General features: G+C 62.4%; 44 protein-coding genes. 6 read left to right on the forward strand and 38 right to left on the reverse strand.

What is annotated here, in order from left to right; genetic code table 11:
* Nucleotides 1-370: 370 nt before the first annotated feature.
* The gene (locus tag HOP58_RS20130; protein ID WP_086510017.1) at nt 371-2,368 is read left to right on the forward strand and encodes a methyl-accepting chemotaxis protein; all 1,998 of its coding nucleotides are present in this window, start codon (nt 371-373) and stop codon (nt 2,366-2,368) included.
* A gap of 173 nt (nt 2,369-2,541) precedes the next feature.
* Nucleotides 2,542-3,765, forward strand: coding sequence for an HDOD domain-containing protein (locus tag HOP58_RS20135; RefSeq protein WP_234261347.1), 1,224 nt, complete (start codon nt 2,542-2,544; stop codon nt 3,763-3,765).
* A 30-nt stretch (nt 3,766-3,795) separates the two neighbouring features.
* On the opposite strand, the gene HOP58_RS20140 is transcribed toward HOP58_RS20135, so the two are convergent.
* The 3 genes from HOP58_RS20140 to HOP58_RS20150 form a co-directional block, all read right to left on the reverse strand.
* Entirely contained in the window at nt 3,796-4,920 is a 1,125-nt protein-coding gene (locus HOP58_RS20140) for a DUF294 nucleotidyltransferase-like domain-containing protein (RefSeq protein WP_234240864.1), read from the reverse strand.
* A gap of 111 nt (nt 4,921-5,031) precedes the next feature.
* Nucleotides 5,032-5,331, reverse strand: coding sequence for an HlyU family transcriptional regulator (locus HOP58_RS20145; protein ID WP_103969878.1), 300 nt, complete (start codon nt 5,329-5,331; stop codon nt 5,032-5,034).
* Between the two features lie 77 nt (nt 5,332-5,408).
* Nucleotides 5,409-6,629: an argininosuccinate synthase gene (locus tag HOP58_RS20150; RefSeq protein ID WP_234261348.1), complete on the reverse strand. Its 1,221-nt coding sequence runs from the start codon at nt 6,627-6,629 to the stop codon at nt 5,409-5,411.
* A 200-nt stretch (nt 6,630-6,829) separates the two neighbouring features.
* Between HOP58_RS20150 and rnt the strand changes: the two genes are divergently transcribed.
* A complete protein-coding gene (rnt, locus tag HOP58_RS20155; RefSeq protein ID WP_010628866.1) occupies nt 6,830-7,495 on the forward strand; it encodes a ribonuclease T in 666 nt (221 codons plus the stop codon).
* 34 nt (nt 7,496-7,529) lie between these two features.
* Here rnt and HOP58_RS20160 read toward each other — a convergent pair whose 3' ends face one another.
* Nucleotides 7,530-8,168 (reverse strand): HPF/RaiA family ribosome-associated protein, encoded by a 639-nt coding sequence (locus tag HOP58_RS20160; RefSeq protein WP_234261349.1) that lies wholly within the window; start codon nt 8,166-8,168, stop codon nt 7,530-7,532.
* A gap of 252 nt (nt 8,169-8,420) precedes the next feature.
* On the reverse strand, nt 8,421-8,771 hold the full coding sequence (locus HOP58_RS20165; protein ID WP_010628868.1) for a Grx4 family monothiol glutaredoxin: 351 nt from the start codon (nt 8,769-8,771) through the stop codon (nt 8,421-8,423).
* 165 nt (nt 8,772-8,936) lie between these two features.
* Here HOP58_RS20165 and argF point away from each other — a divergent pair, with 165 nt between their 5' ends.
* Nucleotides 8,937-9,857, forward strand: coding sequence for an ornithine carbamoyltransferase (gene argF, locus HOP58_RS20170; protein ID WP_086510014.1), 921 nt, complete (start codon nt 8,937-8,939; stop codon nt 9,855-9,857).
* A gap of 16 nt (nt 9,858-9,873) precedes the next feature.
* Here argF and HOP58_RS20175 read toward each other — a convergent pair whose 3' ends face one another.
* The gene (locus tag HOP58_RS20175) at nt 9,874-10,560 is read right to left on the reverse strand and encodes an OmpA family protein (RefSeq protein ID WP_234261350.1); all 687 of its coding nucleotides are present in this window, start codon (nt 10,558-10,560) and stop codon (nt 9,874-9,876) included.
* Nucleotides 10,547-11,371 carry a MotA/TolQ/ExbB proton channel family protein gene (locus HOP58_RS20180; protein WP_234261351.1) on the reverse strand — a complete coding sequence of 275 codons (825 nt, stop codon included), beginning with the start codon at nt 11,369-11,371 and terminating at the stop codon, nt 10,547-10,549. Before HOP58_RS20180 ends, HOP58_RS20175 begins: the two co-directional genes overlap by 14 nt.
* Nucleotides 11,372-11,625: 254 nt before the next feature.
* On the opposite strand from HOP58_RS20180, the gene HOP58_RS20185 reads away from it, so the two are divergent.
* Together HOP58_RS20185 and HOP58_RS20190 are read left to right on the forward strand one after the other, a co-directional pair.
* On the forward strand, nt 11,626-12,402 hold the full coding sequence (locus tag HOP58_RS20185; RefSeq protein ID WP_234261352.1) for an EAL domain-containing protein: 777 nt from the start codon (nt 11,626-11,628) through the stop codon (nt 12,400-12,402).
* A 100-nt stretch (nt 12,403-12,502) separates the two neighbouring features.
* Nucleotides 12,503-13,714 carry an HDOD domain-containing protein gene (locus HOP58_RS20190; RefSeq protein ID WP_191223761.1) on the forward strand — a complete coding sequence of 404 codons (1,212 nt, stop codon included), beginning with the start codon at nt 12,503-12,505 and terminating at the stop codon, nt 13,712-13,714.
* Nucleotides 13,715-13,769: 55 nt separating this feature from the next.
* On the opposite strand, the gene HOP58_RS20195 is transcribed toward HOP58_RS20190, so the two are convergent.
* The 31 genes from HOP58_RS20195 to HOP58_RS20345 form a co-directional block, all read right to left on the reverse strand.
* Nucleotides 13,770-14,477: an RNA polymerase sigma factor FliA gene (locus tag HOP58_RS20195; protein WP_191223760.1), complete on the reverse strand. Its 708-nt coding sequence runs from the start codon at nt 14,475-14,477 to the stop codon at nt 13,770-13,772.
* A 63-nt stretch (nt 14,478-14,540) separates the two neighbouring features.
* Nucleotides 14,541-14,957 carry a flagellar protein FlhE gene (locus HOP58_RS20200; protein WP_234261353.1) on the reverse strand — a complete coding sequence of 139 codons (417 nt, stop codon included), beginning with the start codon at nt 14,955-14,957 and terminating at the stop codon, nt 14,541-14,543.
* Nucleotides 14,954-15,538, reverse strand: coding sequence for a hypothetical protein (locus tag HOP58_RS20205; RefSeq protein ID WP_234261354.1), 585 nt, complete (start codon nt 15,536-15,538; stop codon nt 14,954-14,956). The genes HOP58_RS20200 and HOP58_RS20205 overlap by 4 nt, the downstream gene beginning before the upstream one ends.
* Nucleotides 15,539-17,761 (reverse strand): flagellar biosynthesis protein FlhF, encoded by a 2,223-nt coding sequence (gene flhF, locus HOP58_RS20210; protein WP_346657488.1) that lies wholly within the window; start codon nt 17,759-17,761, stop codon nt 15,539-15,541.
* Nucleotides 17,762-17,764: 3 nt separating this feature from the next.
* Nucleotides 17,765-19,846 (reverse strand): flagellar biosynthesis protein FlhA, encoded by a 2,082-nt coding sequence (gene flhA, locus HOP58_RS20215; protein ID WP_234261356.1) that lies wholly within the window; start codon nt 19,844-19,846, stop codon nt 17,765-17,767.
* Complete coding sequence (gene flhB, locus HOP58_RS20220) at nt 19,843-21,036, reverse strand: flagellar biosynthesis protein FlhB (protein WP_234240868.1); 1,194 nt, start codon at nt 21,034-21,036, stop codon at nt 19,843-19,845. Before flhB ends, flhA begins: the two co-directional genes overlap by 4 nt.
* Before the next feature lie 172 nt (nt 21,037-21,208).
* A complete protein-coding gene (gene cheZ, locus HOP58_RS20225) occupies nt 21,209-21,883 on the reverse strand; it encodes a protein phosphatase CheZ (protein ID WP_191223756.1) in 675 nt (224 codons plus the stop codon).
* A 39-nt stretch (nt 21,884-21,922) separates the two neighbouring features.
* Nucleotides 21,923-22,312, reverse strand: a complete 390-nt coding sequence (cheY, locus tag HOP58_RS20230; protein WP_234261357.1) for a chemotaxis response regulator CheY — start codon at nt 22,310-22,312, stop codon at nt 21,923-21,925.
* Nucleotides 22,313-22,436: 124 nt separating this feature from the next.
* Entirely contained in the window at nt 22,437-24,182 is a 1,746-nt protein-coding gene (locus tag HOP58_RS20235; protein ID WP_234261358.1) for a methyl-accepting chemotaxis protein, read from the reverse strand.
* Between the two features lie 72 nt (nt 24,183-24,254).
* Nucleotides 24,255-25,316 (reverse strand): chemotaxis response regulator protein-glutamate methylesterase, encoded by a 1,062-nt coding sequence (locus tag HOP58_RS20240; protein ID WP_234261359.1) that lies wholly within the window; start codon nt 25,314-25,316, stop codon nt 24,255-24,257.
* Nucleotides 25,317-25,438: 122 nt separating this feature from the next.
* Nucleotides 25,439-26,305, reverse strand: a complete 867-nt coding sequence (locus HOP58_RS20245; protein WP_234261360.1) for a CheR family methyltransferase — start codon at nt 26,303-26,305, stop codon at nt 25,439-25,441.
* Nucleotides 26,302-28,485: a PAS domain-containing methyl-accepting chemotaxis protein gene (locus HOP58_RS20250; RefSeq protein ID WP_234261361.1), complete on the reverse strand. Its 2,184-nt coding sequence runs from the start codon at nt 28,483-28,485 to the stop codon at nt 26,302-26,304. Before HOP58_RS20250 ends, HOP58_RS20245 begins: the two co-directional genes overlap by 4 nt.
* Before the next feature lie 36 nt (nt 28,486-28,521).
* Nucleotides 28,522-30,717 carry a PAS domain-containing methyl-accepting chemotaxis protein gene (locus HOP58_RS20255; RefSeq protein WP_234261362.1) on the reverse strand — a complete coding sequence of 732 codons (2,196 nt, stop codon included), beginning with the start codon at nt 30,715-30,717 and terminating at the stop codon, nt 28,522-28,524.
* 85 nt (nt 30,718-30,802) lie between these two features.
* The gene (locus tag HOP58_RS20260; RefSeq protein ID WP_234261363.1) at nt 30,803-32,182 is read right to left on the reverse strand and encodes a methyl-accepting chemotaxis protein; all 1,380 of its coding nucleotides are present in this window, start codon (nt 32,180-32,182) and stop codon (nt 30,803-30,805) included.
* A gap of 78 nt (nt 32,183-32,260) precedes the next feature.
* On the reverse strand, nt 32,261-32,755 hold the full coding sequence (gene cheW, locus HOP58_RS20265) for a chemotaxis protein CheW (protein ID WP_234261364.1): 495 nt from the start codon (nt 32,753-32,755) through the stop codon (nt 32,261-32,263).
* Between the two features lie 2 nt (nt 32,756-32,757).
* The gene (cheA, locus tag HOP58_RS20270; protein WP_234261365.1) at nt 32,758-34,863 is read right to left on the reverse strand and encodes a chemotaxis protein CheA; all 2,106 of its coding nucleotides are present in this window, start codon (nt 34,861-34,863) and stop codon (nt 32,758-32,760) included.
* A 28-nt stretch (nt 34,864-34,891) separates the two neighbouring features.
* Nucleotides 34,892-35,839, reverse strand: a complete 948-nt coding sequence (motB, locus tag HOP58_RS20275; RefSeq protein WP_234261366.1) for a flagellar motor protein MotB — start codon at nt 35,837-35,839, stop codon at nt 34,892-34,894.
* On the reverse strand, nt 35,836-36,708 hold the full coding sequence (motA, locus tag HOP58_RS20280; protein WP_234261367.1) for a flagellar motor stator protein MotA: 873 nt from the start codon (nt 36,706-36,708) through the stop codon (nt 35,836-35,838). Before motA ends, motB begins: the two co-directional genes overlap by 4 nt.
* A 167-nt stretch (nt 36,709-36,875) precedes the next feature.
* Nucleotides 36,876-37,451: a flagellar transcriptional regulator FlhC gene (gene flhC / locus HOP58_RS20285; RefSeq protein WP_234261368.1), complete on the reverse strand. Its 576-nt coding sequence runs from the start codon at nt 37,449-37,451 to the stop codon at nt 36,876-36,878.
* Between the two features lies 1 nt (nt 37,452).
* Nucleotides 37,453-37,779 carry a flagellar transcriptional regulator FlhD gene (flhD, locus tag HOP58_RS20290; RefSeq protein WP_234261369.1) on the reverse strand — a complete coding sequence of 109 codons (327 nt, stop codon included), beginning with the start codon at nt 37,777-37,779 and terminating at the stop codon, nt 37,453-37,455.
* Nucleotides 37,780-38,101: 322 nt separating this feature from the next.
* Nucleotides 38,102-38,392, reverse strand: a complete 291-nt coding sequence (locus tag HOP58_RS20295; protein WP_234261370.1) for an EscU/YscU/HrcU family type III secretion system export apparatus switch protein — start codon at nt 38,390-38,392, stop codon at nt 38,102-38,104.
* Entirely contained in the window at nt 38,373-39,683 is a 1,311-nt protein-coding gene (locus HOP58_RS23295; protein WP_234261371.1) for a flagellar hook-length control protein FliK, read from the reverse strand. The genes HOP58_RS20295 and HOP58_RS23295 overlap by 20 nt, the downstream gene beginning before the upstream one ends.
* Nucleotides 39,680-40,063: a flagellar protein FliT gene (locus HOP58_RS20305; RefSeq protein WP_234261372.1), complete on the reverse strand. Its 384-nt coding sequence runs from the start codon at nt 40,061-40,063 to the stop codon at nt 39,680-39,682. Before HOP58_RS20305 ends, HOP58_RS23295 begins: the two co-directional genes overlap by 4 nt.
* Nucleotides 40,064-40,483, reverse strand: coding sequence for a flagellar export chaperone FliS (gene fliS / locus HOP58_RS20310; RefSeq protein ID WP_234240877.1), 420 nt, complete (start codon nt 40,481-40,483; stop codon nt 40,064-40,066).
* A gap of 75 nt (nt 40,484-40,558) precedes the next feature.
* Nucleotides 40,559-41,923, reverse strand: a complete 1,365-nt coding sequence (gene fliD / locus HOP58_RS20315; RefSeq protein WP_234261373.1) for a flagellar filament capping protein FliD — start codon at nt 41,921-41,923, stop codon at nt 40,559-40,561.
* A 135-nt stretch (nt 41,924-42,058) separates the two neighbouring features.
* A complete protein-coding gene (locus HOP58_RS20320; protein WP_234261374.1) occupies nt 42,059-43,750 on the reverse strand; it encodes an HD domain-containing phosphohydrolase in 1,692 nt (563 codons plus the stop codon).
* 58 nt (nt 43,751-43,808) lie between these two features.
* Nucleotides 43,809-47,798 carry an EAL domain-containing protein gene (locus tag HOP58_RS20325; protein WP_234261375.1) on the reverse strand — a complete coding sequence of 1,330 codons (3,990 nt, stop codon included), beginning with the start codon at nt 47,796-47,798 and terminating at the stop codon, nt 43,809-43,811.
* Between the two features lie 68 nt (nt 47,799-47,866).
* On the reverse strand, nt 47,867-49,090 hold the full coding sequence (locus tag HOP58_RS20330) for a GGDEF domain-containing protein (protein ID WP_234261376.1): 1,224 nt from the start codon (nt 49,088-49,090) through the stop codon (nt 47,867-47,869).
* 139 nt (nt 49,091-49,229) lie between these two features.
* On the reverse strand, nt 49,230-49,460 hold the full coding sequence (locus tag HOP58_RS20335) for a DUF2835 domain-containing protein (protein ID WP_234261377.1): 231 nt from the start codon (nt 49,458-49,460) through the stop codon (nt 49,230-49,232).
* 182 nt (nt 49,461-49,642) lie between these two features.
* Nucleotides 49,643-51,592 carry a methyl-accepting chemotaxis protein gene (locus HOP58_RS20340; RefSeq protein WP_234261378.1) on the reverse strand — a complete coding sequence of 650 codons (1,950 nt, stop codon included), beginning with the start codon at nt 51,590-51,592 and terminating at the stop codon, nt 49,643-49,645.
* 163 nt (nt 51,593-51,755) lie between these two features.
* Entirely contained in the window at nt 51,756-53,330 is a 1,575-nt protein-coding gene (locus tag HOP58_RS20345) for an ATP-binding protein (protein ID WP_234261379.1), read from the reverse strand.
* Between the last annotated feature and the right edge of the window lie 166 nt (nt 53,331-53,496).

Here is a 53,496-nt window from a genome sequence, read left to right on the forward strand (position 1 = left end):
TCAGCTGTCGGTATCCCATGCTCTGCTTCACTTTGGTCGGTAAAGCAGGGAGGGTACCGGCGCTGGCCCTCCTGCTTCTACCGGGTGGTCCAAAGTGCTGCGGTTATTCTATGAATCTAGGACTTCAATGGCAGTTTTCTTACAGACTCCTAAAGTCCCTTAGGTTTTTGCCGATAGCGTCCGTGTAGAGTGGCTCCGGCCATCTCTCCACAGACCGTTCCTCGCGTTTCCATAAAAACAACAGCTAGAAACCACTTCGCGCACCTCACTCATCCCCGAGTGAAAGGCGGCCATGCGCCACGACCGCAATCGCTGCGCCGGCGGAACGGGACCCGACGACCAAAGAAAAGAGCCTGCAAGAGAGCCCTAAATGAGAGCATTGTCCCGCTTGACCCTTACGCAAAAACTGCTCGGTGCCATCGGCCTGCCACTGCTGGCGGCATTCCTGGCCCTTGGCGTCATCGTGCATACCCAACTCAACGCCGCCATTCCCCCCATGGTGGAAAACACCAGCATGCGCCAGGTGGAAGCCCGCGCCGACGAGATCGGACGCTGGATCGCCGGCTACCGCACCCTGCTGAGCGGGCTGGCCAAGGACGAACGCCTGGCCGCATCCGTCGACGTCGAGTCGCATCTCGAATGGCTGAAGTCCCGCCACCCGGGCGATGCCACCATCGAGTCGTTCTACTTTGCCGATGCCACTGGCGACACCATTACCCATACCGGCGCCCGGGCAGACATCTCCGGGCGCGGCTACTTCAAGGAGCTGGTCGTCGACGGTACGGCTGACCGACTGCTCGGCAACCCGGTGCTATCGTTGGTCAGCGGTAAGCCGACGGCCATCGTCGCCGAAACGATCTTCGATGACCGCGGCAATCGCATCGGGCTGCTGGGCATCACACTCTCCATGGCGGCGGTTTCCGATATCACCTCGGCCATCGATGCTGGCGAAGGCAGCTACGGCTACATGGTCGACCGCACCGGCGTGGTGGTTGCCCACCCGGACCCTGAGGTTCGTATGGAGCTACGGGTCACCGAAGCCGACCAGGCCGGATTCACGGGAGCCAATGCGTTGGGTCGGCTGATGATGGCGGGCGAGCCCGGCATCGGTCGGGTCATCTCTCCCGTCGGTGGAGCCGTGACCATGGTATGGCACCCCATAGACGGAACCGATGGCTGGGTACTGGCTGCCGCCATTCCCAATACCGTTTTCACCCGTGTCAGCAGCAATCTGCTCTTCTCGCTGCTGCTCGCCGGCGTTGCCACGCTGGCGCTGCTGTTGACCATCGTGGCAATCTCGGCACGCAAGGTACTCTCTCCCATCCGCCGTACCACGCTTGCCATGGCCGACATCGCCCAGGGCAAGGGCGATTTGACTCAGCGCCTGCAGGTGGACAGCCAGGACGAGGTGGGCCAACTCGCCCTCCAGTTCAACGCCTTCGTCGAGCGTATGCAGAAGACGCTGCTTCAGGTACGCGAGAATGCCCGTACGGTGCTGGCCGGCGCAGGCGACATCGCCGATGGCACTCAGGAACTCTCATCGCGAACCGAGCAGGCAGCAGCCAACCTGCAGGAGACTTCTGCCTCCATGGAGGAGATTCACTCCACCGTGTCGCACACGGCTCAGGCTTCCGAGCAAGCCAATGGTCTGGCCGTGAATGCGGCGAGCGTGGCCGAACGAGGCAACGAGGCCATGACCCAAATGCGCAGCAAGATGGCAGCCATCGATGAATCGGCCAACAAGATCAGCAACATCATCGGCCTGATCGACTCCATCGCCTTCCAGACCAACATTCTGGCCCTCAACGCCTCGGTGGAGGCGGCTCGTGCCGGCGAGCACGGGCGCGGTTTCGCGGTGGTGGCGCAGGAGGTGCGCAACCTGGCCAGCCGCTCGTCCGATGCGGCAAAGGACATTCGCGGATTGATCGATACCTCGGTCAAGCACACTCAGGAGGGTAGCGAGATCGTGCAGGCGGTCGTCGAGCGGATGATGGAACTGCGTCAAAGCGTGGTTCAGGTGTCGGATGTGATCAGCGAGATCACTGCCGGCGCACGGGAGCAGACCGCGGGCATCGAGCAGGTCAATACGGCAGTGGCCGAGATGGACACCATGACGCAGCAGAACGCCGCCATGGTCAATCAGAGCGCCAGCCTGGCAGCCACCATGCACGAGAATGCACGTCTGCTCGACGAGCTGATGTCCACTTTCGTTTTGGGCGATGCGCCTGCCAACAGCGTTTCGACGCCTAGGGCCCAACCGCAGCGCGCGCTTCCGGCAACCCCATCCGTCACGTCGCGACCGGTGGATCCGAAGCCACAGCCCCGGAAGCGTAAGAAGAAAGCCGAAGAGGAGTGGGAAACCTTCTAACGCCTGTTTCACGGCAAGTAGTCACCGCTTTGGACACCTGCGGCCCGCTCTTCGGGCCGCAGGCGACCGGCGTTACATGGCTCGGCACTATACAGAGGCGCATTAACCCATGTTAAAGAAATAACACTTTCGGCCGATCTAGAGCGAAGGAGCAACAGCCGAGAGTGAAAGGAATGACACAGGAAATCGGTAACGCAGATAGCCTTCTGCTAGCCTCACAGCCAATTTTCGACAAGCACGACACGATTCATGCCGTCGAGTTGTTATATCGCAACGAGTCCGGCCTTAGTGCGGAAGAAGTCGGCGAGGCCGTTGCGACAGCCGAAGTGGTGTATCAGCTCAGCACCGCCGTCACACAGAGAGTCCAGGCAGTCAAAGTGCCTGCCTTCGTCAATGTATCCACCGATATCCTGTTGTCGCCACATTTCCTGCCGGTATCTCCCGAGCATGTCGTGATCGAACTCGTGGAGCGAATGGTACCCACCAACGAGATGATCGAAACCGTGCGGCGTCTCCATGCCAGAGGGTATCGGTTCGCGCTGGACGATTTTGCCTTCGAGCCCAGTTGGGAGCCGCTGATTCCCATGGCCTCCTATGTCAAGGTCGACATCTCGTCCGTAGAGCCAGCAGAAGCAAAGCGACACAAGGAGAGACTTTCCCATCTGAATCTCAAATGGGTGGCAGAACGCATCGAGACCCTGGAAGAGCGGGACATCTACTTGCAGTTGGGTTTCGATCTCTTCCAAGGGTATTACTATGCAAGACCCAGCCCTGTATACGGCAAGAAGATTCCAACCGCCACGCTTCACGCAACGGCCTTGCTTCGTGCTCTCTATCAGCCCGAGCCCAACACCGAGGAGATCATTGCGCTGATAGAGGCCGACCCGGAGCTGGCTCTCAAACTGACCCGAGTGGCAAACAGTGCCTTTTATCATCCTCTCGCCCCCATTACTTCGTTGAGAGGCGTCGTAACCCATCTGGGCTTGTGCCAACTGGCCAGTTGGGTCGCCTTGTTCGGATTGCTGGGTGACGCCAAATCGGAACATGCCGAGCTGGCGCTGACGCGGGCGAAGGCGTGCGAAATGCTGGCGAGGCAGCATGCGCTAAACGAACAGGATGCCTATTTCATCGGCCTGGTATCCACGGCAGAGCTGTTGCTGGGCGTTTCCCGGCAAGAGTTTCTCGAGTGCCTCGACCTGGATACCACAACGACCGAGGCCATTCTGCATCGCAAGGGAGACTATGGGAGTGTCTTGCAGCGTATCGAAGCGACGGAGCGCCACTTTGCCATGCGTGAATTCGGGCACTCCGGTGAAAGAGATCAATTGCTTGCACTATATTGCCGGGCCCATGACACTGCTTTCGAAATGCTTTCCACAATTCTTGCAGCCAAGTGAGCCCGCAATACGTCACCTAGGCCCAAGCGGCTATCTGCGGCCACTCTGTGCCGTTCGCACCAAGCGGCGGATGACCTGCATGTCGTGACGCAGCAGCAGCCGCTGGTCCTCTTCCAGCCGGGTCGCGTCGACCCAACCATCCGGCGCCCCACCCGCCTTCAGGCTCGCCAGCTGCGCTTGCAGCAACAGCTCCTGCAGGCGGTCCAACGCCGCTGTGCCCGCTCGGGCCTGCTGTGCCGTGAGCGCCCCTTTCAATACCAGGGCCGGCAGCCGCAGGCGCGTATCGGGCACGCTTACGCCATGGCGCAACGACAACAGGCGTACGGCATTGACCAGCGGCAACAGCCCCTGACGCTTGAGATTCAGTGCATTCTCGTGGGGAGCTCCGTCCCCGTCCCCAGCCAGCCGCCCGAAGCGATCCAGCGCCACCGGCAGTTCATCGAGCAGATTCGCCATCTCGTCGAGGAACAGGCCGGCCCCGGGCATGACGAGCCGAACATGCTCGGCCAGCGCCGAGGCCAAATCGGCATCGCCGAAGGCGGGATGAAAGTCGAGCAGGATGTTGCTCTGCTGTACGCGCTTGACCCGCCGGTCCTGGGTCCACAGGGTCAGCTGCTCACACCACTCGGAGAGGCGCTTGCGCCACATCGGCCAGCGTGCCATCACATGGCCATTGCACAGCGGTATGCCCGCCTCGTCGAGGCGTGCGGTGAAACGTTCGCCCAGCGCCTGGAAGAAGCCGTCGATCTCGGTATGTCGGGAGTCGGGATAGTCGGCCACGATCATGGCGTTGTCCTGATCGGGCCCCAGCAGGCTTTCATGACGCCCGGCGGAACCCAGCGTCAGTACGCAGAACGCCACCGGTGGCTTGCCCCAGCCCTGCCCCTGCATCTCGTTGAGCGAGAGTAGAATGGCCCGCCGGTAAAGCATTTCGTTGTGATCGCTGATCAACTGACTGATGCGCCAGGCCGGCAGGTCGAGCCGCTCGAGCGCCTCGACCAGCCGCGGCTGCCAGGCATGGGCGGCAGGAAGATCGGTGCTCGGCCCAAGTTCGTCCAGCGCTTCGCACAGTGGCGCCAGCAAGGTTGCCGGCGCCGGTGGCGTATCGTCGGCGAAGAGCTCACGCCAGGGCGAGGCCCGGTGGAGTAGTTGCATACCGTCTCCCATCGCTAATATGCGTTAGGAGTAGTGTATCGACACGCGCCAGGTCCGGCACTTGGGCCAAGGGATGAGGAAGCGGCGCGAATCCTCCGCTACGACCGGCGCTCAGCGCGGCTCGAACATGCCGTCGCCGACCTGATCGATGTAGCGCTGCGCCTTGCTCACCATCAGCTGGTCGCAGGCCTCGCGACCCGGTACCAGGTCGGAGCGCTCGAAGCGATGCTCAAGCAGCTCGCCGTCGGCACCGGGCTTGCGAATCCAGCCGCTGACGCGGTACTGGCCGCCCTGCTCGACCGGCTCCGAGACGATCTGGTAGCCGTTGTACTCCACTGGCTCGGCAGCCCTGGCCGTGCCCGATTTGGCCTCACCGCTGCCGAACAGCCCACCCAAGAGTTTCTTCAGCATTGTTATCACCCTCACGTACTTTTCAAACGAGAGCGCCGGCCATTGGCCGGCGCGTTTCGTAGCGAATCGACAGCCGATCAGCTCTGTTGGCGGCCCTTACCGGCCGCAATGCGCAGACGCAGCGCGTTGAGCTTGATGAAGCCTTCGGCATCCTTCTGATTGTAGGCGCCGGCATCGTCCTCGAAGGTGGCGATGGACTCGTCGAACAGCGACTGTTCGGACTTGCGGCCGACCACGGTGGCGTTGCCCTTGTAGAGCTTCATGCGTACCACTCCGCAGACGTTCTTCTGGGTCTCGTCGATGGCGGCCTGCAGCATGCGGCGCTCCGGGCTCCACCAGTAGCCGTTGTAGATCACCTTGGCGTACTTGGGCATCAGCTCATCCTTGAGGTGAGCTTCCTCGCGGTCGAGGGTGATCGATTCGATGGCGCGGTGGGCGCGCAGCATGATGGTGCCGCCCGGGGTCTCGTAGCAGCCGCGGGACTTCATGCCGACGTAGCGGTTCTCGACGATGTCGAGACGGCCGATACCGTTGTCGCCGCCCAGCTTGTTGAGCCTCTCGAGTACTTCGTGGGGCTTCATCGGCTTGCCGTCGATGGCGACGACGTCACCCTTGTCGTAGGTGAGCTCGACGTAGGTGGGCTCATCCGGCGCGGCCTCGGGCGACACGCTCCAGCGCCACATGTCCTCCTCGGCCTCGGCCCACGGATCCTCGAGGATGCCGCCCTCGTAGGAGATATGCAGCAGGTTGGCGTCCATGGAGTACGGCGACTTCTTCTTGCTCTTGGAGAAGTCGACGGGAATGTCGTGCTGCTCGCAGTAGGCCATCAGCTTCTCGCGGGAAGTGAGGTCCCACTCGCGCCACGGCGCGATCACCTTGACGCCGGGCTTGAGCGCGTAGGCGCCCATCTCGAAGCGCACCTGGTCGTTGCCCTTGCCGGTGGCACCGTGGGAGATGGCATCGGCACCGGTCTCGTTGGCGATCTCGATCAGGCGCTTGGCGATCAGCGGACGCGCGATGGAGGTACCCAGCAGGTACTCGCCTTCGTAAATCGTGTTGGCACGGAACATCGGGTAGACGTAGTCACGCACGAACTCTTCGCGCAGGTCCTCGATGTAGATCTCCTTCACACCCAGCGCCTGGGCCTTGGTGCGCGCCGGCTCGACTTCCTCACCCTGACCGATGTCGGCGGTAAAGGTCACGACTTCGCAGTTGTAGGTTTCCTGCAACCACTTGACGATGACGGACGTGTCCAGGCCGCCGGAATAGGCAAGCACGACCTTCTTGACATCGGACATTCGGGGGCTCCTCTCAGGTAAACGTCACAGAGCGAGCAGTATAGCGTGGCTGCCGGCTGGCGAATACCGGCGACAGGACGTATCGCAGCCAAGCTGATAGACTTTTGCTCCAAACGCAGCGGCCTGGCCATGGCTGGCCAGTACCACGGCGATACGACGACAGCGACAGGCAGCGAGAGGGAAGTGATGAGGAGAGGCGCATGAGCGAGGCGATCACCCGCGAGTTGATGGCCCAGCGGTTTCGCAGTTTCCTGCCGGTGGTGGTCGATCTGGAAACCGGCGGTTTCAACGCCGAACGCGACGCCATTCTCGAAATCGCCGCGGTGACGCTGACGATGGACCCGGAAGGCAACCTGATGCCCGACGCCACCTACGCCTACCATGTGCAGCCCTTCTCCGGCGCCAACGTGGAACAGTCGGCGCTCGACTTCACCGGGATCAAGCTCGACGACCCGCTGCGCCAGAAGGTCGCGCTTTCCGAGGCCGAAGCCCTGGGTGAGATCTTTCGCCCGGTGCGCAAGGCGATCAAGTCCCACGGCTGCACCCGCGCCGTGCTGGTGGGCCACAACGCCGCATTCGATCATGGCTTTCTCAATGCCGCTGTCAACCGCTGCGGCATCAAGCGCAACCCCTTCCATCCCTTTTCCAGCTTCGACACCGCCAGCCTTTCGGGGCTGGTCTACGGCCAGACGGTACTGGCTCGGGCCTGTCGTGCGGCGGGCATCCCCTTCGACAACCAGGAAGCGCACTCGGCACGCTACGACACCGAGCGCACCGCCGAGCTGTTCTGCGCCATCGTCAACCGCTACAAGGACCTCGGCGGCTGGGCGCTGGCGCAGCGTGAGCAGGGCCTCGAGGAACTCTGACGCTCTGCTCCAGGGCTCTCAGTACTACAGGCTCTCAGTGACGGGGCTCCTGCTCCCAGCCGGCGGGCATGTCGAGGCCGTCCTCACCATCCGCCGCGCCGCCCACGCCGGGCTTGTCGATGATCTGTATGGAGCTGGCCTGTAGTCCTTCGTCGCCTTCGTTGGGCTCGAAACGCACCCGGGTACCCACGGTCAAGCGGTCGAAGTCGCCGTGCAGCACCGCATTGCGGTGAAAGTAATATTCCTGGCCGCTGACGCTCTTGAGAAAGCCGTAGCCATCCTTCTCGAACATGCGCACTACCGTCGCCACCGGCGGCAATGGCTCGTCGTTGTGCTGCTTGACCCTGCCGTCACGCTTGGCGGTCTGCTTCTTGAGCTGCTTCTCCATCGCTTCGAAGGCGCTGCGAATGATGGTGCGAAGCTGGACCTGGGGGTCGGTTACCTTGTCGCTCTTCTCGGCCACGAGTTCACCCTTGGCCGGTAAGGTCACTTCGACCTGGGCTCGATAGGGGTTGCCTGTCTTGTGGGGATTCTGGGTCTGCTCGATGGTGACGCGGCAGGAGACGATATCCTTGCTGAAATTCTCGAGCTTGGCCACGCGGGAGCGTACGTACTCATCGATCCACGCCGAGCGCGAGACATGCTGGTAGGTGATTTCCAAAGGCGTTTGCATGCTTCCTCCCTGTCGTTTCAGGAGGCGGCGAACGACGTTCCCGGCGGTATTCGCCTTGCGTTCGAAGCCACCTGCTGCCTGAATCCATTTCGGGCCTTGTCCCGTTCAGCGTGGTAGCGGGACCGAAGGATTTCAATCGACTCTGTTCTGGGTTTTGGTAACCCGAGGTAAGTGAGCAAGTACCGGCCCAACAGTGACAAGGCCCACGAGCCGAAGCTCGTGGGCCTTGTCGAACCCTGCGGGGAAACGGGATCAGGCGTTGCCGCCTTCCTCGTTGGCGTTGGCCCGGGCCGCCGCGTCCTTGATCAGTTTTTCCAGCTCACCGCTTTGATACATCTCGGTGACGATGTCGCAGCCGCCCACCAGCTCGCCGTCGACCCACAGCTGGGGGAAGGTTGGCCAGTTGGCATACTTGGGCAGTTCGGCGCGGATGTCGGGGTTGTCCAGCACGTTGACGAAAGCGAAGCGCTCGCCACAGGACATCAGAGCCTGCACGGTCTGGGCGGAAAAGCCGCACTGCGGCAGCTGGGGTGTGCCCTTCATGTAGATCAGGATGGGGTTTTCGCTGATCTGGCGCTGAATGTTCTCGATGGTAGTGCTCATGTGCGCTCCCTGTTGGAAGATATGGTGGCCGAGAATGCTGGGTGGGAAATACCCGAGTGCAGCACTCAACCTCTTGCTCATGGCTCCATTCTACTGACGACGGGCGAATTGCGCATCCCCCGCAGGCTGGATAGGATGGTGGTTTTTTCGCGCGGAGAGATCGCCATGGCGACACGCCATTTCCTGACCCTGTTGGACCTGAGTCCCGACGAGCTGCACTACCTGATCCAGCGCGCCATCACGATCAAGAATCGCCTGCGCGCACAAGGGCCTGTCTACGCGCCGTTCACCAATCGCACGCTGGCGATGATTTTCGAGAAGTCGTCGACGCGCACCCGGGTCTCGTTCGAAACCGCCATGGCGCACTTCGGTGGCCACGCGCTGTTCCTCTCGCCGCGCGACACTCAGCTCGGTCGCGGCGAGCCGATCGAGGACACGGCCAGGGTGCTCGCGGAGATGGTCGACATCGTCATGATTCGCACCTTCTCCCATGCCGGCCTCGAGACCTATGCCGCGGCAAGCTCGGTACCGGTGATCAATGCGCTCTCCGACGATTACCACCCCTGCCAGCTGCTGGCCGACGTGATGACCTGGACCGAACTACGCGGCAGCGTGCGCGGCCGCACGGCGGTATGGATCGGCGACGGCAACAACATGTGCCACTCGTGGATCAATGCCGCGCGGCAGTTCGACTTCCAGCTGCGGATATGCTGCCCCGAGGGCTACGAGCCGCGCCAGGACATTCTCGCTGCCGCCGGCGACCGGGTCACTCTGTTGCGCGACCCTGCCGCAGCCGTGGCCGGTGCCGACCTGGTCACCACCGACGTGTGGGCCTCGATGGGCCAGGAAGAGGAACAGGCCAAGCGTGAAGCCGACTTCGCCGGCTTCCAGGTCAGCGAGGCGCTGCTCGACCTGGCCAAGCCGGATGTGCTCTTCCTGCACTGTCTGCCGGCCCATCGCGGTGAGGAGATCAGCGAGACGCTGCTCGACGATCCGCGCGCCGTGGTCTGGCAGGAAGCCGGCAACCGCCTGCATGCCCAGAAGGCACTGATCGAATTCCTGCTGCTGGGTCGGGTCGATCACTGAGGGGGCTCGATGCCCCCTAGCTATCCCTCAGTTCCTGATGCAACAGCAGCTCGACTCGCCGGTTGGCGGCACGCCCCTCGATGGAGTCGTTGCTCTCCATGGGGCGTGTGTCGGCATAGCCCACCGCTCTCAGCCGCTGGGTGGGCACCCCGAGCTCGGAGAGATAGCGCAGCACGGCGATCGCACGTGCTGAAGAGAGCTCCCAGTTGGAGGGAAACTGGGCGGTGGCGATGGGAATGTCGTCGGTATGTCCCTCGACCGAGATGTCCCCGTCGAATCTTTCCAGCGTTTCGCGCAAGCCGCTGAGGACCTCGCGCCCCTGTGCCGTCAGGGTGGCCTGGCCGCTGCTGAACAGCAGGTTGTCATCGATACGCAGGGTAATGCCGCGCTGCCCTTCGGCGACGCTGACGCCTTCGATGTTCAGGCTCGGCAAGCGTGGCTGCAACCCCTCATGCTGCGGCTTGAGCCCCGCTCCCGCCACCATGCGTGCCGCCGCCTCGGCCTGGGGCGTGATCGCCGTGGCCACCTCGCCGCCATGACGACTGCCCTGCACGGCCAGGCCGTTCCCGGCCAGCGAGAGCAGCAGCACGAACAGAGTGATCAGCAGCGTCAATACGTCCAGGTAGCTGACCAGCCAGCTCTCTTCATCCCCTTCGCCGGTGGGCGGGGGATGCAGCACGTTGCGGGTGCTACGATCGAGCATTCTGCACCTGATCGTCGATAACGTCGCGCTTGGCCACGCTGGGATCGCGGATCTCGTCGTGATAGTTGGCCACAAAGGAGTTGAGGGTCTCCTCGATGAACGACGGCAGACGCCGCTTGGTGATGAGCGAAATGCCCTCGAGTACCATGTTCATGGCGATCAGGCGCTCTTCGGTGCGGCGCTCCAGCTTCACGGCGATCGGCTTGAACACCAGGTTGGCCAGCAGGATGCCGTAGAAGGTCGTCAGCAAGGCCACGGCCATACGCGGCCCGATCACGTGCAGGTCGCCGGACTCCATCACCTCGAGCATGTTGACCAACCCAACCAGGGTGCCGATCATGCCGAATGCCGGCGCATAGGTTGCCATGGTGCGAAATATCTGCGCCTCGGCGTGCTCGCGGGCCTTGAGGCGGGCAATGCGCCAGCGCAGCAGATCGAAGATCTCTTCTTCCTTGGTGTTGGCAATGACCAAGTGAATGCCGGTACGCAGGAAGGGGTTGCGCGCCTTCTCCAGTGCCGCCTCGACGGCCCTGACGTCGCCCTTGAACCACAGTCGCGAGATGTCTACCAGCTCCTTGATGTCGTCCCTTATGTAGGTATTCTCGCGCCGAAACACCAGCCCCACCAGGCGCACCACCCTGACGACTTCCTTGAGCGGATAGCTGATGAAGGTAGCCGCCATGGTGCCCGCCAGCACGATGGCCAGCCCCGGCAGATTGAGAAAGCTCTGGGGCGATTCGGCAGTGAAGAACAAGACGCTGACGAGCAGCACGACGCTGGCAAACATGCCGATGATAGTCGAGGGATTCATTCAGGCTCCTGAGATGCGCGGGCATCGAGTCTAACGAAAATTATCGGCAGCGATAGCGAGCGCTTTAATTCGATACCGAGATTGCCCATGAACAATTGATACAGATCAATTTTCACTGAGCGACTAAAGTTTTTACCAGCACCGCCGATAGGATGAACAAGTGGGCTTGACCGTTGACGGTTAGACGAGACGGTGAGTGCACTGCACTGCTCAAACACGCAGACGATACCGAACAGGCCCGGGAAGGAGTTGCCATGAATCGATGCGCCGAGAAGGAGGGACACTGCGAACGCTGCGAAGGCGAACTTCCTTTCGACTTCACCATGGCCTTCCAGCCGATCGTCGATCTGGGCTCGGCCAGGATCATTACCTACGAGGCTTTGGTGAGAGGGCCCGCCGGCGAATCTGCAGGCAGCATCCTGGCCAAGGTGACGCCCCGCCTGCTCTACCGCTTCGATCAGGCCTGCCGCATCCGCGCCATCGAGCTTGCCAGCCGGCTCGGCATGCGCGAGAGCTTGTCGATCAATTTTCTGCCCAATGCCGTTTACGAACCCCAGGCGTGCATTCAGGCGACGCTGGCCATTTCCCAGCAGGTAGGGTGGCCGACGGAGCGGTTGGTGTTCGAGGTTACCGAAAGCGAAAAGGTGCAGGACCAGGAGCACTTGCGCAACATCATCGAAGCCTATCGCAGCATGGGATTCACCACTGCCCTGGACGACTTCGGCAACGGCTTCGCCAATCTCGATCTGTTGACGATACTGCACCCGGACCGGCTCAAGATAGACCGCGCCCTGGTGATGGGTTGCGATGACGACGTTCGCCGACAGGCGATTCTCAGAGCCCTCGTCAGCCTCGCCGGGGAGCTCGGTATCGACCTGATTGCCGAGGGCGTGGAGACCCGCGACGAGGCACTGTGGCTGGGGCGTCACGGCATTCCGAAGCAGCAGGGCTTCTTTCATGCACGCCCCGCCCTCGAGAGCCTCGCACCGGATCTCGAACCGGGCCTCGCGGCGCTGCGCCAGGCATTGTAGAAGCAGCAAGCGTAGGAAAAGCAGGTCCGGAGCCGCCGTCATATCTGGAAACATGAGAACATACCTGGGTGTTGCAGCACTCAGCAGGGAGCCAAGCCACATGCCCGAGCAAAGGGGTCCAGAGCCTTTCACCATCGCTCTCCATCCGGTTCACGATGCCAGCCACCATCACGTGGCGGATCGTCTCGTCTACACCCGGCGCAGCGACGCCGAGGATGAGGTCGAGGATCTCATGTCCGCTACCGCCCGGGCTCTGGCCAGCGCCGTCTACGAGCTTGGCGATGCCGGACTGTTGGGCGACAGGACGCTGTTCGTCGACCTACCCCTGGAATGGCTCGATCGCCCCGAACTGCTGCCCACCCCGGCACCGCGGCTGGCGCTTGGCGTTGCCGAGGCCCGTACGCTGGATAACGAGCTGCTCGGGCGTCTGGACGACATTCGCGAGCGAGGCTACCGGGTCATCGTGCCTTCTCGATTGTTCAAGCAGGATCCCGAGGCGCTGCTCGGCCACTGTGACATCATACAGCTGACCTCACCCAACGAACTGGATGAAAAGACGCTGGAAAAGCTCCCGGCTCGCAATATCAAGCTGCTGGTCGAAAATCTCGACAGCCGCGCAGCCCTGGAGCGGTACCAGATGATGGGCTGCGATTACTACGACGGCGACTATCTGGCACGCCCCAGCTTCATTGCCTCGCCGTCCCGAGGACGCCACGGCAACCGTGCCGCCCAGATTCGCCTGATTCGCGCGCTCTACGAGGAAGACAGCAGTGACCTCAACCGGCTGCACGAGCTGGTGGTGCAGGTGCCCCATCTGCATGTGGCGATTCTGCGCCGCGCCAACTCCTCCTATTTCAACCGTGGCGGCAAGGCGGTCGATCTGCATCGCGCGGTACAGATCCTGGGGTTGATCGAACTGCGCCGGCTGATTCTGACCCTGACCCTGGCAAGCCTGCAGCCCTCGTCCCGCATCGTGCTGCGCATGGCGCTGATCCGCGCCTTCATGTGCCGCTATCTGGCGGCCCCCTTCCCCGCTCTCGATCCCGAGGATGCCTTCACCACCGGACTGTTCTCGATGATGGATGCCCTGCTCGAAGAGGATCGCAATACCTTGCTCGACCACCTGCCCCTGGGTGAATCGATCATCAATGCATTGAAGTATCGCAGCGGACCTCTCGGCGCCGTGCTGGTGCTGTGCGAGAACCACGAACGCCAGGTCGAGGAAGCCCTCGAAGAAGTGCCCGCCGACCGGCTGCACGGGTGCTACATGAATGCCCTGACCAGCACCAAGGCGCTGATGGACAACCTCTAGGCTTGCGAGAGATGCCTTCCTGCGCCGTTGGCTTTGGGAAAACCTTTGGAAAAACCTAGGCGTCGCTGTCCGCCAAGCGTGCCCGCAACCGGCTTACCGCCTGGCTGTGCAGCTGGCACACTCGCGACTCGGTGACACCGAGCACAGCGCCGATCTCCTTCAGGTTGAGCTCTTCCTGGTAATAGAGTGCCATCAGCAGCTTTTCACGCTCGGGCAGTGCCTCGATGCCATCGACCAGTTGTCGACGCCGCTCCTCGTCGATGAGCATGTGATAAGGCGTATCGAGCGAAGCGTCCTCGATGCCGGGTTCGGCGCCTTCCGAGACGAGCACCTCGAAGGGCAGCAGATGGCCGCTGTTGGTATCACTGAGTAGCTGGCGATACTCCTCGAGCTCCATGTCGAGCTCGGCGGCTATTTCAAGCTCGTCTGCCGCCCGGCCGAGCTTCTGTTCCAGACTGCGCACGGCCTCATCGACCGCCCGGGCATTACGCCTCACGCTGCGAGGCAGCCAGTCGCGGCTGCGCAGCTCGTCCAGCATGGCGCCACGGATACGCTGGCTGGCAAAGGTAGCGAAACTCGCCCCCTGAGTGGCATCGAAGCGACCCATCGCCTCGAGCAACCCCACGGTGCCGGCCTGGATCAGATCATCGAGCTCGATACTTGCCGGCAGTCGAACCTGCATCGACAGCGCCTGGCGCCTCACCAGCGGCAGGTACTCCTCCAGCAGGTCTGCCTGTTCGATCTTGCCTCGTGCTGTGTACATGCTCTTGCTCTCGCGGCTGACGGTTCCCTCGAGCGATGCCGATCGGCGCTCGACGGGTCAGAATCACTGCAGGTCGTCGTGATTCACGATCACTTGCAGCCCCTGCAGGGTTGCGGCACGCTGCCCACGCTCCTGTAGGGAAAACTGAAAGTTCAGTGGCGTATCCGCCGGCACACCGGCCAGTGCCTCGGTCTGCCCTCGCGGCCCAGGTAGGCGAATGCAGTCCCCCGGGTGGCAGAGCCAGGCGTTCACCTCCCTGCCGGCTGGCGGCTGAAACTGCCAGACCACGCGGCCCATCACCTGCCCGTGTGCCAGTTCGGGAGATGGCGGCAACAAGGCAGCGGACATGGCGGGTCGCTCGGCCATGACGACCTGCACGGCAGGCGCCGTGGCTACCCAACTGCCGGCCGCCTGAGCCAGGCCCGCCCACAGTCCGCCAAGGGTCAGCAAACAGAGTTGCCCCAACCTGGTCGGTTTCATCGCGCCAATACCAACAGTTCCATATCGAAATACGCTTCCGCAACGTACTGGAGATTGCTCAACAGGCCCTGGCGCCCCACGCCCGACGGGTGCACGGCAATCAAGCGACGCGGGCCACCCTGCTCGGCGATCTGCTTGAGCATGCGATAACCGCGGCGGAACGCCTCCAGATCGTCGTCTATCCACAGCGCCCACTGCGACTGCTGCGCTGCCAGCAGCGACAGATGCGGGCTGGAGATCGGTAGCGCCACGATACGCCAGCTGCCGGGATCGCCTACCCAGCGCCGCCCTTCCTGCGCCCAGCTTTCAAGCAGCTCGGTGACTCGTGCAGTGTGTCGCTCGGCAGTGCCCGGCAGGCCCAGCACCATCAGCGTCCGCTCCCCCTCACTGCGCGGCGGCCTCGGTCGTTCCACCGCCGCCTTGGTGCCGGCAGGCTGAGCGCAGGCCTGCTTGGGTCGGACATTCTCCGTCTTGTTTCCCGTGGCCAGCTCGACCAGCATCTCGGCCACGTGTGTCGGGCACTCGTCCTTCGCCGTATCGTTTGCCCATTGGCGCAGCCCCGCGGCCTGGTCCCATCCCATCTAGCCTGTCTCCCGTTCACCGAGGCCAAGGTGGCGAATGGCATCGCGCACCAGGAAAAGTTGTAGTAGAGACTCGAGCAGCGCCACGTCTCGGCGTCGGCGACGCCCACCGCCGAGGCTCAACAGCTCGGCTCTGAGATCCATGGCGGCCTCGTCTTCGGCAAGGTCGAGGTGGGCTGCCACCGAGGCCAGTCCGCTGGCCATGAGCAAGCGGACATCGGCACGCAGATCGCCAGCTTCAGCCTGCTCGAGGCGCTGCCAGGCGCGGCGAGCGAGTTGCGGCAGCACATCGGCTTGCAGCAGCGCGAGCAGCAGCGGCTGAGGATCGTGGCTCAGCGCGGCGGGAACGATCCAATAGCGTCTGGCCAGGGCCTTGCCGCTCTCTGCATCGCGAACCTCACCAAACCAGGCCTGCGCGTCGAAGCCCGACCGTTCACGGCGGCTGCCCTTGAAGCTCACCTCTACCGGCAGCGTCGCAAGCATGAGGCGTGCCGAAGCGCCGCGGAAGCGGCAGCTAGCCTGGCCGGTGGCCTCGGCCATCGACTCCAGCGCCGCCAAGCTGTGACGCTCGCCCGCATGGGCGACCCGCAAGCTGCCCCGAACCTGGCTGCACCAGGACAGCCCCTGACGCTCCAGCCAGTCGCCGGCCTCGGCATCGGGTAGTCCATTCATCAGATGCACACCGGCAGCGTGGTGCTGCGACGCGCTTTCGAGACGGGCCTGTTGGCCCGCCACCTGGCGATGCTGCAACAGCGGCAGCGCCAGCCAGGTTCCCTCTGCATTCAGTGCCACATCGGGCATCGCCCAGTGTTCGCCCGGAACCCGTCGCCGCTCGCTCCAAAGCATGCCGTGGGCCTGGCCGGGCCGGGGATGATCCGCCAGCAGCGCATCGAGACGCTGCTGCTGCACGGAAGCCGGCAAACCCAGCAAGTTCCATACGGCTTCCAGCTCGTCGAAGGCCGGCAAGCGCTGGCGCAACGCCTGCAGCACCGTAGCCAGTCGGCGCCCCTGCCCCAGCAGATTGCCGGCGCCGCGCGAAGTGGTCTCTGAGGCCGTCGGCGCGGACATGGCGCGCGCCAGGGGCACACGACTGGCCAGGCACTGTTCAATGAGCGAGACGGGCTCGGCCAAGGCCATGTCCTCCGGCACCCGCTGGCCGTGAGAGACGAACAGCAGCCGCAGCCCGTGGCGCATGATGATGTCCAGCACAGGGGCCAACCTGCCCGCCTCGTCCAGCTTGGTGATAATGCAGTCGGTAATCTCGCCGCCGGCTGCCTGGGCCGCCTGACGATAGCGCACCACCACCTCCTCCAGGGTCTCCGGCTGACTGGCAGAATTGAGCAGCAGCACCAGACGCACCGAGGTGTCGCCGCCGCGCAGGTGACCGATCTGTTCGATCACGCGTTGATCGCGCTGGCTCATGCCTACCGTATCGATGATGACGCATGACTTGCCTTTCATGCGCTCGAGCAGATCCGATACCGGCTGGTCGGCGTTGAGAGCGTACATGGGAACGTCGAGCAGCCGCGAATAGATACGCAGTTGCTCATGAGCGCCGATACGGAAGCTGTCGGTGGTTACCAGCGCCACCGGCCGGGTGCCGTGGCGCATGACGTAGCGTGCCGTCAGCTTGGCCGTGGTGGTGGTCTTGCCTACTCCGGTAGGACCGATCAGCGCCACGATACCGGCACGGTCCATGAAGGCGGCTTCGTCGTCCAGGCCTTCGAGTCGCTTGGATAGCTGGCGCACGAGCCAGGCCATGGCACGCTCGTCCAGCGCTTCGACCTCAGCCAACTCTTCCGGCAACGAGGCCACGACCTCTTCGGCCAGCGCCGGGCTGAAGCCCGCTTCGAGCATTGCCCGCACGAACTGCTCGCCGGCTGCGCCGCCCGCCTCCGGTCGGCTTCTCTCGCGTGCCAGCAGGGCGCGCATGTCACGCATCTCCTCGAGCAGCCTGGCGCTCATGGCTTCGAAGGCCTGCACCTGCGACTGAGCCGGGTCTGCGCTTGACGGCACCGCTCGGTCCGCGGCACCCTCGGGCTCGGGCTGCTTATGGGAAGTCACCTCGCTGGAAGTCGGTGCTGCCGACTCCGCCATCGCCAGGATCTCGACCCCCTGCTCGGTATGTCGGTTGGCCAAAATCAGAGCTTCATCACCAAGCGCCGCTCGCACCTGGCGCATGGCTTCTCGACTGTTGGCTCCCAGGAACCGCATCACACTCATTGATTATCGACCTCCCACCAGCGTCGTGACGCGCAGTGTCCGATCATCGGGAATTTCCGCCTGCGACATGACCACCAGGTGGCGCATGCGCCGACGCAGGAACCTGGCCACCAGCGGCCTCAGACTGTGCTGGACCACTAGTACCGGCGGCTCTCCGCTGGCCTCATGCCGCTCGACGGCTTGTTCGGCCTGAGTCATCAGCGTTTCCGCCAGCCCAGGTTCGAGCGCTCCATTGCCGTTCATCGCCTGCATCAATACCTGTTCGAGCTGGGCATCCAGGCCGATCACATTCAGCGTATCGCGTCCTGGATACCATTGCTGCGTGATCGTCCGCCCGAGGGCAATACGTACCAGCGCCGTCAGCTCGTTGATGTCCTGCTGGTGCGGGGCATACTCGGCCAGCGTATCCAGTATGGTACGCATGTCGCGAATCGAGACATCCTCTTCCAGCAGATTCTGCAGGATACGTTGCAGCGCCGTCAGGTTGACGGCCTTGGGCACGACATCCTCGACCAGCGACTTCTGCTCCTCGCCCAGCTTGTCGAGCAGCTTCTGAACCTCCTGACGGCCGAGCATCTCGGGCGCATGACGATGCAGCAAGTGGTTGAGATGCGTAGCGATCACCGTGCCGGCATCAACCACGGTATAGCCATACACCTGGGCGTGCTCGCGCTGACCCGCGTCGATCCAGATCGCCGGCAGGCCGAAGGCCGGGTCGGCAGTCGGCGTGCCCTGGAGCTGGCCGGTGACCTGACCGGGGTCAATGGCGAGCCACTGCCCCGGGAAGGCTTCGGCGCGGCCGATCTCGGCTCCCTTCAGGGTGATCACGTAGGTGTTGGCACCCAGTTCCAGGTTGTCGCGAATGTGCACCACAGCCGGCAGGAACCCGACCTCCTGAGCAAATTTCTTACGCACGCTCTTGATACGGCCCAGCAACTCGCCATCCTGGCGCTGATCCACCAGCGGAATGAGGCGGTGGCCGACCTCCAGCCCCAGCGTATCCACCAGTTGTACGTCGTCCCAGCTGGCCTCGGGTGCCTCGGGTGGGGGTGGAGGCTCGGTGTTCAGCTCCTTCTCGACCAGTTGCTGCTCTTTCTGACGTGTCAGCATCCAGGCCAGCCCGGCCAGCAGGCCGGTAAAGATCAAGAACACCAGGTTGGGCATGCCGGGCACCAGCCCCAGCAGGCCCATGACCAGCGCCGCCAGCACCATGACCTGAGGGTTGACGAACAGCTGGCTGATCATCTGCTGACCGACATCCTGCTCGGTATTGACACGCGATACGGTCACGCCGGCAGCGGTTGAGATGATCAAGGCGGGAATCTGGGCCACCAGGCCGTCACCGATGGTCATCAGGGTGTAGGTCTTGGCGGCATCGCCGAAGCCCATACCGTGCTGCAGCATGCCGATCAGCAGCCCGCCGATGACGTTGACCACCATGATCACCAGGCCGGCCATGGCGTCACCGCGCACGAACTTGCTGGCACCGTCCATGGAGCCGTAGAAGTCGGCCTCCTGGGCGACTTCGGCACGCCGCTTGCGTGCGTCCTCTTCGCCGATCAGGCCGGCGTTGAGGTCGGCATCGATGGCCATCTGCTTGCCAGGCATGGCATCGAGCATGAAACGTGCGCCGACCTCGGCAATACGCCCTGCGCCCTTGGTGATGACCATGAAGTTGATGATGACGAGGATCAGGAACACCACCAGGCCCACGGCGAAGTTGCCGCCGATCAGGAACTGCCCGAAGGCTTCGATCACCTTGCCGGCGGAGTCGCCACCCTGGTGTCCTTCCATCAAGATGACCCGGGTCGAAGCCACGTTGAGCGACAGTCGCAGCAGCGTGGTAAACAGCAGCACCGCCGGGAAAGCGGCAAAATCCAGCGGCTTCTGGGTGAACATGCTGACCAGCAGCACCATCACGGCCAGCGCAATGTTGAAGGTGAACAGCAGGTCGAGTGCAAAAGGCGGCAGCGGCACGATCATCATGCCGAGGATCATGATGATCAGGATCGGACCGGCCAGCAGCTTCATGCGCACGTCGCCCATCCAGTCGCGACGCCCAATGAGATGGCTCAGGGATTTCATCGACGCGCTCCATCGGGCACGGACGGCCCCTGCTCAGTGCCATCGGTCGTATCGGCAGCCGGCACGGCCAGGCTCTCTGGGATAGGCAAGTCTTCGGGTGTAGGCGGCACCTCTCCCCCCTCTTGGGTAACGTGCTTGAGACGGAAGGCCCAGGCCAGCACTTCCGCCACGGCGGTATACAGGTCCAGCGGAATTTCGCGGTCCAAATCGACGTGATGATACAGCGCCCGGGCCAGCGGTGGCGCCTGAAGCAGCGGAACGCCGGCTTCCTCGCCCAGCTCGCGGATACGTGCCGCCACCATGTCGGCGCCCTTGGCTACCACGCGGGGAGCCCCCATGCGCATCTCGTCATATTGCAGCGCCACGGCATAGTGGGTGGGGTTGGTGATGATCACGTCGGCCTCCGGTACCTTGCTCATCATGCGGCCCCGCGCCATCGCCTGCTGCTGGGCACGAATTCGCGCCTTGACGTGCGGATCCCCCTCCGACTCTTTATGCTCACGCTTCACCTCATCCTTGGACATGCGCAGCTTCTTGGTATGGCTCCACAGCTGGTAGGGCACGTCGATCAGAATCACCACCAGCAGCGTCAGCACCATAAGCCCGCATGCCTGAGCCGCCATCATCAACGCCCTGGCCAGCGCCTGAGTGGTCGGCTGGTCCATCAACGACAGGTATTCCCCGCGGTTGAAATAGAGATAGGCCATGCCAACACCGCCTACCAGGGTCGACTTAGCCACCGCTTTGAACAGTTCGATCAGCGCCTGGGTGCCGAACATGCGCTTCAAACCCTTGAACGGATTGAGCTTCGACATCTGCGGCTGGAGCGACTTGGCGGAAATCAGCCAACCGCCCAGGAGCGCCGGCGCCACCAGGGCGACCACGGTCAACAGCAGAAACAGCGGCAACATGATCAGCAGTGTACGTGTGCCAAGATCAAGGAAGCTGGTCAGCATGGGGCCGGTTTCGAAGGCCTGCTTCCTCTCGAAAAGAAAGGCCTGCTCCATCACCAGACCGAGCTGATCATAAAGCATGGCTCCCATCGACCACATCCCGACAACGCCACCGAGCAGAAGCATGAAGGTGGTCAATTCCAGGGAGCGAGCGACCTGCCCTTCCTCGCGCGACTTTTCAAGGCGTCGAGGCGTAGGCTCTTCGGTCTTCTCTTGATCGCTGCTCTGGTCGGCCATGGCTCCCGCACACTTTTCCGCACGGTGGCCATTGTGGCGTCAACGGGGGGATGGCGATACGCCAAAAAGCGCCGATGATCGTGGCTTTATCGGCCACGACCCTCGACGCCGGGAAGGTAGAGCAATCTTTCGAGCTACTTTGGAAAGGCGTTGGCAGAATCTTGAGTGGCGCTCAGAAGCCGAGCTGATCGAGCAGATCGTCCACCTGATCCTGATTGGTGACCACATCGGCGCCGGGCTTGATCTGCGGGCCGTTCTTGAGCCCCTCTTCCCGTCGCCGCGCATCGTTCTCCCACTGGTCGTTGGCCTTGCGCTGCATGCTCTCGCGGGCCAACTCCTCGGGCACGTTGTCGATCAGCACCTGAACCAGTTGATGCTCGATCTCACGGATCACGTCCATCATCTTCTTGATCACCTGGCCGGTCAGGTCCTGGAAGTCCTGGGCCATCATGATCTCGAGCAGCTCCTTCTGGGTAGCCTGGGCCTTGTCGGGCACCTCGGCCAGATAGGAGCGCGTTTCCTTGACCAGCTCGCGCGCTTCGTCGAGCTCCTTGGGCTCGGCGAACCACTCTGCCCAGCGCTTGTCCAGCGACTCGGCGCCGCTGCTGATCGAGTCCTGCAGGGGCTGGGCACGATCGATGGCATTCAGAGCACGCTCGGCCGCTTGCTCGGTCATGGTAGCGACGTAATTGAGCCGGTCCCTTGCATCGGGGATGGCTTCCGCCGCCTTTTCGATCTCCTTGTCCAGCCCCAGCTCGCGCATGCTTTCCCGCAGCATGCGAGTCAGCTGGCCAATCCGCTGGACCAGGTCCTCACCGGCAGCACCGGGCGACTCGTTTGCGCTCATCTTGTTGTCTCCTTCACAAGCAGGACAGGCCAGCCGGCATCACTTGCCCAGTTTCTCGAATATCTTGTTGAGTTTCTCTTCCAGCGTGGCGGCGGTGAAGGGCTTCACCACGTAACCGCTGGCACCTGCCTGGGCTGCCGCGATGATGTTCTCCTTCTTGGCCTCGGCGGTGACCATCAGCACGGGCAGGTCCTTGAGCGCGGCATCGGCGCGAATCTGCTTGAGCATCTCCAGACCGTCGAGATTGGGCATGTTCCAGTCGGACACCACGAACTCGAAGGCGCCGGAGCGCAGCTTGCTGAGCGCTTCCTGGCCATCTTCGGCCTCTTCCACGTTGGTATAGCCAAGCTCCTTGAGCAGACTTCGCACGATCCGACGCATGGTCGGAAAGTCGTCCACCACCAGAAAGCTCATGTTCTTGTCGGCCATCGGGATTCCTCTCTATCTATCCGGGCAATGATCATGACTGACGGCCGGTAGCCGCCTGTCGGACTTAACGCCGAGGGTCAAGTCCGACAGGCCACCAGGTGCCGTCGGGGTTAGATTACGCTACTTAGAACTCTTCCCAGTCGCCTTCGGCCACCGTCTCTTTACGCGGCTTGCGGCTGGGCTTGGGGTCGATCTCGGCCGGTACTCGCGACGCATTGCGCGGCGAGGCGCCCGGTTCGGCCAGGGCAGGTACGCCGGCGCGCTTCGCCAAGGCCTCGCCGCCGGCATCCGCCTTGGCCTCGGGCTTCACATCGCCAGACAAACGGAACACGGCCACGGCCTGCTCCAGGCGATTCGCCTGCTCCTCCAGCGAGGCGGCGGCTGCCGTCGCCTGCTGCACCAGCGAGGCGTTCTGTTGGGTCACCTGGTCCATCTGACCCACCGCCTGGCTCACCTGCTCGATACCGTCACTCTGCTCCTGGGAGGCGGCAGAGATCTCATCCATGATGTCGGTGACCCGACGCACGGCCTTGACCACCTCATCCATGGTTTCACCGGCCTGCTCGGCCAGCAGCGACCCCTCCTTGACCTGAGCCACCGAACCATCGATGAGCTCCTTGATCTCCTTGGCCGCCGTGGCGCTGCGGCTGGCCAGATTACGCACCTCACCGGCCACCACGGCAAAACCGCGACCCTGCTCACCGGCCCGCGCCGCCTCCACCGAGGCGTTCAGCGCCAGAATGTTGGTCTGAAAGGCGATGGAGTCGATGACACTGGTGATATCGCTGATCTTCTGCGAGCTGGCCGAGATGCCGCCCATGGTCTTGACCACGCGATCCACCACTTCGCCGCCCCGCTCTGCCGTGGTCGAGGCATCCAGTGCCAGGCCGCTGGCCTGACGCGCGTTGTCGGCATTCTGGCGCACCGTGGCGGTAATCTCTTCCATGCTGGAAGCCGTCTCCTCGAGCGAAGCCGCCTGCTGCTCGGTGCGCGAAGAGAGGTCGGCATTGCCATTGGCAATCTCGCGCGTGCCGATATGAATCGAGCTGCTGCCGTCGCGGACCTGGGCGACGATACGCGTCAGGCTCTGCTGCATGTTGCGCATGGCATTGAAGAGCTTGCCGATCTCATTGCGACTGCCTTCGGGAATCCTGCCGGTCAGATCGGCCTTGGCGATACCCTGGAGGTGCTTGACCGCCGAGTTGAGCGGCCGAATTACCGTGCTGCGCAGCCCCACGTAGACCAGCACCAGTACCAGCAGCGCCAGCAGCACAGCGCTCAGGGTGATGAAAACGAAGCGCTTCGACTGCGTCTGAAAATCGCCGGTCATGGCCTGAGCGTTGCCAAAGGCATACTGAACGAATTCAGTCATGCTAGCGTCAAGCATAGTACTCGGCTCAATTAGCTCGTCGCGAAGGTTGCCGAACCCAGGCGTATTCAGCTCATCCAAAGCAGTGTGCTGTTGTCGTACCAGGCCCAACACCGTACCGAAACTTTGCTCAATGCGCTGCGCCATCGCAGTAGCACGCTCTGACTTGGGCGCGGCCACGAAGTTTGAAAAATGCACATCCGCAGATTCCATGCGATCTGCAGCAATATCGAGCCTTTGGTTGGCCTCCGCCATGCGGCCCAGCATGATCTGGTTGGATGCGATTTCGAGGTTCACTCGCGCCACGTTGAGCAGCGCATCGGCACGATTGATCTCGTTGAGCTGCTGAACGTTGATGCGCTCGAGATCGGCCATGATCCGAGTGGCCTGTCGATCCGACATGAACGAAAGCAGTGCCACCACGCCGATCAGGACGGCGAAGCAGACCAGAACGGCAATCATGGAAGCATGAATGCTGATGTTGCGTAAAATGCGGCTCATTTCGGCGTTCCTCGCGATAATGACAGGCAGAAGTCCTGTTTCTTGTTGTTGTTCTTGGTGAAAAATAAAAGGTCAGACACGTTGAGCGCGGCCGGAGGCCGCCACCAGCGCCATCAAACGTTCCGGGATCTCGTCCAGACCCACCACCTCGACGGCCCCCCCCAGGGCAATGGCTTCCCGCGGCATGCCGAAGACCACACAGCTCGCTTCATCCTGCGCCAGGGTGGCCGAGCCCGCCTGACGCATCTCGAGCAGACCGGCGGCGCCGTCCTTGCCCATGCCGGTGAGGATCACGCCGATGGCATTGCGCCCGGCCTGGGTGGCGGCGGAGTGAAACAGCACGTCCACCGAAGGACGGTGACGGTTGACCGGCGGGCCGTCGTCGAGCCGGGCAACGTAGTTCGCCCCGCTGCGTGCCAGCTTGAGATGGGCGTCTCCCGGAGCGATATAGGCGTGCCCCGGCAGTACACGCTCGCCATCGCTGGCTTCCTTCACGGTAATGTTGCACAGACGGTTCAGCCGCTCGGCGAAAGAACGGGTGAAGCCGCCGGGCATGTGCTGAGTGATCAGGATCGCCGGGCTGTTGGCCGGTAACGGCTCGAGCACCGCACGAATCGCCTCCGTACCGCCGGTGGAGGCACCGATGATGATCAGCTTTTCGCTCGACACCAGCGGGGCCTTGAGCGCCGGACGCGGCGCCGCCTGAGCCGGGCGCGCCTGACGCGGGCGCGACTTGGCGGCAGCGCGGATCTTCTCGGCGATGTCGTTGGCATACTCCAGCATGCCGCTGCGTATGCCCAGCGATGGCTTGGCCACGAAGTCGACGGCGCCAAGTTCCAGGGCCCGCAGGGTGATCTCCGAGCCGGCCTGGGTCAGCGAAGAGACCATCAGCACCGGCATCGGCCGCAGGCGCATGAGCCGCTCGAGAAAATCGAGCCCGTCCATGCGCGGCATTTCGACATCGAGCGTCAGGACATCGGGGTTGTGCTGCTTGATGAGATCGCGCGCGACCAGAGGATCCGGCGCCACGGCCACCACTTCCATGTCCGGCTGCGAGTTGATGATTTCGCTGAGAAGATCACGAATCAGTGCCGAATCATCAACGCACAACACCTTGATCCTGTTCGATCCCAAGGCAAATCTCCTGTCACGTAGGGGAGTCTTTGCGACCCGCAGCAAAGGGCATGCCTCATTGATCGGCACGGTTGGCAAAAACTTTAGGCATTAGGCGAAAACTGGCCGAGCACGGGCACTTGCTAGGCCAGGGTGTAAACGGTTTGCCCACGCAGGCGAAACACCTTGCTGATGTACGAGAAGTTTTCGGAGTGGCCGGCAAATAGCAGGCCATCGGGCTTGAGCAAGGGAGCGAAGCGCTCGAGGATGCGTGCCTGGGTCTGCTTGTCGAAATAGATCATCACGTTACGACAAAAGATGGCGTCGAAAGGCCCCTTGATCGGCCATTGAGGAGCCAACAGGTTCATGTGCAGGAACTCCACCATGGACGTCACTTCCGGACGCACCCTGGCCAAACCTTCTTGCTGCCCCCGTCCTTTCTGGAAAAAGCGCCTCACCCGCTCATCATCGAGCTTGCGCACCTGCTCGATGGGATAGACCCCGGCCCGAGCACGGGCCAAGGCCTCGGTATCGATATCGGTCGCCACCACACGAGCTTCGGTAGCTCGTGCACCCAGGCTCTCGTGCAGCGTCATGGCGATGGAGTAGGGCTCCTCGCCGGTGGAGGCCGCCGCGCTCCAAATACGCACCGGCCCCGTGGCCTTGCTGACGTGTTCTGCCAGCAGCGGGAAATGGTGCATCTCGCGGAAAAAGGCGGTGAGATTGGTGGTCAAAGCATTGGTGAATGCCTCCCACTCCCGTGAATCGGGTTGGCGTGCCAGCCTTTCCAGATAGTCGCTGAAGCGGGTCAGGCCATGATGACGCAAGCGCTTGGCCAGACGACTGTAGACCATTTCACGCTTGTGCTCCGCCAGCACGATACCGGCCCGCTGATAGATCAACTGGCGAATCTTGGCGAAGTCCTCATCGGTCAGCACCAGGTCACGCTCCAGGTGACCCAGCCCTGACCATTGCCCCGGTTCGCTACCGGGCGCCCGAAACTGTGTCAAAACGTTTCCCACTCCTCATCGGCGGCCGCTTTACTCGGCTTGACGGCGGCCTGCTTCCTGGGAAGCGGGTCGTGCGACAAAGCGGGGGCGGCACTCGTTCGTTCGGTCCGTATATCTAAGGAATGTTTCTGCTGTGGGTTCGGCACCTGCTCAGGGCCGGCTCCACGCAAGCGGAACACGCGGATGGTCTGTGCCAATTGCTCGGCCTGATGCTGAAGGTCGCTGGCGGCCCGCGCGCTCTGCTGTACGCGCTCGGCGTTCTGCTGCGTGACCTGGTCCATCTCGGTGATGGCCTGATTGATCTGGCCGATACCGCTGCTCTGCTCTTCCGAGGCGGCGGTGATCTCGCCCATGATGTCGTTGACCCGCTGCGAGGCCGCCACTACTTCGGCCATCGCCTTCTCGGCCCGCTGCACCTGGCTGGCGCCTTCGTGAATCTCACTGGCCGAACCGTCGATCAACTGGCGAATCTCCTTGGCGGCCTCCGCGCTGCGTCCGGCCAGGTTGCGCACCTCCCCGGCCACCACCGCGAAACCACGGCCCTGCTCGCCCGCGCGCGCCGCTTCCACCGAGGCATTCAGCGCCAGGATGTTGGTCTGGAAGGCGATGGAGTCGATCACGTTGATGATGTCCTTCATCTTCTCCGCACCGGCCGTGATGCGCCCCATGGTTTGTACCACGCCGTGCATCAGCTCGCCGGTGTCACGCACGCGGCTGGCATTGTCCAGCGCCAGCCCACTGGCCTGACGAGCGTTGTCGGTATTCTGCTGCACCGTGGTGGTCATCTCCTCCATGCTGGAGGCGGTCTGCTGCAGCGAGGCGGCCTGCTGTTCGGTGCGCGCGGAAAGGTCCTCGTTGCCCTGGGCGATGGAGCGCGATGCCGGCGTCACCACATCGATACCCTGCTGCACGCTGGCCGTGGTGCTGTAAAGACTCTTGCGCATGGTATTGAGCGCCCCAAGCAGCACGCCAATCTCGTCACGGGTGCGGTCCGGTGAGCGCACCGCCAGATTGCCCGAAGCCACCTGCAGAGTGAAATCGACGGCACGGCGCACCGGCCGCGTAATCGCGCGCAGGGTCCAGATACCAAGCAGGATCAAGAACAGGATGCCCACGGAAAGCGCCGCGATCTGGCCGGCCAGCATCATCTGCTGACCGCGCTCAGCTTCGACGGCCAGCTGATTGGCATAGTCGAGCTTGCCGGCAATCAAGGTGTTGATGCTGCCGCCGATGGCATCGACTTCCCCTCGCAGCACGTCGTTGTAGGCTTCATAGGCAGCAAAGCCACTGCCGTCGATCAGTGCCTGCAGGGTCGGACGGATACCGTCGTCGATGGCGACATCGAGCTGCGCATTCAGTGCCGCCACTTCGCTGCGTGTCACATCCTCCCCATCGAGGAAGCTCACCCATGACGCCCTGATTCGCTCGACGACAATCTCCGCCTCGTCGGAAAGCTCGTGAATCTGCTCCAGGCGCAGCGCCCTGGGATTGCGCACTGGGCGCTCCAGGTCGATCATCAATTGGCTGAGCAATTGATCGATGCGCTGCAGGTCGGCAATGTCCTGAACGCCGTTATTGTTCAGCTCGGCAACCCGGTCTCCCGACACCTTGAGGCCGTATAGCCCCACCGCACCGCTGAGCAACAGCAGCAGTACCGGTACCACGGTCAGCATGACCAACTTGGCACGGATGGTGTGCACATTGAGCCGTGCCAGCGCTGCCATCGGCCCGCGACGCACCAGACGTCCTTGCTTGAACGTCAGCTTGCCGCGTCCTTCCCGCAGCTGGGCGTAGGCTCTCTCCGCCGCTTCCGCGGCGGTCGCCTCGGCGCGTGTCCGCACCGAGGTATAGCCCAGGCACTTGCCCTCCTCGAGAATCGGTGTGACCGTGGCCTGTACCCAGTAGTGATCGCCATTCTTGCGCCGGTTCTTGATCACTCCCTGCCAGGTGTCGCCGCGCTTCACGGTCTTCCATAGATCGGCGAAGGCCTCCTGAGGCATGTCGGGATGGCGAATGAGATTGTGGGGCGACCCGATCAGCTCCTCATGGGAGTACCCGCTCACCTCCACGAAGGCGGAGTTGGCGTAGGTGATACGCCCCTCCAGATCCGTGCGAGTGATGAGCAGGTGCTGATCGTCCAGCTTGTATTCCCGCTGTGTAACCGGTTGATTGTCGCGCATAGTTATTATCCTTCACCGCCTCGTGTGAGTCCCCGACTAGAACGTTTCCCACTCCTCCTCGGCCGCCGACCGGTTACCGGTCGAAGCTCGCCTGGTGGGGAGAGGGTCATGCTGCAAGGCTGGCGCATGTGCCGGCTTTCTTTGTGTACCGGCTCGATCAAGCGTCTCTGCTTCCTGGTTACCCGAGTGGCTCGGCACCTTTTCGGGCCCAGCCCCCTGCAAGCGGAACACGCGGATGGCACGGGCCAGCAGTTCGGCCTGGTGCTGCAGATCGCTGGCGGCCCGCGCACTCTGCTGCACGCGCTCGGCGTTCTGCTGCGTGACCTGATCCATCTCGGTGATGGCCTGATTGATCTGGCCGATACCGCTGCTCTGCTCTTCCGAGGCGGCGGTGATCTCGCCCATGATGTCGTTGACCCGCTGCGAGGCCGCCACCACTTCGGCCATCGCCTGCTCGGCCCGCTGCACCTGGCTGGCACCTTCGTGAATCTCGCTGGCCGAACCGTCGATCAACTGGCGAATCTCCTTGGCGGCCTCCGCGCTGCGCCCGGCCAGGTTGCGCACCTCACCGGCCACCACCGCGAAACCACGCCCCTGCTCGCCCGCCCGCGCCGCTTCCACAGAGGCATTCAGCGCCAGGATGTTGGTCTGGAAGGCGATGGAGTCGATCACGTTGATGATGTCCTTCATCTTCTCCGCGCCGGCCGTGATGCGCCCCATGGTCTGTACCACGCCGTGCATCAGCTCGCCGGTGTCGCGCACGCGGCTGGCATTGTCCAGTGCCAGCCCGCTGGCCTGACGAGCGTTGTCGGTGTTCTGCTGCACCGTGGTGGTCATCTCCTCCATGCTGGAGGCGGTCTGCTGCAGCGAGGCGGCCTGCTGCTCGGTGCGCGCGGAGAGATCCTCGTTGCCCTGGGCGATGGAGCGCGACGCCGGCGTTACCACGTCGATGCCCTGCTGCACACTGGCAGTGGTGCTGTAGAGACTCTTGCGCATGGTATCCAGCGAACCCAGCAGCTCGCCGATCTCATCGCGGCTCCGCTTGGGCGCACGCACTGCCAGGTTGCCCGACGCAATCTGCAGGCTGAAATCGATGGCATGTCGCACCGGCCGTGTGATGGCACGCATGATCCACACGCTGATGACCAACAGCAGCACGAAGCCCAGCGCCAGGAATGCCAACTGCCCGAACAGCATCTGCTGCTGGCCACGCTCGGCCTCTTCCGCCATGCTCAACGCCGCGAGCCGCTGCTGCTCCACGAGCTGATTGACCAGGTCCGACAGCGCATCGGCACTTTCTCTCAGCCCCGCCGTATCGTTGTTCAATGCCATCATCGCATCGAACGCCTCGGGACCACCCAGCGCTTCCGCCATGGGAACCAGACCTTCTTGCATGTAACGGGTCAGTGCCGCATCGAACTCCATGGCTGCCGGCGTACGGTTGACCTCCCGCGCCAGGTACTCCTGCCACAGCTGTGTCAAACGCTCACTGCCGACCACCAAGGATTCGGCGACATCGTGACGTATGTTGAGCAGCGCCATACGTTCCTGGCCGTAGAGCCGCTGCGGCGCATCGGTGATCGCCTGATCGAGCTGCTGCAGTCGAATCACGTCCTGCAGACCGTCGCGGTTGAGCTCGGCCAGACGCTCGCCCGAAACTTGCAGGCCGTACAACCCGACACCGCCGCTGATGGTAAGCAGCAGCAGCGCCGAGAACGTCAGCATGGAGAGCCGCGCACGTATGCTGTGCAGGTTGGTACGTGCCAGCCACCCCAGCGGCCCGCGACGAACCACCTGCCCTTTGCGAATGGCGAGGCCGGAACGCCCTGCCCTGATTCGCGCATAGGCGCGCTCCGCTGCCGTGGCTTCACTCGGCTCCGCAGCAGTTCGCACCGAGGTATAGCCCAGGCTCTGCCCACCCTCGACGATGGGTGTGACGGTCGCCTTGACCCAGTAATGGTCGCCGTTCTTGCGCCGGTTCTTGACCAGCCCCTGCCAGGAATCTCCCCGCTTGATCGCCTGCCACATGTCGGCAAAGGCTTCCGTCGGCATGTCGGGATGGCGAATGATGTTGTGATTCGCCCCGATCAGCTCGGCATGCTCGAAGCCGCTGACCTCGACGAAGGCAGCGTTGGCGTAGGTGATCCGGCCGTCGAGATCGGTCCGGGTGATCAGCAGATGTTGATCGTTGAGCTGGTATTCCCGCTGCGTGACCGGCTGGTTATTGCGCATTATGTTGTTCCCTCGGCTACCACGTTTCATCAGGGCGCGGAGTAGCGACGTGTGCGTGCCTCCACCTACTAGGAGTTAGCAGGCCTCAGAACGAGGCCCACTGCTCCTCTTCTTTTTCATTGCGTTCTTTTTCGTTCCGCTCTTTTTCATTCCGCGTAGAACTCGGCGCTGTTGCTTGTGCACCGTGGCGCTTGGTTGGCAACGGATCTTGCGCCAGCCTGGCGACGTGCGAGCTGCCGCCAGCGGGGCGCGCGGCACGCGCTTGCCCTGCGTTGCCGGCCTGCCCTGCCAGGCGGAAGCGCAGTACGGCCTCCCGCAGGCGAGCCGCCTCGGCTTCGAGCTGAGTCGCTGCCGTAGCCGCCTGCTGTACCAGCGCCGCGTTCTGCTGAGTTACCTGATCCATCTGGGTCACGGCCTGGTTGACCTGCCCGATACCGTTGCTCTGCTCCACCGAGGCTGAGGCAATTTCGTCCATGATGTCACTCACCCGCTGCACTGCGGCAACGATCTCGCTCATGGTCTGACCGGCCTTGTCGACACGCGCCGTGCCGACATCGACCTTTTCCAGCGACGCCGCGATCAGTGTGCGGATTTCCCCTGCTGCCGTGGCACTGCGCCCCGCCAGGCTACGCACTTCCTGAGCCACCACGGCAAAGCCGCGGCCATGCTCACCGGCGCGGGCGGCCTCCACCGAGGCATTCAGCGCCAGTATGTTGGTCTGGAAGGCAATGCTATCGATCACGCCGATGATGTCGGACATCTTGTGCGAGCTTTCGCTAATGTCATGCATGGTCGAGACGACCTCACCGACCACCTCGCCACCTTGAGCCGCGGTGCGCGAGGCTTCGGCTGCCAGCTGACTCGCTTGCCGCGCATTGTCGGCGTTCTGCTCCACGGTGGAAGCCAGTTCCTCCATGCTCGAGGCGGTCTCGGCGAGCGAAGCGGCCTGCTGCTCCGTACGTGACGACAGCTCACCGTTGCCCTCGGCTATGTCCTGGGCACCGACGTAGATGCCCTCGCTACTGCTGCGCACCGTGCCTACGGTCTCGGAGAGCCCATCCTGCATGTGCCTGAGCGAGGTGAAGAGCCGGCCGATCTCGTTGTTGCCGCGATTCTCCACCGGCTGGGAGAGATCGCCCTTGGCCAGACCCTCGAAGTACTCCACCAGCCGTGCAAGCGGCTTCAGCACGTTGACGCTGATGCCCCACACGACGATGACCATGACGATCAAAGAGCCAGCCAGCACGGCAACGATGGCCAGGCGCATCAGACCAGACATGGTCTCGAACGCCGCCTGGTAAGCGGCGCCCGACTCCCCGGCATGCGGTGCCATGGCGGCGACGGCAGCAGCACTCTGCTGTAAGGCGTAGAGCCCCAGGCCGCTCAGCACGACGATCATGCCGCCGAAAAAGAGCAGTACCAGAAACCAGCTGGCCCTGACCGTCAGATTATCGAGTAGCTTCACGTCTCCCCCCTGGCAATTACCCGCAGGCAAGCCGCCGGTAATGGTGATATCGGCTTATCCGTCAGAAACTTGACGGCCTCAATCGGCGACACTCTCGACCAGCGCCATCTCGTCGCTGGTGAGCAGCTTGTCGATGTCGACGATGACCAACATGCGATCGTCTAGACTGCCCAGGCCACTGAGGAAATCCGACGACAGGGTCACGCCGAATTCGGGTGCCGGCTTGATCTGATCCGGAGAGAGCGTCATGACGTCGGATACGCCATCCACCACGATGCCGACGACGCGATCTTCGACGTTGACCACGATCACCACGGTCTGGCCGCCGTACTCCACCTTGTCGAGATGGAACTTGATGCGCAGGTCGACGATGGGCACGATGACGCCGCGCAGGTTGGTCACCCCCTTGATGAAGTCCGGGGCATTGGCGATGCGGGTCACATTCTCGTAGCCACGAATTTCCTGCACCTTGAGAATGTCGATGGCGTACTCTTCGTCGCCCAGCGAGAACACCAGGAACTCACGGTTGTGGGCTTCGGCAGCGGCCAGTGCTGCATCATTCGTCTGGTTCATGATCAGGTCTCCAGCTCTTTGTCGGTGAGGGCTTCGAGTGCCGGTTTGCGCTCAGGCCGGCGCTTTTCCTTCTTTTCCCGGCTCAGGCGGTGCAAGCCGGTAATATCGAGAATCAATGCCACGCTGCCATCGCCCAGGATGGTGGCGGCGGAGACGCCCGGCACCTTGCGGTAATTGGTTTCCAGGTTCTTGACGACCACTTGCTGCTGCCCGACCAGGTCGTCGACCAGCAGGGCATAGCGGCGCCCTTCGCCCTGTACGATCACGGCGATGGTCTCGGTAAGCTCGGTCTTGGCCTTGGGCACGTCGAGGGCTTCGTGTACCGCCACCACGGGCAGGTACTCGTCGCGCACCTTGAGCACCACATCGTCGCCGGCCATGGCATAGAGATCCTCACGTGACGGCTGCAGCGACTCGAGCACGGCAGAGAGCGGCAGGATGAACATCTCGTTGCCGACCTTGATCGACATACCGTCGAGAATCGCCAACGTCAGCGGCAACACGATACGGATGGTGGTGCCTTCCCCGGGCCTGGACATGATCTGCACGTGCCCACCCATGCCCTGGATGTTGCGCTTGACCACGTCCATGCCCACTCCACGGCCGGAGACGTCGGTGACCTCCTTGGCGGTGGAGAAACCCGGCGCGAAGATGAGCTGCCACACCTCGTCATCGCTCATGGCATCGCTGACCGGCAGACCGTTCTCCCGTGCCTTGGCCAGCAGCCTGTCGCGGTTGAGGCCGGCACCGTCGTCGATCACTTCGATGATGATGTTGCCGCCCTGGTGTTTGGCCGAGAGCACCAGCTTGCCGGTACGCGACTTGCCTGCCGCCTGACGCACGTCGGGCGGTTCGATGCCGTGGTCGAGACTGTTGCGGACCAGGTGCGTCAGCGGGTCGATGATGCGCTCGGTGAGGCTCTTGTCGAGCTCGGTGGACTCGCCTTCCGTGACCAGCTCGATCTCCTTACCCAGCTTGGCGGCCGTTTCGCGCACCACGCGCGGGAAGCGACTGAACACGAAATCCATGGGGATCATGCGGATCGACATGACCGACTCCTGCAGGTCCCGCGCATTGCGCTGCAACAGGCTCATGCCGTTCTGCAGGGCGCTGTTGGCGACGTTGTCCATCTCGCTGACGGTCTGATCGAGCATCGACTGGGTGATGATCAGTTCGCCCACAAGGTTGATGATCTGATCGACTTTGTCGACCGAGACCCGAATCGAAGTGGACTCGCCGCCGCCCTTGGCCTTGGATTTCGCCTTGGCAGGCTTTCCGCTGTCGGGCATGACACCGCCGGCGGACGAGGCCAGGGGGGGCGGCTCCACTGCGGCCGGGGCCGCCTGCTGCTTCTCTACCTCGGGCACCGCTACCGGGGCCTCTGCCTGAGGCGCGCCTCCCGTATCGGCACCACGAATCTCGATCTGATCGGTGTCGATGATGAAGCACATCACCGCCTCGATATCGTCGTTACTCACGCTGGAGCTGAGCGTGACCTCGTAGCATGCCTCGTCGCCCTCTTGCGCGATGACCTCGCCCAGTTGCCCCAGCTCTTCGACGAGCAACCGGCGGTCCTTCTCCCCAACGTTGAGCAGCGCCACGACACGCAGATCGGAGCCGCTCGCCGCGCCCTGCTCAACGAGGGCCTCGGGCTCGGGTTCGGATTTCGCAACAGGCTGAGGGGTGGAGGCGACCGGCGCCCCACTCTCCAGGTCCTGGCCGATCTCCTCGAGCGCCAAGCGCTGCAGCGTCTGGCAGATGCGCTCGAAGGCCTCTTGATCGGGCTCGTCGCCATTGCGATAGGCGTCTAGCTGATCGCTGAGCATATCCTTGGTTTCCAGAAAGGTATCGACAATATCCCGACGCAGCCGAAGCTCGCCCTTGCGGGTATGGTCGAGCAGGTTCTCGAACAGGTGGGTGGTCTTCTGCAAGGCGTCGAAGCCGAACGTGCCTGCGCCACCCTTGATCGAGTGGGCAGCGCGAAAGATGGCATTGAGCTGCTCGCTGTCCGGCTCGTCCACGTCGAGCTCCAGGAGGTAGCGCTCCATGTCGGCCAGCAGCTCTTCGGCTTCCTCGAAGAAAGTGTCATAGAAATCCGTGATATCCATGCGCTTCACCACCTGGTGTCAAAAGGGGTTATTGGGGATTGAGCGTGCGGCGCAGACTTTCGGTAAATTGTTCAACGGGCGCCAGATCGACTTCGCTCTCCAGACGCGTACTCATCGGACTCGGCACGCCAGGCCCACCCAGGATGCCCGGCCGACGAATGTACTCTGCCACTTCCGGCAGCAGCACCAACAGCTCGATGCGACGGTTGTCGGCGTCGAACGGGTCGGTATCCGGCACCATGACGCGATCGGCGAAGCCCGATACGCGCAACAGCTTGTCCGAGTCGAGCCCGCCGGCTACCAGTTCACGCCGCGAGGCATTGGCCCGGTCGCTAGAGAGTTCCCAGTTGCTGTAGCCGCGATAGCCCCCCGCATAGGGACGGCTGTCGGTGTGACCGCTGATACTGAGGTAGTTGGGCAAGTCGTTGAGCAACGGCGCGATGGTACGCAGCAGACTTCGCATATAGGGCTCGACGCGATCACTGCCGATGGCGAACATCGGTCGGAGTTCGTGGTCGAGCAGCTGAATACGCAGCCCCTCTGGTGTCAGGTCGAAGCGCATCTGCTGGCGCAGCTCGCGCAATTCGGGATCGGCCTCTATGGCCGCCTCGATGCGCCGCTGAAGATCCATGAAGAAGCGACGCTGCTGCTCGCTGGGTCGAGAAAACTCACGCGTATCGATCCGCGCTCGCTCGCCGTCGCTGTGGACCGGGTCGGGGCCGCCGCCAGGTATGGCGCTAGTACTGCCCGAACGATCTCCACCCGTGACCGCACTGGTCAACGGCGTGCTGAAATAATCCGCCACGCCTTGGCGCTGCTCGTCGCTGGCCACCGAGAGAATCCACATCACCAGGAACAGAGCCATCAGCGCCGTCATGAAGTCGGCCAGGGCGATCTTCCAGCTTCCGCCGTGGTGGCTATGGACGACCTTCTTGCGCCGGATGATGATCGGGCGCTTGTCTCCCGCCGCGCTCATTCCGCTGCCGCACCCGACTTGGCGTTACGCACGTAGGTCTCGAGCTCGGTGAAGCCCGGACGATCGGCGGTGTGCAGAGCCTTGCGGCCGAACTCGACTGCCAACTGCGGTGCGTAGCCGTGCAGGCTGGCCAGCAGCGTGATGCGTATGCACTGCAGCATCTTCTCCGCCTCCTTGATCTGACGCTCGATGCTGCTGGCCACCGGGTTGATGAAGCCGTAGCCCATCAGAATTCCCAGGAAGGTTCCGACCAGGGCGTGGGCGATCATCTCCCCCATCTGCTCCGGACCGGCATCGGCATAGGTCAGCGCCTTCACTACCCCCATGACGGCGGCCACGATGCCGAACGCCGGCATGGCGTCGCCCACCTTGGCGATGGCATCCGCCGGTATGTGCGCTTCCTGTTCGAAGGTCTCGATCTCATGCAGCATCAGTTCGTCGATCTCCATGGGATCCATGCCGCCGGCAACCATCAAGCGCAGGTAGTCGGTGAGGAAGTCCATGATCATCGGATCGGCCAGCACCTTGGGGTGCTCCTGGAACAGCGCACTCTCCTGAGGACTGTCGATGTCGCGCTCGATGCCCAGCATGCCTTCGCGGCGCACCTTGGTCAGCAGCTTGAACTGTACCGCCAGCAGTTCGAGGTACATCTCCTTGTTGTACTTCTTGGTACGCTTGAGCTTGGGGAATATCTTGAACGTGGCCTTGATCGCCTTGCCGTTGTTGGCAGCGATGAACGCCCCCACGCCGGCGCCGCCGATCATGAGCAGCTCAGTGGGCTGGTAAAGCGGGCCAAGGAAGCCGCCGGCCAGCACGAAGCCGCCGAAGACGCACAATGTAACTACGATGTAACCGAGCAGGATCAGCACAACCGATACCCTTCAGTGGATGCGAGTCGTCGTTAACCCAATCTATCGGCCAGGCTCGGCAACACTTGAGGCCTCAAAGAAAAAAAGAAACGAATTCTTGTGGATAGATAGCAGAACGCCGCCCCAGTAGAGGCGGCGTTCAAGCGCGACAAGCAAGCGAGCACGGCTCAGCCCACTCGCTTGACCAGCGTCGCTTCCTGAGCGATATCCGCAGCCTCCCGTTCACGACGCTTGCGCGTCTTGCCGGCACGCGAGGGCGGCATGCAGATACCGCAGACGTAATCGTGGTCCGGGGTATGGGCATGAGCGACGAAGTGGCCGCTGCAATGCGTACATTTCGAGAGCTGCAACAAATCGCTTTCGAAGAAACGCACCAGGGTCCAGGCACGGGTCAACGCCAGCACCGGCTCGGCCTGGTCGATGCCGATCTGCTCACCGTAGAGACGATAGGCCGTGACGAAGGCCTGCATTCTCTCGCACCCCTGCTCCTCGAGCAGATTGCGATAGATGTTGTAGAACAGCGAGGCATGTACGTTGGGCAGCCAGGTAATGAACCAATCGGTGGAGAACGGTAGCATGCCCTTGGGCGGCGACATGCCACGCACTTCCTTGAACAGCCGAATCAGGCGAGCCCGGCTCAGGTCGGTCTCGGTTTCCAGCACCTGCAGGCGCGCGCCCAGCTCGATCAACTCAATGGCCAACTGGACCTGCTGCATCTCCTCGACGAGGCTTTTTTGTGTCATTTCACACCTCCCGCAACATGGAAGTCGCTCCACGGCCTGCCATCAGCAGCGAGGCGTGGAACTGGGACAATCCATTGTCACGGGGGTTATCGACGACTTGACGCAGTTGCTCGGCGCCTTCAAAACCGAAGTGGCAGAGCAATTGATTGGTACGCGCCAGGCGCGTCAATTGTGCAGCACCGAGCGAAAGCAGCAGATCGGCGGTTTCGCCATCGATCTTCAAACGAAACATGGCCGCGGCGCGGTCATCGTTGAGCAGTCGCTGGGCCAGGAGCAGATAGGCAAGATTGAGCTCCTGGATTTCATCCAGGTGGTTCGTGTTCTTCATTTTTAAGTTCCCTGCACGCGGTCGAATCACGTGTACTTATAGTTTTGTTTCTTTCTGTGTCGAGGCTCAGGTCGTGCAGGCGAAGCAAAAGCCCCCATCACGACACTGAAAGCCATAAAAGAGCCTACAACTGCATTGTGACTACTGTTTTGCTACCTGCCAACCGCTAGAGCACCACAAGCCGATTAAGGCATGATGCTGAGCCTGCTAACACTTTAGGACCAGTTTGTTAACACCTTGTGCGGCAACACAAAAAAATTACACATCTCACTTGACAAATCGTCAGAAAACCCACTTGATTACAAAATTTTACATAAAACCACTATTCGTTTCTTTGTAAATCCTGAGTGTCGGCGACTTCGTACACCCAAACGAGCAGTTCGGCGATGACCTGATAGAGCATCGGCGGGATGCGCTCATCGAGATCCAGCTCCATCAGCAGCGACACCAGTTCCGGTGCATCGTGGACGTAAATTCCCTGCCGCTGAGCTTCGGCCAGAATTCGCTCGGCCATGTCACCGTAGCCCTTGGCCAGCACTCGCGGCGCATCGTCGCCGTCGCGATAAGCCAACGCCACCGCCTGGCGACGACGCTCAGGCTTGGGTTTCGTCATGCGACTCTCCCCCATCCGCTCCCGCCTCCCACTGACGAGCATCGATCAATACCGTCTCGAGCCCGGCCGCCCTAAGCCGGCGCTCGAGCTCGGGCGCTCCGGCCTGCAAAGCCGTCAGCGCGGCAGCATCCCGGCTAAGCAGTTGCAGCCTGAGCTGCTGCTCTTGCAACCACAGGGCAACACGAATCTCACCCAACTTGGGCACCGTCAACTGGAGTTCGGAGTGCCAGGCGTGGGACGAGGAGTCCTCTTCCCCGTTATCGGCCTCGCCCCCATCGCGCCGGGCACCGGAAGGCATATGGATCATCAAGGCCAGGAAAATGCCCGACCAGACATCCCCCTCCCAACGCAGGATGGGCGTTACCAGCATCTCGAGCTGATGACGGACCACCCCTTGAAGACTTTCGTGCACGGGTTCGCCGCGAGCCCGCAGCGAGGGATCTACGACTTCACGCGCCGACATCTCAGCCCCCTCACGGGACAAAGCGGACAATGGGACATCCCTTGCTACCCCCGTTAGGGCAGATTGCGCATTACCACCCGAGCGCTCACCACGCGCTGCGGCAGGATACAGCGATTCGGTGGCGGTATAGATTTGCGCTGCCTGCGCCGCCTGCCCCGGAAGCGCCTGGCCCTGCATTGCCTGCCCCGGTATCGGCTGACCCGGGCTCGCCTGGCCAGACCCTGGCGGCATGCCTGTGATTGGCATTTGCCCGGCCAACGGCGCGGCAGGCGCGGAGCCGGTGGTTCCGAGCGGTGTCGATGCCGGCGTTAAGCGCAGGGTACGCAGCATCTGCGGCTCGCGCTCCAGCTGTTGACGACTCACCTCGCCGCGATACCAGCGCGAGAGGTGCGATTCATAAAAAAGACCGCTGTCGCGTATGGCTGTCTGCAGCCTATCGGCCAGTGTCGTGGCGCCCGGCGTCTCGCTCGCTCCGATCAACGGAGCAGGTGCGCTCAATACCGAGGGCGGGGCCGGGAAGCGCAGCAGAAGATCGGCAATGGTGCGCGCCGAGGGGCTGAAGTGAGTCTGGGTGGACGCGGGTGACGATAGTGTATCGGCTCGCGGCGCCTGACCTTCGCCGCGCTGAGACGAGGTCGTCGCACCGGGAAGAGGCGCTACGGCAGGGCGTCGCCCGTCCAGGCGCGAGTCGCTATGCAGGGCTCGGGGGCCCTCACCGGGATCGACTGGGCGTACAGGCTCGTTCAGATCGCGCGGTGGCGCCGTATCGACACGCTTGCCCAGCACCTGATGGAGCAGCGTATCCAGCAGCGGCGTGATGCCACTCACGGCGTCTCCGGACCGAATTTGTCGCTTGCTTCGACGACCGAGGCTGCCTGCTTGCCATAACTACGATGCAGATCACGCTGCCGCCGGCTAGCCCCCATCAGCTGTCCGAGCTCATTGCGGCGTGCCAGCAGTTGTTCTCGAATGGCTAGATCATCAGCGAGAATCGCCTCGAGCAGATCGGCCTTGACCTGAACCTCCGTCTGATTGAGCTCGGCCTCCTTGTCGAGTTGCTGGAGCCGGTCTGCCAGCTGCAGGTAGCCCGACTGACGCTCGATGAGAGCGTCCCACTCGCCGGCCCTTGCCAGCTCGAGCATGATGGCGACCTGACGCCTGAGCTTGGAATAGCCGTCGAGGACAGCGCGTGCAGTGGACATTGCCATTCAACCTTGCGCTCCCGCGCTTCCGATTTCGCGCCATGCCGATGCGATGTCATCCAGCAGTTTTTCGGCCTGATCGAGACTTTCCTGATCGTTATGCAGGTTGGCCAGCAGCAGCAGCCTGCCGATGTAATCGTAGAGCGAACCGAGTCGCTCGGCGATCTCACCCCCTTTCTCGGTGTCCAGTGCGGCAAGAAGACCGTTGTTGACGATGTCCAATGCCTTGGAGATGGACTTGCCCTTTTCCGCCGTATTGCCGGCTTGCATATGGATGCGAGCCGCGCGGATGGCTCCCTGAGCGCCGTCGAACAGCATCACGATCAGCTGATGCGGCGAAGCCGACATCACGCCACTCTCTACACCGACCCGTGCATAGGCCCCGGCGCCACGGCCGTAAGCGGCTGCCCCTCGCATGACAGTCATGGCAAAAATCTCCTATGGTGGCATGACTTGCATTATTGCAGCATCACGTTACGGTCCGGCCGATCGTGACGCTTCCTATCTCTTACGCCCAAGCTGGGCATTCATGATATCGAACTGCTGGAATAGATAATCACTGACCTGATTCATGCTGGCGATCATGGCGTCGAGCTGACCGAACTGCACCCGGTAGCGCTGAATGGTCTGCTCGATGCTCCGCTCCATGCGCTCATGGCGATCCTTGAGACCGGTGATGCGCGACTCAAGTCCACGCTTGGCATTGTCAAGCAATCCACGATCACGCAACACCTGATCCAGGGTCTCGCCCAACTTGCCCGACAGCCCGCCCGCCTTGTTCTCACCGGAAAAGAAGTCAGCCAGCGCCTGGGGGTTCTCGGCCACTAAACTGCTCAACTTTTCTTCATCGAGCTTGAGCGTGCCGTCGCGCTGCAGAGTGATCCCTAGATCCGACAGCATTCGCAGTTCGCCTTGCCCTACTCCACCACTCAGCACCCCGCGCAGACGCGACTCGACGGTACGCAGGGCACTGTCGCCCAGTAGTTCGCCAGCAGCTCCCGTATCGGCATTGAAGCTGGTCAGCTCGCCGATCGTCTTGCGTAAATCGTTGTAGGATTTGACGAAGCCGCTCACCGCCTCTCGTATGGCAAGCGTGTTGCGCTCGACCACCACAGTGACACTACCGTCATCCTTGGTCTTCTCTTCCAGATCCAGGGTCACTCCCTGGATGGCGCCCTCTACCCGGTTGGTCTGGCTGGTGATGGCAATGCCATTTACCGTCAGCGAGGCGTTCTGAGCAGAGACCGTGACATCGGCCACGGCGCCTAGCCGGTCAGCGAGCGCGCCTGAAAACTCCGCCGTTACCGCTGCTTCGGTACCGGTCTTGTTGGACGTTAGCACCAAGCGATGAGGCGTACCGGAACCATCGTTGACGATGGTCGCCGTAACACCCGACTTGCTGTCGTTGATCGCCTTTCGAATATCATCGAGCGAACTCTTGGCGGGGTCGATTGCGATTTCTTTCGTCGTACCATTGCCAAGCGTCAAAGTGACCTGCCCACCGCCAAGCTGAGCGGTCCGGCTCTCCACCCCATTGGCGACAATGCTTTGGGCGGTCGCAAGCTGTTCGACATTGACCGAGTAACGCCCAGGAGGTGCATCCGATTTGGCCGCCGCCTTTACGCCGCTGCCGACGACATTACTCGAAACGTTCTGGAAGAACTTCGGGTCATTTAGCTTAGCGGCCGCTTCCTGCAGCTTTGTCAGCGCACTCTGCAGCTTGCCATAGGCCGATATCTTGGCCTGATGGTTCTTCTGCTGCAGCTTGATCGGCTCGAGTTTCTTGCGCTCGGCCGCATTGAGCTGATCGAGCAAGCCGTTGAGGTCCAGCCCGGAACCGATGCCCAGGGAGCTTATCGTCGTCATGACGCTTCCTTATTTCATGCAGCTATTCTGGCAGGCTTCGCGCCATGGGTTCCGGTGAAAAGCCCGCGACCTAGGGGTTATTTCCCTCTATCGGCAGAAAATGGGCCAACTTTAGCCCTGCCAGTGATGGATACGTCAGGTCGAAACGGGCACTTCCTCGACCATCCCCCCTAGGCGGGACTCGACGTCGCCGCGCAGCACCTCGCCCATGGTCTCTGCGGGCGGCGCCGTTTCGTCGGTCAACTGCACCTGGAACGGTTTGCCCTGCTGATCGAGGCGCTGTATCCAGCCCAGCGCACCGCCGGAGAAACGCACCAAGGAGCCGACCGGGCGCAGCCCGAAGCGCTGCACATAGCGCTTCACCCAGCGCGGGTCGAACTGTTGGGGCGACTTGAGCAAGTGCCGATATACTGCATCGATACGCCAAGCCGGCCGGTCGACACGGTTGCGGCGCATGGCATCCACCACATCGACTACCGCACTCATACGCGCCAGTTCTGAAAGCCCCTCACTCATGACACCCGCAGGGTATCCGCTGCCATCCAGCCGCTCATTGGCGCTGACCACCACGGCGTGCATCACCTTCTCCGACAGCCATTGGCAGCGCCCCAGCCTCTGCACCAGCAAGTCGACATGCGGCTTGAGCTGGGCATGCTCATCCGGCCCGAACGAACCGGCAGCAAGCAGGCCTGACGGCAGCAGCCCCTTACCCAAGTCATGAATCATGGCGCTCGCCGCCAAGGCCTTGCGCACGTCCCGCGGCACCGAACTCGTACCGGCCAGGGCCAGCATATGCACGGCCACTCCGAGGCCATGGCGTACCAGCACAGGCTCCTGACCCAGGCAACGGGTCGCGAATAGCAGCGCCTCGATATCCTCCTCGGCCAGTTGGAGCAGCATGTCGGCATGCCGGGAGAGCTGCACCGGGTCGACGTCATCGCCCTGCTGCAGTTCCAGCAGTTGCGCATCGAGATAGCCTGCCACCCGCGCCAGGCGTCGCGCCATGGGAGTGGGATAGGTCAACAAGTTACGCCTGCCGACCGCCGGCGAAGCACCGGAAGATTGGCTCTGGAACAGCATCGAGGGAAGCCGCCCTACGTCGGATTCATCGCTATAGCGTGACGACTCGCGTTCGATCTCGCGCACGAAGAACCACAGCTTGCGCTCCTGTTCGGCACTGCAATCGTGAAACTGGAACCCTACTCTCAGGGTCTGGCGATCGCTGTCCGCCACCTTGTGGCGAGGGGCCGCCTGCACCGTAAAACGACTGCCATTCGGAAAGCACAACTCGATCTCTACCAAAGCCGCTTCGGCCAGCAGAGCGGCAGCCGAAGAGGGCAGCTCCAGTTGACACCCCTGCTGCGAGAGATCCTTGAGGTCCCCCTGGACCGTAGCATCGCTCACTCCTTCACTGGCACGCAGGATGGCTCCCACTTCCATACCCAGCCGCAGCCGGGCACGGTAGGCCTCTCGCCGCTGCATCTCTTCCAAGTAGTGTGGATAATCGCACTGACACTGCACCCGCCCCTGCAAGGTTTCCACCTGTAGGGCCTTGAGCGCGGGCGTACGAATCATCTTTCCATGCACCTGGCCCAGCAGACGAAAGCCCATGCCCCGCTTCAGCTCACCTACGATCTCACGCACCGCCGTGATGTCGAGGAGCATCGATTCCGGTGGCGCCTGCTCCATGACCACGACCGGCATGGGGGCACTGCCTGGCTTGTCGAGCAGCAGTGAGGCACCGCCAGGCTGAATCATTTGATCCAGCAACACCTCGATCTCGCTCGGACTCCCCACCCGAATGAATTCATCCCCTTGCTGCCCCATCCTCGCCTCTCCACCCTTGGGTCACTGATATTTGTTGTCTTACGATTGTCGTTTCCGTCTACGAAAGCTTGCTGGCTGGCAGTGCATCGCCCTCGCTAGTCACGGTCGGTTGTCCCAGATAAGCACGCAACTGTTGCAGCGGCATGGGGCGGGCGAAGAAGAAGCCTTGGAACACATCGCAGCCATGCGCCGCCAGGAAGTCACGCTGCTCGGCATCTTCGATGCCTTCTGCCACCACGGCAAGCCCCAGATGGTGCGCCATGGAGATGATGCCCTGGACGATCGCGCCATCATGACGGCTGGTGGCGATATCGCGTACGAAACTGCGGTCGATCTTGATCTTGCCGATCGGCAACTGTTTGAGATAGCTCAGGCTGGAGAAACCCGTGCCGAAGTCGTCGATGGAAACCTCGACGCCCATGTCACGCAGGCGATGCAGCGTTTCGACGGCGGCGGCCGAGTCGGCCATCAGGATACCCTCGGTCAGCTCCAGCTCGAGATATTCCGGTGAGAGCCCGGTCTCGAGTAACGCCTGCTGCAGGTTGGACAGAAAATTTGGCCGCCGGAACTGCAGCGGCGAGAGGTTGACCGAAACGCGATACTGGCCATAACCCTCGGCCGCCAGCCGACACATGTCTCGACAGGCCTGACGCAGTACCCATTCACTGATAGGACCGATCTGACCGGTATCCTCGGCCAAGGGGATGAACAGGCCGGGAGAGAGATACCCCTTGACGGGGTGCTTCCAACGCACGAGCGCCTCGACTCCGACCACATTGCCGCTACGGGCATCGAGCAAGGGCTGGTAATGGAGTTCGAAGTTCTCCGCCTCGATCGCCTCCTGCAGATCGTTGCGCAACGCCATGCGCGCGCTGACCTCATCGTTGATGTCGCTGGTGAAGCACTCCCAAGCGTTGCGCCCCTTCTGCTTGGCCCGATACATGGCCATGTCGGCTTGCTGGATGAGCTCGACCGGATTCTCCAGCTCATCCTGCAAAAAGGCGATACCGACACTGGCACCGATGTAAAGCTCATGCTCGGCAACGCGGAACGGGCGTCGAATGCAGGTGAGCATTCGCTCCACCAGACGAATGGCACTCTCCTCACGTGCAAGCTCAGGCAGCAGGATGACGAATTCGTCACTCCCAAAGCGGGCCAGCGTATCACCGGGATCCAGCTCGTCCGCCAGGCGCTGGGCAACCTGAATCAGCACCTGATCGCCCACTTCGTGACCGAGGCTGTCGTTGATCGGCTTGAAATCGTCCAAGTCGACGAACAGCACCGCCAGGGTGCGGCCATGGCGCTTGGCCAGCTGAACGTCATGCAGAAGGTGGTCTTCGAACAGGGAGCGATTGGCCAACCCCGTCAGCGCATCGTGGCTGGTATGGAAGGAAAGCTTCGCCTCATAGGACTTGCGCTCGGAGATGTCATGCTGAATGCCGACGAAATGCGTTACCGTGCCTTCCCCGTCTCGCACCGGGGCCAAGTAGAGATTGTTCCAGAAAGGCGTACCATCCTTACGGTAATTGCACAGCGTGACGTTGATCTCGCGCCGCTCGGCCAGCGCCTTGCCCATCGATGCCACCGCTTCCGGATCCGTCTCACTGCCCTGAAGGAAGCTGCAGCTTCGCCCCAGCACCTCGTCGCGTCCATAGCCGGTGATGCGCTCGAACGCCTCGTTGACGTAAATGACCGGCTTTCCCTCTGCCCTGGCATCAGCAATGACGATGCCGTTGATACTGGCCTCGACACTGCGCTGGAGAATACGCAGCTCCGTCTCTCGCCGATGCTGCTCGGTCATGTCCTTGGCAATACCGTAAAAGCCGATCACGCTACCATTGACGACGATGGGCAAATTGGTCACATCTAGATAGACGGCCCGCGCCTCGCGATGGCAAATGGTGGCGGAATAGCGGAAGGCCTCGCCCGGGTCCGCATTGCGGAACAAGGCTTGGATACGCGAACGATCCTCGGGCAACACCAACACCGAATAATGGGAGCCGATGAGCTGCTCCATGGCGTAGCCCGTGATCTTGCTGCACGCAGCATTGACCGACGTAAAGTGTCCTGCCAGATCGAGCGAGAACACCGCATCGGGGTGATAGGTGAATAGCGAGCGGTAGCGCTGCTCGTTCTCCCTCAGCGCCTCACGGTTGCGTTCCCGCTCTACTGCAAGCGATACCAGCTCGGCAGCCTCGATCACGCGGCGCCGGTCGCTTTTCCTGGGCTCGCCCGGCTCGCGATAATAGATGGCAAAGGTACCCAACACCTCCGAATTGCTGGCACTCACGGGATATGACCAGCACGCCTTGAGACCGTGCTCGGCGGCAAGGGCATGAAACCCTCGCCAGTTGGGATCATGAGCGATATCGGCACATACTACGAAATCACGGATATACGCCGCCCGACCGCAGGCACCGTTCTTCGGTCCTATCGCGGTACCAGTGACCGCGTCGCAGTATGCTTGAGGCAAGCTGATACTGTAGATTCGATCCAGATAAAGACGCGTCTCGTCGCACAGCATGATCGATACGATGCCACCAGGCACCTGCGCCTCGACAATGCGGCAAATGGCTCCGAGCGTTTCTTCCAACGGCTGATCGCGGGCAATCAAGGTTTGCACGCGCTGTTGAGCCCGCAGGTGCCGCTGAGTACGCGCCAGGGCCAGTGAACGGCGGCGGCTCAGATCGGCCATGGCCAGGCTGAACGCTAGCAGGTAGCTCAGCACGAGCCCCGCCACCCCCACCCCCAGGGGTATCGCCTCGCCCAGACTGGACATCGCGAAGGGACCATTACCTTGGACCTTGACGCCCAAGGTGGCTCCACCAGGCAGTACCAAAAAGCCTTGCTGAAGCTCCGTCGCCATCTCCCCGTTGACTTGGTTGGCCACCAGCAGGCTGCCCTGACCTCGAACAGAGAGCACGAGCGGCGTAGCCAACGAACGGATTTCCCGCTCCAGCAGCTGTCGCAAATCGAGAACGGCCACCAGCCTACCCCGGGCAGGCTGGGCCAGCGGTACCGTTACCATGGCCAGCTCCGGGTGCGCGGCATCGGGCAAAACCCAGCGCGGATAGCCCCCGCCGACTGCCAGCCAGTCCAGCAACCAGTCGTGCCGCTCGAGCCAATTCAACAGCTGAAACGACGTTTCTCTTTCTCGTCCCCATTGAAACCGCTCGCTCTCCCCTTCCTGCCAGTAGAGCGACACCAGACTAGGCATGTCATGGAAATAGGTATCGGCTTCGACGCGACGAAACGTGGCGGGGGGCAAGCCACCGAACTCGGCCCAGCGTGACGCCATACGCTGCAGCTCACGCTGCTGCCTGTCTACCACCCGTTCCGCACTGACCTTGAAGTTAGTGAGCAACTCGGCGGCGTGTTGCTGGCGGGCATCGTACTGCTGCCAGGCCAGCGCATACCAGACAAGGCCACTCGACAGGACCCCACCGGCCAATGCCACGACCACACCACGACTCAGCACCGGAGAGACGGAAGGGTTGCGCGCCATCAACACCATGGCGGTACCCGTCAGCAGGGCAGGCAAGGCGGTAAAAGGCGTGGCAAAGGCGGTACCCCAAGGGCTCGGTCTGAGCAGGTCGGGTCTTAGCCCGGCGACGATGCTGAGCCCGCCGACCAGAACGATCCCCACCCCACCGAACCACCAGGAGTGGCGCCCTCGCGCGGAGCCGATACCCGCCATGAGACAGATCGAGACGATCAACACCGCAATGCTGGTCGCAGGTGAAAGTGAGAGGCGCTGAGGAAACACCTCTGCGACCATCCCTGGCGGCAGCCAGGTCAGCAGGGGAGCAAACAGACCGAATGGCAGCAAAAGCGCCCCGCAGCACTGTGCCGTCCTGGTTCGAGCCAGCAGCGTTGCCAGCAGACCAGCACCCACCAGCAGCATGATCGCCAGGCTGACCCAGGCCGGCTGCCACTCAACCGGAAGCTGCCAGCTCGCCAGGCCATTGACGCCACCCATGGCCAGCAGCAGAAGCGGCACGAGCAGCAACCAGGTATGCAGCGCTACCTGCTGTGAATTGTTGGGCATCAGGCCCCCGCTAGTCGACTTTCCATGAAATCGAATATCGGCAGGAGGCTGAAAGACTTGAGGGCCCGTCACTCGCTGGACAAAGGATCGTTAGCCACCATGACCTGGTTACGCCCCTCACGTTTGGCCCGATACAACGCCTCATCGGCACGCTTCAGCGCCTGCTGGGGCGGCTCGTCCTGAAGCAGCCGGGTCACGCCAATGCTGGTGGACACTGCAATGATCTTGCCGTCATGGTCAGTGAATTCGCTCTTCTCCACGGCATAGCGAATCCGCTCCGCGACCTCAGTCGCCCTGGCTTCGCCGCTGCCCACCAGTATGATGACGAACTCCTCGCCACCATAGCGAGCGACACAGTCGTGCCGACGCGTCTGCCTCACCAGCAGATCGGCAAACTGACACAGCACTCTGTCGCCGACCGAGTGGCCGTAGCTGTCGTTGATACGCTTGAAGTGATCGAGATCGAGCATCAACAACGAACAGGGCACGTTACCGAAACTCCCCTGCCCCTCGCTTTCGCGCTGCCAGGTCTGCACCTTGCTCAGATGTACTTCGAGCGCTCCCCGGTTGAAGAGTCCGGTCAGAGGATCGTGGGTCGCCTGACGATAGAGCCGTAACAGCAGGCTGAGTTGGAAATGATTGGCCGCCAGCGACACCACGAGCAGGGTCGCCAGCAGCCACAGGCTCTCTACCCCCTGCCCACTCAGCCAACTACCATCGGTCAACTGCGCGAAGGCCAGCAGACCCAGCATGGCGATGCCGGCCCCCAAGGATTCCAACAGCGTGAAGGGAAACACACTGAGCGCCGCTACCAGCAGGAAGGGAATGAAGCCATAGCCAATCAGGTTTACCAACTGCTCCGACGGCAGGACGATCAGCACCAGCAAGTAGAAGGCCGCCGGGAGCGCCAGCAACATGCCGGCGCTGAAGCGAATGCGACGGATGCGCTCGCGGCTGAAATAGGCCAGCGCCAGCACCCCCACCAAGCCCAGCATCAGAATGGCCCGACCCAGCAACGTATAGCGCAGCAGCTCGACCGGCAGCACCAAGGTGTCCACCACGATCCATAGCGGTGAGAGCAGCGCAAAGATGAGCCCTACCGCCAGCACGCGGCTGCGCAGGTAGCGGGCATGGGCGAAGGCGAAATCCCGCGAATGGTGGCGACTGCTCAGGGTATCGCGAAGAGCACTCAGACCTACGAACAGCTCGTGCCCCACCTCAGGCGGCTCGGCCAGGGCGTCCAGGCTGCGGTTCTGATATTCGCGAGGTCCCCGCGTCTTGTTGGAAAACATCGTTGCGTCCTTGTACGCGGCCACCCGAGGCGAGCCGATTAGCACGAATTTTGCTGGTGCGGTTATATCAGAGCCCATCCAACCTAACGAGATGCGAAGGTTTGACATTCGACAAACAGGAGAACGATTCAACGCTATTTCAATTGAAGTGACTCAAACGTTCAATCGAGTGAAAGCGACCCTCAGGAGAGAATGAGAGCCGAAAGGTACCGTGTACGCCATCGCGCGTCACTACGCGCCGCAGCGCCTCCGCAGGAAACACCACCCGGCGGCCATCCAGGCTATGGGCCAGCACCTGCCCAACCCGACCTTCGTAATGCGCCAGGCAGGCCTCAGCGGAAAGCTCAATGAGGACGTCGATACTCGGCATGAGAAGAGGACACCCGGCAGATCAAAACCTCAATATTAACCGATTCCAAACCGAGGAACCCATAGCGGCCATGGCATAGTATGAGAAGAGCCAGCGAACGCTGAAGCTCACCGAGCTAAACCCCACTAAATAACGAATCAGGCCACCGCGGAGTAACGGGCGCTCCGCGGTGGCCGCTCAGCTCACGCTGGCCGGGGCGACGCCGTCTCGTCTATCTTGAAACGCTGCACCAACCTGGCCAGCTCGCGGGCCTGGTCGCTCAGGGAGTGACTGGCGGCGGTGGCCTCCTCTACCAGGGAAGCGTTCTGCTGCGTCACCTCATCGAGCTGGCTGACCGCCATATTGATCTGCTCGATGCCCGACGACTGCTCGGTAGCTGCCGTGGCGATCTCGCTGATGAAGCTCGAGACCCGCTTCACTCCCTCGGCGATGGTGGCCAGCTGCTGGCTCGCCGTGGTGACCAGCCGTTCACCCTCGTCGACACTTGCCACGCTGGAGTCGACCAGCTCGCGGATCTTGCTGGCCTCGGCCGCACAACGCCCCGCCAGGTTGCGCACTTCGGTAGCCACCACGGCGAAACCACGACCGTGTTCGCCAGCCCGCGCCGCTTCGACCGAGGCGTTGAGCGCCAGCAGATTGGTCTGGAAGGCGATGCCGTCGATGGCCTCGACGATGCTCTCGACGCGCCTATTGGCCTGCTTGATGCTGCCCATGGACTGCGCCGCCTGTTGCCCCACTCCGCTGGCACTGCGCGCCTGCTCGTCGAGTTCGACGGTCAACTCGCGCGCCTGGGTCGACGACTCTGCCGTCTGCCGAACGGTGGCGGTCATCTGCTCGAGGCTAGAAGCCGTTTCGACCAGCGAGGAAGACTGCTCCTCGGTACGGCTGGCCAGGTCCTCATTGCCTTGGGCGATCTCGTTGCTCGCCACGCTGACCGATTCCGCGGTACGGCGGATGTCGCCCATCATTGCCTGCAGTTTCTGCTGCATTTCGTGCATATGGGCCAGCAGGCTGGTGGTATCGCCGGCTTTCACCGGTACCCGCATGGTCAGGTCGCCCTGCACTACGCGACGCACCACCTCAGCGGCACGCTGGGGGTCGCCGCCGAGAGTCTTCACCACCGAGCGCACCACACCCAGGCTCACCAGCACGGCAGCCGAGACGATCACCGCCGTGATAGCGACCAGAATCCAGAACAGCCGTGACACCTCGGCCAAGGCCTCCCGCTCGGGCACCTCCACCACCAGCCCCCAATGCAGCAGCGGCAGGAAGGTATAGCTGCCAATCACTCGCGTGCCGGCAACGTCCGTATAGCGACCCACACCGCTCTCGCCGGCGCCGATGGCAGTCGCTGCCTGAGTAACCAGCTCGCGGCTCTCCCCGGCCAGCGCTGCCACGGGGGTAACCGGCATGCCATCTCCCCCCAGCAGGTAAGTGTCGGAGCTTCCGCCGAGGGACATCTCGGCCATGCGCTCGAACAATACGTCGAGCCGCACCGCGCCACGCACCACGCCTACCACCTCGCCGTTGCCGCCAAACACAGGCGCCACCACGTTGCTCACCTGGTTGCCGGTGGCACGCGATACCAGCGGCTGGGAGAACACCGGCTGGCCCTGAATCGCCTCGCGGAACCAGGCGCGGTCCGCTACCTGGAACTCGGCGGCTTCCGCGGCGGACATCACCGTGGCACTGCCATCGAAGCTCACCCCGGCCACACCGACCCCATCCGGGCCAACGAAGAACAGCGTGTCGTAGTAGCCGCTCTGCTCGGCAACGCGAGCCAATAGGTGCTGAATCGGCTCGACCTCGACCTGCCTGACCGGATCGAGGCCGGCAATGTAGCCAATCTCATCCTGGCGCGCGCCCAGCCACTGCGTGAAAGCGCCGGCCATCATTTCGCCGGTGCCCTGCAACTGGTTCACCGTAGCCTGAGTAAACGACTGTCGGTACTGGGTATAGACCAGCCCCGCCACCAGCATTACCGAAATCAACACCAGCGAAACGATCATCAGCGTCAGACGGGCACTGAAGCCCAAGCGCTCGCGGCGTTGTGGTTGTGAAGCGAATGCCGGCGCGGCCGATGGCTCGGTCTCGTCACCTGTTGGGTACTGTGTCAGCGTAATGGAATTCATCTCTGGCTCTCCTGCCCTGCCGTGGACCGACCGGTCGGCAGTGGCTGTCGTGATCGTTGTACTTGACGCATACAGGCGAGGCCTGCCTGACAACGTTATCGGCAATGGCAAGGAGAGATTGAGAGAAAAGTTCAATAAGTTTGACGATTGCCAAACTTCTTGATCAGCAATGTACGTTTTCTACCTCGAACGCCACGATCTGGCGCCGCTCGCGGGAGAACTCCACGCCTATCAGATGCATCGGCTTGCCCTGGGCGCGGTACTTGTCGGCGTAGCCCTTGGCCTTGATCTGCTCGAGAGCGCTGCCCTCGGGCAGTTGTTCCACCACCTTGAACTCGAACAGGAACAGGTGCCCGGCGAAATCCACCGTCATGTCGACCTTGCCGTGGTGGCTGGCGTCCTCCACCGTCACCTTCACCCCCAGCGCGGCGAAATGGCTGTAGAACACGCTGGCATAGTGACCTTCGTAGCGGGCGATGGGGTTGTTGCGGTACCAGTCGTGGGGCAGCCCGGCGTAGAGGGCTTTGAAATAGGTTTCCAGGCCGGCCATGTCCGCTACCTTGAGCAAGCCGGGCAACTTGAGAATAAGCTCATCCAGTGCATCGTCGCTTAGCCCCAGCACAGGCAACAGCGCCTCATTGAGGCTGGCTTCCACTTCCTGATTGGGAAAACCCAGGCGATAGATGGGGCGATTCGGTACCTCTTCGCGTACCCCTTTCAGGGTGAGATAGCCGGTCTGAAACAGCAGCGCTTCGGTGGCGATATCATCCACATCGAAGCGACTCAGCAGCGCCGGTCGGCTGTGCCAGGCAGTAAGCGCCGGAGTGAACACCCCGCGCTGCTTGAGCACTTCCACCAGAAAGGTGGGCGTGGCGCTCTCGAACCAGTAGGCGCCGAACTGACGCTTCTGGAACAGCAGTAGCACGTCGAAGGGATTGTAAACGGCCGTAACATCCTGCCCGCCCCAGCGATAGCCGTTGTACCAGTGCTTGATCTGGCTTCGCTCCAGCCCCGGCAGCTCGGGGGCGAATACCGTGTCGATGTCGTCGTCGGTGTAGCCGCAGATGGTCGCGTAGGGGGCGTCCAACGTCACGTCGTTGAGATTGTTGAGGCCGGAGAACAGGCTTACCTTGCTGAACTTCGACACCCCGGTAAGCAGCACGAAGGCCAGGTGCGGGTCGGCATCCTTGAGCACGCTGTAGAGGTTCTTCAATCCCTCGCGCAGCTCGCGGGCCCGTTCGGGCTCGAGCAGGTTGTCGAGAATGGGCTTGTCGTACTCGTCGACCAGTACTACCACGCGGTGGCCATACTTTTCGTGGGCACCGCGAATCAGGTCGGCAAATTCACCCGGTATGTCTTCCGCCTGGGTCGCGTCAATGCGTAGCCGCTCTCGATTGTGGCGCAATAGATAGCGGATTCGCTTGTCGATATCGTCGCGGCTCTGCATCACGCCATCGGCAAAGCTCAGGCGAATTACCGGATAGCGAACCTGCCAGTCCCACTTGTCGTGAATATAGAGCCCTTCGAATAGCGCCTCGCGGCCCTCGAACAGGCAGCGTAGGGTATCCAGCAGCAGGCTCTTGCCGAAACGCCGCGGCCGCGAGAGGAAGTAGTACTTGCCCGCCTCCACCAAGCGGTGGATCGCCGGGGTCTTGTCGACGTAGTAGTATCCGCCTTCACGGATATCGGCAAAGGTCTGGATCCCGATGGGCAGTTTCTTGCGGGGCGCGGAGGACACGACACTCTCCTGGGAAGTGCTGATTCATGCCAGCATAACATGGCGACCTCGCGCAAGCCTCGAACCAGCAGCCTCTCAAGGGTGGGTGCTTCGCCTCCGCTACGCCGTGGCTTCCTCGATCTTGAAACGCTGCACCAGCCTGGCCAGTTCGCGGGCCTGGTCGCTC

The sequence above is a fragment of the Halomonas sp. MCCC 1A11062 genome, assembly GCF_021404355.1.
Classification (GTDB): Bacteria; Pseudomonadota; Gammaproteobacteria; order Pseudomonadales; family Halomonadaceae; genus Halomonas; species Halomonas aerodenitrificans.

Excerpts from the sequence above, each read along its gene's own strand:
- HOP58_RS20130 (WP_086510017.1), top strand. The coding sequence starts at position 371 with ATGAGAGCATTGTCCCGCTTGACCCTTACGCAAAAACTGCTCGGTGCC.
- HOP58_RS20135 (WP_234261347.1), top strand. The coding sequence starts at position 2,542 with ATGACACAGGAAATCGGTAACGCAGATAGCCTTCTGCTAGCCTCACAG.
- HOP58_RS20140 (WP_234240864.1), bottom strand. The coding sequence starts at position 4,920 with ATGCAACTACTCCACCGGGCCTCGCCCTGGCGTGAGCTCTTCGCCGAC.
- HOP58_RS20145 (WP_103969878.1), bottom strand. The coding sequence starts at position 5,331 with ATGCTGAAGAAACTCTTGGGTGGGCTGTTCGGCAGCGGTGAGGCCAAA.
- HOP58_RS20150 (WP_234261348.1), bottom strand. The coding sequence starts at position 6,629 with ATGTCCGATGTCAAGAAGGTCGTGCTTGCCTATTCCGGCGGCCTGGAC.
- rnt (WP_010628866.1), top strand. The coding sequence starts at position 6,830 with ATGAGCGAGGCGATCACCCGCGAGTTGATGGCCCAGCGGTTTCGCAGT.
- HOP58_RS20160 (WP_234261349.1), bottom strand. The coding sequence starts at position 8,168 with ATGCAAACGCCTTTGGAAATCACCTACCAGCATGTCTCGCGCTCGGCG.
- HOP58_RS20165 (WP_010628868.1), bottom strand. The coding sequence starts at position 8,771 with ATGAGCACTACCATCGAGAACATTCAGCGCCAGATCAGCGAAAACCCC.
- argF (WP_086510014.1), top strand. The coding sequence starts at position 8,937 with ATGGCGACACGCCATTTCCTGACCCTGTTGGACCTGAGTCCCGACGAG.
- HOP58_RS20175 (WP_234261350.1), bottom strand. The coding sequence starts at position 10,560 with ATGCTCGATCGTAGCACCCGCAACGTGCTGCATCCCCCGCCCACCGGC.
- HOP58_RS20180 (WP_234261351.1), bottom strand. The coding sequence starts at position 11,371 with ATGAATCCCTCGACTATCATCGGCATGTTTGCCAGCGTCGTGCTGCTC.
- HOP58_RS20185 (WP_234261352.1), top strand. The coding sequence starts at position 11,626 with ATGAATCGATGCGCCGAGAAGGAGGGACACTGCGAACGCTGCGAAGGC.
- HOP58_RS20190 (WP_191223761.1), top strand. The coding sequence starts at position 12,503 with ATGCCCGAGCAAAGGGGTCCAGAGCCTTTCACCATCGCTCTCCATCCG.
- HOP58_RS20195 (WP_191223760.1), bottom strand. The coding sequence starts at position 14,477 with ATGTACACAGCACGAGGCAAGATCGAACAGGCAGACCTGCTGGAGGAG.
- HOP58_RS20200 (WP_234261353.1), bottom strand. The coding sequence starts at position 14,957 with ATGAAACCGACCAGGTTGGGGCAACTCTGTTTGCTGACCCTTGGCGGA.
- HOP58_RS20205 (WP_234261354.1), bottom strand. The coding sequence starts at position 15,538 with ATGGGATGGGACCAGGCCGCGGGGCTGCGCCAATGGGCAAACGATACG.
- flhF (WP_346657488.1), bottom strand. The coding sequence starts at position 17,761 with ATGAGTGTGATGCGGTTCCTGGGAGCCAACAGTCGAGAAGCCATGCGC.
- flhA (WP_234261356.1), bottom strand. The coding sequence starts at position 19,846 with ATGAAATCCCTGAGCCATCTCATTGGGCGTCGCGACTGGATGGGCGAC.
- flhB (WP_234240868.1), bottom strand. The coding sequence starts at position 21,036 with ATGGCCGACCAGAGCAGCGATCAAGAGAAGACCGAAGAGCCTACGCCT.
- cheZ (WP_191223756.1), bottom strand. The coding sequence starts at position 21,883 with ATGAGCGCAAACGAGTCGCCCGGTGCTGCCGGTGAGGACCTGGTCCAG.
- cheY (WP_234261357.1), bottom strand. The coding sequence starts at position 22,312 with ATGGCCGACAAGAACATGAGCTTTCTGGTGGTGGACGACTTTCCGACC.
- HOP58_RS20235 (WP_234261358.1), bottom strand. The coding sequence starts at position 24,182 with ATGAGCCGCATTTTACGCAACATCAGCATTCATGCTTCCATGATTGCC.
- HOP58_RS20250 (WP_234261361.1), bottom strand. The coding sequence starts at position 28,485 with ATGCGCGACAATCAACCGGTTACACAGCGGGAATACAAGCTGGACGAT.
- HOP58_RS20255 (WP_234261362.1), bottom strand. The coding sequence starts at position 30,717 with ATGCGCAATAACCAGCCGGTCACGCAGCGGGAATACCAGCTCAACGAT.
- cheW (WP_234261364.1), bottom strand. The coding sequence starts at position 32,755 with ATGAACCAGACGAATGATGCAGCACTGGCCGCTGCCGAAGCCCACAAC.
- cheA (WP_234261365.1), bottom strand. The coding sequence starts at position 34,863 with ATGGATATCACGGATTTCTATGACACTTTCTTCGAGGAAGCCGAAGAG.
- motB (WP_234261366.1), bottom strand. The coding sequence starts at position 35,839 with ATGAGCGCGGCGGGAGACAAGCGCCCGATCATCATCCGGCGCAAGAAG.
- flhC (WP_234261368.1), bottom strand. The coding sequence starts at position 37,451 with ATGACACAAAAAAGCCTCGTCGAGGAGATGCAGCAGGTCCAGTTGGCC.
- flhD (WP_234261369.1), bottom strand. The coding sequence starts at position 37,779 with ATGAAGAACACGAACCACCTGGATGAAATCCAGGAGCTCAATCTTGCC.
- HOP58_RS20295 (WP_234261370.1), bottom strand. The coding sequence starts at position 38,392 with ATGACGAAACCCAAGCCTGAGCGTCGTCGCCAGGCGGTGGCGTTGGCT.
- HOP58_RS20305 (WP_234261372.1), bottom strand. The coding sequence starts at position 40,063 with ATGGCAATGTCCACTGCACGCGCTGTCCTCGACGGCTATTCCAAGCTC.
- fliS (WP_234240877.1), bottom strand. The coding sequence starts at position 40,483 with ATGACTGTCATGCGAGGGGCAGCCGCTTACGGCCGTGGCGCCGGGGCC.
- fliD (WP_234261373.1), bottom strand. The coding sequence starts at position 41,923 with ATGACGACGATAAGCTCCCTGGGCATCGGTTCCGGGCTGGACCTCAAC.
- HOP58_RS20320 (WP_234261374.1), bottom strand. The coding sequence starts at position 43,750 with ATGGGGCAGCAAGGGGATGAATTCATTCGGGTGGGGAGTCCGAGCGAG.
- HOP58_RS20325 (WP_234261375.1), bottom strand. The coding sequence starts at position 47,798 with ATGCCCAACAATTCACAGCAGGTAGCGCTGCATACCTGGTTGCTGCTC.
- HOP58_RS20330 (WP_234261376.1), bottom strand. The coding sequence starts at position 49,090 with ATGTTTTCCAACAAGACGCGGGGACCTCGCGAATATCAGAACCGCAGC.
- HOP58_RS20335 (WP_234261377.1), bottom strand. The coding sequence starts at position 49,460 with ATGCCGAGTATCGACGTCCTCATTGAGCTTTCCGCTGAGGCCTGCCTG.
- HOP58_RS20340 (WP_234261378.1), bottom strand. The coding sequence starts at position 51,592 with ATGAATTCCATTACGCTGACACAGTACCCAACAGGTGACGAGACCGAG.